This is a genomic window from Ruminococcus sp. (assembly GCF_016283395.1).
In genome coordinates this window covers 1-57,671 of the sequence record NZ_JAEEMU010000048.1, presented here as the reverse complement: position 1 = coordinate 57,671, position 57,671 = coordinate 1, and the positions used below count along the sequence as shown (strand labels likewise).

Annotated in this window: 35 protein-coding genes, 1 tRNA gene and 1 other RNA gene (1 of these 37 running past the window's edge); 12 read left to right on the top strand and 25 right to left on the bottom strand. The window is 43.0% G+C overall.

From position 1 onward, the window contains the following. From QZZ41_RS12265 to QZZ41_RS12250, 4 genes are all read right to left on the bottom strand, one after another. Positions 1-2,377: the 5' portion of a cellulose 1,4-beta-cellobiosidase gene (locus QZZ41_RS12265; RefSeq protein ID WP_295072546.1), read on the bottom strand. 332 nt of this gene lie to the left of the window's left edge; 2,377 of the gene's 2,709 nt are visible here — the first part of the coding sequence; its start codon is at positions 2,375-2,377; its stop codon lies beyond the left edge, outside the window. 408 nt (positions 2,378-2,785) lie between these two features. After that, positions 2,786-3,892, bottom strand: a complete 1,107-nt coding sequence (locus tag QZZ41_RS12260) for an SLC13 family permease (RefSeq protein WP_295072543.1) — start codon at positions 3,890-3,892, stop codon at positions 2,786-2,788. Beyond that, positions 3,889-4,344: a GNAT family N-acetyltransferase gene (locus tag QZZ41_RS12255; RefSeq protein WP_295072540.1), complete on the bottom strand. Its 456-nt coding sequence runs from the start codon at positions 4,342-4,344 to the stop codon at positions 3,889-3,891. The genes QZZ41_RS12260 and QZZ41_RS12255 overlap by 4 nt, the downstream gene beginning before the upstream one ends. Positions 4,345-4,787: 443 nt before the next feature. Next, positions 4,788-7,634 (bottom strand): carbohydrate-binding protein, encoded by a 2,847-nt coding sequence (locus QZZ41_RS12250; RefSeq protein ID WP_295072537.1) that lies wholly within the window; start codon positions 7,632-7,634, stop codon positions 4,788-4,790. 223 nt (positions 7,635-7,857) lie between these two features. On the opposite strand from QZZ41_RS12250, the gene QZZ41_RS12245 reads away from it, so the two are divergent. Next, on the top strand, positions 7,858-9,255 hold the full coding sequence (locus QZZ41_RS12245; protein WP_295072534.1) for an MATE family efflux transporter: 1,398 nt from the start codon (positions 7,858-7,860) through the stop codon (positions 9,253-9,255). A 172-nt stretch (positions 9,256-9,427) separates the two neighbouring features. Here the strand turns inward: QZZ41_RS12245 and QZZ41_RS12240 are convergent, their stop codons facing one another. Together QZZ41_RS12240 and QZZ41_RS12235 are read right to left on the bottom strand one after the other, a co-directional pair. Further along, a complete protein-coding gene (locus QZZ41_RS12240; RefSeq protein WP_295072531.1) occupies positions 9,428-12,865 on the bottom strand; it encodes a family 43 glycosylhydrolase in 3,438 nt (1,145 codons plus the stop codon). A 315-nt stretch (positions 12,866-13,180) separates the two neighbouring features. Continuing rightward, positions 13,181-13,534 carry a hypothetical protein gene (locus QZZ41_RS12235; protein ID WP_295072528.1) on the bottom strand — a complete coding sequence of 118 codons (354 nt, stop codon included), beginning with the start codon at positions 13,532-13,534 and terminating at the stop codon, positions 13,181-13,183. A gap of 171 nt (positions 13,535-13,705) precedes the next feature. Here QZZ41_RS12235 and smpB point away from each other — a divergent pair, with 171 nt between their 5' ends. The 5 genes from smpB to QZZ41_RS12210 all read left to right on the top strand — a co-directional run bounded on the left by smpB (position 13,706) and on the right by QZZ41_RS12210 (position 17,206). Then, positions 13,706-14,170 carry an SsrA-binding protein SmpB gene (smpB, locus tag QZZ41_RS12230; protein ID WP_295072526.1) on the top strand — a complete coding sequence of 155 codons (465 nt, stop codon included), beginning with the start codon at positions 13,706-13,708 and terminating at the stop codon, positions 14,168-14,170. A 10-nt stretch (positions 14,171-14,180) separates the two neighbouring features. After that, the gene (locus QZZ41_RS12225) at positions 14,181-14,627 is read left to right on the top strand and encodes a GNAT family N-acetyltransferase (RefSeq protein ID WP_295072523.1); all 447 of its coding nucleotides are present in this window, start codon (positions 14,181-14,183) and stop codon (positions 14,625-14,627) included. Between the two features lie 51 nt (positions 14,628-14,678). After that, a complete protein-coding gene (locus QZZ41_RS12220) occupies positions 14,679-15,800 on the top strand; it encodes a S66 peptidase family protein (RefSeq protein WP_295072520.1) in 1,122 nt (373 codons plus the stop codon). Positions 15,801-15,897: 97 nt separating this feature from the next. After that, positions 15,898-16,267: a transfer-messenger RNA gene (gene ssrA / locus QZZ41_RS12215) on the top strand. A gap of 261 nt (positions 16,268-16,528) precedes the next feature. Further along, positions 16,529-17,206, top strand: a complete 678-nt coding sequence (locus QZZ41_RS12210) for a hypothetical protein (protein WP_295072517.1) — start codon at positions 16,529-16,531, stop codon at positions 17,204-17,206. A 43-nt stretch (positions 17,207-17,249) separates the two neighbouring features. Here QZZ41_RS12210 and QZZ41_RS12205 read toward each other — a convergent pair whose 3' ends face one another. The 14 genes from QZZ41_RS12205 to QZZ41_RS12140 form a co-directional block, all read right to left on the bottom strand. After that, positions 17,250-17,477, bottom strand: coding sequence for a hypothetical protein (locus tag QZZ41_RS12205; protein WP_028518188.1), 228 nt, complete (start codon positions 17,475-17,477; stop codon positions 17,250-17,252). A gap of 18 nt (positions 17,478-17,495) precedes the next feature. Further along, a complete protein-coding gene (locus tag QZZ41_RS12200) occupies positions 17,496-17,918 on the bottom strand; it encodes a hypothetical protein (RefSeq protein ID WP_295072512.1) in 423 nt (140 codons plus the stop codon). Next, the gene (locus tag QZZ41_RS12195) at positions 17,911-20,868 is read right to left on the bottom strand and encodes a signal peptidase I (protein ID WP_295072509.1); all 2,958 of its coding nucleotides are present in this window, start codon (positions 20,866-20,868) and stop codon (positions 17,911-17,913) included. Before QZZ41_RS12195 ends, QZZ41_RS12200 begins: the two co-directional genes overlap by 8 nt. A gap of 23 nt (positions 20,869-20,891) precedes the next feature. After that, positions 20,892-22,457: a hypothetical protein gene (locus QZZ41_RS12190; RefSeq protein ID WP_295072506.1), complete on the bottom strand. Its 1,566-nt coding sequence runs from the start codon at positions 22,455-22,457 to the stop codon at positions 20,892-20,894. Positions 22,458-22,500: 43 nt separating this feature from the next. Further along, the gene (locus QZZ41_RS12185; RefSeq protein WP_295072503.1) at positions 22,501-23,352 is read right to left on the bottom strand and encodes a signal peptidase I; all 852 of its coding nucleotides are present in this window, start codon (positions 23,350-23,352) and stop codon (positions 22,501-22,503) included. A gap of 25 nt (positions 23,353-23,377) precedes the next feature. After that, entirely contained in the window at positions 23,378-24,091 is a 714-nt protein-coding gene (locus QZZ41_RS12180; RefSeq protein ID WP_295072500.1) for a hypothetical protein, read from the bottom strand. A 67-nt stretch (positions 24,092-24,158) separates the two neighbouring features. Then, positions 24,159-24,917, bottom strand: a complete 759-nt coding sequence (locus tag QZZ41_RS12175; protein WP_295072497.1) for an EAL domain-containing protein — start codon at positions 24,915-24,917, stop codon at positions 24,159-24,161. A gap of 251 nt (positions 24,918-25,168) precedes the next feature. Continuing rightward, on the bottom strand, positions 25,169-27,982 hold the full coding sequence (locus QZZ41_RS12170; protein WP_295072494.1) for a hypothetical protein: 2,814 nt from the start codon (positions 27,980-27,982) through the stop codon (positions 25,169-25,171). A 725-nt stretch (positions 27,983-28,707) separates the two neighbouring features. Next, positions 28,708-39,108, bottom strand: coding sequence for a hypothetical protein (locus tag QZZ41_RS12165; protein WP_295072491.1), 10,401 nt, complete (start codon positions 39,106-39,108; stop codon positions 28,708-28,710). Between the two features lie 63 nt (positions 39,109-39,171). Beyond that, a complete protein-coding gene (locus QZZ41_RS12160) occupies positions 39,172-40,278 on the bottom strand; it encodes a hypothetical protein (RefSeq protein ID WP_295072488.1) in 1,107 nt (368 codons plus the stop codon). Between the two features lie 19 nt (positions 40,279-40,297). Continuing rightward, entirely contained in the window at positions 40,298-41,107 is an 810-nt protein-coding gene (locus QZZ41_RS12155; protein WP_295072485.1) for a hypothetical protein, read from the bottom strand. Positions 41,108-41,112: 5 nt separating this feature from the next. Next, complete coding sequence (locus tag QZZ41_RS12150) at positions 41,113-42,165, bottom strand: hypothetical protein (RefSeq protein WP_295072482.1); 1,053 nt, start codon at positions 42,163-42,165, stop codon at positions 41,113-41,115. Between the two features lie 34 nt (positions 42,166-42,199). Further along, entirely contained in the window at positions 42,200-42,364 is a 165-nt protein-coding gene (locus tag QZZ41_RS12145; protein ID WP_295072479.1) for a hypothetical protein, read from the bottom strand. A 464-nt stretch (positions 42,365-42,828) separates the two neighbouring features. Beyond that, positions 42,829-44,037 (bottom strand): hypothetical protein, encoded by a 1,209-nt coding sequence (locus QZZ41_RS12140; protein WP_295072476.1) that lies wholly within the window; start codon positions 44,035-44,037, stop codon positions 42,829-42,831. 501 nt (positions 44,038-44,538) lie between these two features. Here QZZ41_RS12140 and QZZ41_RS12135 point away from each other — a divergent pair. The 4 genes from QZZ41_RS12135 to QZZ41_RS12120 all read left to right on the top strand — a co-directional run bounded on the left by QZZ41_RS12135 (position 44,539) and on the right by QZZ41_RS12120 (position 51,577). Further along, entirely contained in the window at positions 44,539-46,146 is a 1,608-nt protein-coding gene (locus tag QZZ41_RS12135) for an EAL domain-containing protein (RefSeq protein WP_295072652.1), read from the top strand. A gap of 131 nt (positions 46,147-46,277) precedes the next feature. Continuing rightward, the gene (locus tag QZZ41_RS12130; protein ID WP_295072473.1) at positions 46,278-47,705 is read left to right on the top strand and encodes a lipopolysaccharide biosynthesis protein; all 1,428 of its coding nucleotides are present in this window, start codon (positions 46,278-46,280) and stop codon (positions 47,703-47,705) included. A 566-nt stretch (positions 47,706-48,271) separates the two neighbouring features. After that, positions 48,272-51,340: a carbohydrate-binding domain-containing protein gene (locus QZZ41_RS12125; protein WP_295072470.1), complete on the top strand. Its 3,069-nt coding sequence runs from the start codon at positions 48,272-48,274 to the stop codon at positions 51,338-51,340. A gap of 161 nt (positions 51,341-51,501) precedes the next feature. After that, positions 51,502-51,577 (top strand) — tRNA-Trp (locus tag QZZ41_RS12120). A gap of 233 nt (positions 51,578-51,810) precedes the next feature. Here the strand turns inward: QZZ41_RS12120 and QZZ41_RS12115 are convergent. From QZZ41_RS12115 to QZZ41_RS12095, 5 genes are read right to left on the bottom strand one after another with little or no spacing between them, the layout of a single operon-like run. Further along, positions 51,811-52,290, bottom strand: a complete 480-nt coding sequence (locus QZZ41_RS12115; RefSeq protein WP_295072467.1) for a hypothetical protein — start codon at positions 52,288-52,290, stop codon at positions 51,811-51,813. Beyond that, complete coding sequence (locus QZZ41_RS12110) at positions 52,287-52,418, bottom strand: hypothetical protein (RefSeq protein ID WP_295072464.1); 132 nt, start codon at positions 52,416-52,418, stop codon at positions 52,287-52,289. Before QZZ41_RS12110 ends, QZZ41_RS12115 begins: the two co-directional genes overlap by 4 nt. A gap of 19 nt (positions 52,419-52,437) precedes the next feature. After that, a complete protein-coding gene (locus tag QZZ41_RS12105) occupies positions 52,438-53,655 on the bottom strand; it encodes a sugar MFS transporter (protein WP_295072461.1) in 1,218 nt (405 codons plus the stop codon). A gap of 1 nt (position 53,656) precedes the next feature. Continuing rightward, positions 53,657-54,781, bottom strand: a complete 1,125-nt coding sequence (locus QZZ41_RS12100) for a pectin acetylesterase-family hydrolase (protein WP_295072458.1) — start codon at positions 54,779-54,781, stop codon at positions 53,657-53,659. Positions 54,782-54,795: 14 nt separating this feature from the next. Continuing rightward, positions 54,796-55,830 (bottom strand): alpha/beta hydrolase, encoded by a 1,035-nt coding sequence (locus tag QZZ41_RS12095; protein ID WP_295072455.1) that lies wholly within the window; start codon positions 55,828-55,830, stop codon positions 54,796-54,798. Between the two features lie 145 nt (positions 55,831-55,975). On the opposite strand from QZZ41_RS12095, the gene QZZ41_RS12090 reads away from it, so the two are divergent. Then, positions 55,976-56,518 (top strand): TetR/AcrR family transcriptional regulator, encoded by a 543-nt coding sequence (locus QZZ41_RS12090; RefSeq protein WP_051411589.1) that lies wholly within the window; start codon positions 55,976-55,978, stop codon positions 56,516-56,518. A 481-nt stretch (positions 56,519-56,999) separates the two neighbouring features. Next, positions 57,000-57,671 (top strand): alpha/beta hydrolase (locus QZZ41_RS12085; RefSeq protein WP_295072450.1); only part of this gene is annotated, 672 nt, incomplete at its 3' end.

Genomic DNA, 57,671 nt, shown 5'->3' with positions numbered 1-57,671 from the left:
TTGTTGTAGTTGTAGTAGTGGTAGTTGTTGTCGTAGTAGTTGTTGTGGTAACTACCTCAGGCTCCTTTACGAAAACAGTGTAGTTTATAACATTTCCTGTCATTCCGTTAGTACCGAGAACTACCTTCTGACCTGCTTCAAACTCCTTTTTGTAAGCCACGAAATCAACTCCGTTGCTTGAAGCTGCTGTAAGATCAGTTCTTGTGTAGCCGCTGAGCCATGAGGGAACAAGATTTGCTTCTTCCTCACGGGTATCAACGAGAACATATACCTCGCACTTGTCAGCTGTTGTGAACTCAGCGAGATCGGCGTCTGTATTCTTTGAATTGCAGGCTGTCATAATATACTCGCAGTTCTGAAGCTCAGATGCAAGTGAGGTATAAGTAAAGTCTCTGTCTCCGTAGATAAGACCGCCTGTACTGTTTGACTCCATAAGTTTCCAGTCTCTTGAGTTTGTATAATCCTTTACAAGAAGATTATTTACAAGTCTGCCGTTTACAGGCTCAGGAGGAGTATTGTTCAGCTTTACGTTAGGTCTTGCAGGGAGCTGAGCCTCTGTGCCGAGATAAAAGCTTGTGTGCGGAGGCTGATTGTATGATGACTGCTGACAGCCGCACTGCATACGGTACTGCATATCGTGCATGAGAGTTGTTATGCGGTACTTTGACTCTGTATTTGTACACCATACGCGAAGCTTTGAGTTATCCTCAGTTCTGAGGACCAGTTCCTCGCGCCAGTCTCCGAAGAGGTCTGCTGTAAGGCAAGGAACTGCCTTAGTACCGTTATTTGAAGCACAGCCTGTGGCTGTAAATATTGCAGGATAGTTGTTTATTGCCGCACCATCTGTAATGGTGATATCGTCAAGGAGCTCACGCTCTAAGTCGCCGTCCCAGTAGATAAGGAAGTTTGTAGACGGCCATTTGTTGCCTATCTGCTTACCGGAAACATCATATACTGCATTAGCAGGTCTTGAGCCCCAGAACTCTGCACCGCTGTTTCCTGCAACGATATTATCTGCACAGCAGCGTCCTGTATCCTTATCGCCGTCGTAATGCCAGATTATCTGGCCGTTCTTTCCGTCAACGAGAGAAATACCATAACCGCCGCCTTCGTGGCAGAGGAACACTTCTATTCCCTCGCGGTTAGGAACAAGGTCGCCTACGTGCATAGCGTCACCGTGCCCCTTCTTGGTTGTCCAGAGAAGCTTTCCGTTGTCATCAATAACACAAGCTCCCATGCAGACTTCCTGTCTGCCGTCGTTGTCGAAATCTGCCACCATTACATTGTGGTTGCCGTCTCCGTAACCCGGAGTGCTCGAATTGAATCCTGTATCGAATACCCATTTCTTTGAAAGTTTGCCGTTTACAACATCAACAGCCGACATAGTAAGTCTTGTATAGTATCCTCTGCCGTAAACAACAGACGGATGAACACCGTCAAGATAAGCGATAGCGCAGTTGTAACGCTCGCAGCGGTTTCCATAGTTGTCTCCCCATGTGCTCTTGGCTGAATTGCTTGTTGCGTCACCTCTCGGCACAGGGAAGTCGATAGTATCGAGAGCCGCACCTGTCGCGCCCTCAAAGAGTGTCATATATTCAGGACCTGTAAGAACAGTACCTGCACTGTCAACGTAGTTTGCATTGCCGTTTCCGATGACCTTGCCTGTGCCGTCGATAGTTCCGTCGCAGGTCTTTGTAACAAGCTCTGCCTTTCCGTCACAGTCAAAGTCCGCAACAGCCATTTGAGTATAGTGCTGACCTGCACGGATATTTCTGCCAAGGTCGATACGCCAGAGCTGCTGACCTGTGAGGGTATAACAGTCGATATATACCTTGCTGGTGTTACCTGTCTTGGAGTTGTCCTGCGAGTCATTTGGATCCCATTTTACGAATATCTCATACTGTCCGTCGCCGTCAACATCTCCCGCACAGCAGTCATTGGGCGAGTAGATACTTCCGGGACTTTTCAGCGGTATATCAAAGTAGTTAGTACCCGATGTGAAGCGGCAGTTCTCAGAGCTTACCACATTGCCGTTAACGAGGGTGTCAACGCGGTACTTTGAGCTTGAATTGCCCTGTGAGTCCCAGTAGTTTGTAGCTTCGCCTGCCTTGCTTGTGTAGATGAGAGTGTCGTCGCGGAAGAGCTGGAACTCCGCATTGTCATTGTCGTTAGCGTTGAAACGCCAGCTTATGAACATACCGTTGCCCGACTTGATAGCGTAGATACCGCGGTCAAGGTACTCCATGATAGCCGAACCGTTGCCGCCGTTACCGTAGGCTGCATCAGCTTTGAGAGGTGTGCTGATGCTGAGGTTCGAGCTTACAGCCACTGCCAGAGAGGCAGCAGCGGCTGCAATTTTCTTTAATTTAAAATTCATTGTTTATTCCCCCAATGATTTGTATTTTTTGGACATATTGTCCTGTATCAATTATATTATACTATTTTATTCACGATTTGGCAATGATTTATTGTCTCTTTTTTCTGCGATTTTACCCCACAAATGTGCTTATATGCAAAATAATGACATATAAAAATAGCATGATATCATTATATTATATAAAAAGACAAACGCTCTCTGTTTCTTATTTTTTAAACTCTCAGCATCCGTTAGAATTTCCGTACAAATTCTGCCGACTATTTTTGTGCATATAGCAGAATCACAAAAATTTTTTTCTGATAATCAACGGTTTCCCATTGATTTTTACTCTTTTTCAGCCCTATTATAAAAAGGCACTTACACAGACACAAGCATATAAAAAAGGACGGATAATATCCGCCCTATATCTTAGCTTATTAAATACTGAACTCCTAAAAGAAGTGCCAGCAGCGCAAAGTTTATAACTGAGAATACCGCAAAATACCTTCCTGTCTGAGCCTTTTCGTCCTTGCGGTAGAGCTGGAACGAGATAAGGCTTGCCAGTGATGCGATAAGCGTTCCGAAGCCGCCTATATCAACTCCAAGAAGAAGCTGTGTACCGTTATCTGTGAACTCCGCAAGCATTACCGCCGCAGGTACATTGCTTATGACCTGTGAAAGAAGCGCACCAGATATAAGCTCCCTACCTGAAAGTATACGCGAGAAGAAATCGCTTACAGCTTCTATTCTTGCGATATTTCCCACAAACACAAAGAAGCCCACAAATGTTGCAAGCAGTGCGTAGTCCACCTTGCCCAGCAGCCTGATATCGCATACCAATGCCGCAGCAAGTGCAGCTATAAGGCACACCCAGTCAGGGATAAGTCTGAACACCGCTGCTATGCACACAAGGAAAAGTCCCGTATATACCGCCGCTTTGAACATTGGTATATCAGTATCTTTGCTTTCGGGAGCTTTGCATTTATCCTTCGGCAGAAGCAGCGTAAGTCCCATTACAGCTGCAAGTCCGACAGCTCCGACAGGCAGCATAGTTTTCAGAAAGGTCATTGCTGTAAGTCCGTACTTATCATACAGAAACAGGTTCTGTGGATTTCCTACGGGAGTCATCATACTTCCTAAGTTCGCCGCCGCTGTTTCAAGAACTACCGTAAGTATGAGGCTTTTGCTGTCGTTGATACTGCTGTAGATAAGCAGCGTCAGCGGTACAAAGGTTATGAGTGCAACATCATTTGTAACAAGCATTGCACTGAAAAAACAAATCAGCGTAAGAACTGCCCCAAGTCTGCGGACTGTTCCCGTTTTGCTGAGTATGACACGGGTCAGCTTATCGAATATACCTATGCTGCGAAGTCCTGCTACAGCCGCCATAAGTGCGAAAAGCTCGATGAGTACTGTCCTGTTGCAGTAGCCGATGTACTCCTTGTCGGGCGGGATAATGAACATAGTTGCTATAGCGAGAAGAAGTGATATAACAAGTACAGGCTGTGCCTTTATAAATTTATTTGCTCTTGTCATACCGTCTCCTTGGTCATAAGACCGTAGTGCGAGAGCCTGTAGCCCCTGCTGAAATAGCATGAAAAAGCCGCTTCGTTTTCCTCTTCTATCTCAAGCTTGAAGCGTACAGCCTGTGGGAATTCTTTTTCAATAAACTTCAAAAGCGCGCTGCCTATACCAAATCTGCGGTACTCGGGCTTTATGTACAGATCCTCGAGCCATACGCAGATGCCGCCGTACTCAGTGGTGTAGCCCAATGCCGTCATGGCATAGCCTGCTGCCTCACCGTTAAATTCGAGCATAAATCCGCGCAGGAAAGGCATATCGCTGATACAGTCGTCAAAGTCCTTTTCGAGTATGCTGTCCGATGACTTGTGTATGACCGCAGGAGAGTCGTAAAACTCCCTCATCATTGCCATAACTTCGGCTTTATCGTCAGCCGTAAGCTCACGAATACTTATATCCTTTTTCATATTATCTTCCTTTCGCATTAACTGCAAAAAAGATTATACCACTTTTTGAAGCATACGTCAAATATAAAAAAGCAGGGATGAATAACTGCAGTGCTCGTATAGAAGCTTTTATGCTGATTATTGAGAGAACCCCTTTTGAAAAAGGGAGCCCTCTGACGGAGGCGCGCCCCTTTGTCACTCCGTGACATCTCCCCGCACTGCGGGGAGTCACTCTCAAACTCTCTCCCGAAAACTTCTGTTTTTATTTTTTTCCGGATAGGGCGCGAACAAACAAAAAAGACCTGCAAGAATACAGGTCGCGCTCTATCCGGAAAAAAATCAGATAAAAGTCTTTGGAAAGGGGTTCGGGGGAAAACCTTTCCTCAGAAAGGGTTCCCCCGATAAATTAATATAAACTTTTATATAAGTACCGCGGTTATTAGCCCCCGCTTTTAATACCATTATCAGACAAACGCCTTTATTTCGCCTGATAAGAACTTTTTCAGCAGAACAAGGTCGTTTTCGTCAATTGCACCATCGCCGTTGATATCTGCTGCTTCAAATCTTTCTGCATCGCCGTCCACAGCTGCATTACGCATACTGCAAAGATCGAATACATCTACCATACCGTCACCATTGAGATCACCGAGTATATATTCCTCAGCAGGAGTATTTGGCTTCCACCAGTTGATATTGAAAAGGTAGCTCTCTCCGCCTGTGAATACCAGATATACGTCATGCTTGCCGCTTGTGGCTTCGATGTTACAGGTCTTTGTCACCCATTCCTGCCAGCCGCCTGTATTCGTGATCTCGGTACTGCCTATGAGCTTTCCGTCGGGAGAGTCCAGACGTACTTCCAGAACAGCGTCAGAGCCGTTTGAAGCTACACGGAAGTCGATTTTATCCGCACCTGTAAGGTCTATATCCTTGAAACCTATGTAGTCGCCATTCTCGATATAGCCTACGTCACTTCCGCCCTCTGAGCAGTTCTCGATATCTATGCCTGACTTGTAATTATAATTCTCAGCTTCGATAACATTGCTGTCATTACCGCCCATTCCCTTTATACGGAGAATATGGCTTGATTTGCTTAGAATCTTTCCTTCTCTGTCAAGTACATAAATACGGTACTCGCCTTCATCGGAAGGAGTTCTTATGCTGCCTGTGCTGCCGCCTGCCCTCGTCATGTCAGCTCCTGCCTTGAAGCTTGTCGTGCCGTCGGGAGCTATCCATATATTGCCGTCAACCTTTCTTACAGGGAGCTTGCTGCCGCCTGTAGTTTCACAGCTTGCAGGGAACGCATAATCAGCAGCGGATTTCAGCCATGTTGGCATAAGACTGCGGTATTCATCGGATATACCAGAATTTACACACACCTTATACTGAGCAAAAGGCCATACATTATCGGATACTACGATAGGAGTATCAATGTCACTGTATGGAGGATTCTTACCCATTTTGTTCACTGTTGCATAAGTACGCTTTATTTTCAGGTCGTGCTTCTGACCGTAATCCTCACAGTTTATAGTATAAGTTACGTTAGGACTTATTTCAAGAACATTATCGTTCTCCTCAATGTATGCAGTACCCTCATCATTGTGCAGTCCGTAGGTAGGAGCTCCGGGACCGCCTGCGGGTATGCCCTGTATGTAGTTCTCGTTGATAACAGTACCGGGCATCTGACCGATAGTATAGATACCGCCGCTGTCATGGAGTCGGTTCAGCGAATTTATAACTCTGTTATAGCATATCTTATTATCGTGGCAGGTAGTGCTGTCCTTGAAGTTGCACCAGCCCCAGCCAAGATGTATGCCGTTATATGCAGTTTTCTCGATAGTATTGCTGAGTATATTTACAGACTCAACGAAGTAAGCTGTAATAGCTGCACAGCCGCCGAAGCCGTGTACTACGCTTATATCATAGAGTAAATTCTGAGTTATAAGGTCGTTCTTGCATATTCCCTCGACTTCCTTCGGGAACTTCTCGTGATTGTTCCATGCAGCATCACCTATGTAGATATGCTGCGGGTGACCTACTGTTATACCGCTGGAAGTGATATCGGTAATGAAATTTCCGCTTACCTCGGAATTGATAACATCATTGGTCATTGAGATACCGTCCGCACCTGTATGCTTTACAACATTGCCTGTGAGCTTTATGTTGTCGCTGTTGGTAATATGTATAGCAGCAGGGAGAGTATCTACCATTTCGTACTTCTTGGAATGCCAGTTGGAGTCTGCAAAAGCGGTATAGCTCTGAGCTGCCTGACAGGTGGTCTTACCGTGAGAGCCTGCAACCTCAGTGAGCTGATAGTCCGTATTTGCAAAGGTTATGCCGCTGAAGCTTATATTCTGTACACGGTCGCTTGTGGACTTTCCTGCTATCTTGATAAGTCCGTCAGCAACAGGAGCTTCAACGTCCGCACTTGTCATATTCTCACCGCTGCGAGGATAATAGTACAGCACTTTTTGAGTCTTGTCAAAGAAGAACTCGCCCTCGCTGTCAACGAACGAAAAGGCATTGTATATGGTATGAGTTCCGCCTGTGGAGAAGCCTGCTCCCCAACCCGGAGTCTGAGCTATAGCACCGTAAGGCTGCTGCATGAGAAGTCTCATGCTTCCGCCGTCGTACTTGATATCACGTGAGCAGACGATATTCTCGTTCCATGTAGTGCCGTTCACTACCTCAAGGTCATCAAAGTTTGAGGTGATGCGCGGCATAGAGCCTGCATCGTAAACAATACCGTCACTCTTCTTGCCGGAGTCCCACGCCCAGTCGCCCTGACCTGCGGTAACGTAGTAGTCTCCGTAGCCGCCCTTTGCCTGCACCTGTACGCTACCCATATTTGCACGTTTGTCGTTGACATAGAGGTTTCTCAGCTTAATATCTCTGTCGAGAGGGGCAGACCAGAGCTTGTCGTTGTACTTAGTCCAGCCTGTTACCTGCTGAGCACCGTTGATGACAGGGACTTCCTTGTCGTACGCCTCATATCTTACGGTAAATCCGCCTGTACCCGAGTCACGGGTATCAAATTCAACGGGCTGTGTAAGGCGGTAATCACCGCCGCGGAGATACACAACGATATCTCCCGTCATATCACCATTGATCTTGCGTACCTCGTCCCTTGCCTTTTCAAGTGTGGCAAAAGGTGCTTCGATAGTTCCGTTACCGCTGTCACTTCCGTCAGGTGCAACGAAAAATACTGCCTGTGTACCTGCGGCTGTTGAAGTAACCGATAAACTGCCCACATTAACAGCTGACATGACTGCTGCCAGACTGACAGCGATTGCTGACATTCGTTTCAGGATCATAGTATTCCTCCTTATTTAATTTTAATATCCCATTCTATACTATCATTCCATCTCTTGCTTTTGTGCATGATAGCTATATTTTTATCCAACATCTTAATTATAATACAATAAGCTGCATGATAATACAACTTTTATTTCTTTTTTGGTAATAAAGCTATATCGCCCCCCTTGACTTTTTTATCCTCCCTATGTTATAATATTTGCTATTCAACAGGAGGTATTTATGTTTTCGCAATTCAGAAAGAAATTCATTGGCGACAGAGCGTTCTACAGGATAGTTCTAAGCATGGTTATTCCCATGATACTGCAAAATCTCGTCACTAATTTCGTAAGTCTCATAGATAATATCATGGTAGGCAGTATGGGTACTGAGCCTATGAGCGGCGTATCCATAGTCAACCAGTTCATATTCGTTTTCAACGTTACCGTATTCGGTGCAGTTGCAGGTCCGAGCATATTCGGAGCGCAGTTCTTCGGCAAAGGCGACCATGAAGGTCAAAAGTACACCTTCCGTTTCAGACTTCTCATATGCACGGCTATAATCATTGCCGCAGCAGCTGTATTCGAGATTTTCGGCTCGCCCCTGATAAAGCTGTTCATCAGCAAGGAAAGCGATCCTCAGCAGGCTCGTGAGATACTGAGCTACGGTATGGATTATCTGAGGATAATGGTATTCAGCCTTATCCCCTTTGCCATTGGTCAGGCTTATTCAAGTATAGTCCGCGAATGCGGAGAAACACGTATCCCTATGGCAGGAGCTATGTCCGCTGTGGGTGTAAACGTGCTGCTGGACTACGGTCTTATCTTCGGCAAACTGGGTATGCCTGCACTTGGCGTAAAGGGTGCAGCTATCGCCACTGTCATCGCAAAGACTGTGGAAGCCCTTGTAGTGGTAGTCTGGGCGCACACTCACCCTCAGCGCAACAAATACATCGTGGGAGCTTTTCACGGCTTCCGCATACCGCGCAGACTTACCGCAGATATAATCAGACGAGGTACTCCCCTGTTCATAAACGAGTTTCTCTGGTCACTGGGAATGTCTGTAGTTGCACAGTGCTATTCCGTCCGCAGCACCGAGGTCGTAGCCGCAAGGAACATATCAAGCACCATGACTAATCTTTTCAGCTCTGTATATCTGCAAATGGGAGCTTGTATAGCTATACTCGTGGGAGCAAAGCTTGGTGCAAACAAGCTGAAAGAAGCCCGTGACCTTGACAACAAGCTGCTTTTCTTTGCAGTTGCCGCAGCCGCTGTTGTAGCCGTATGTATGATGCCCCTTGCAGGGCTTTTCCCGAAGCTGTACAACACAGAAGCTTCCGTGCGTTCGCTTGCAGCATACATGATTATAATACAGGCACTTACAATGCCAATGTGGGGCTACACCAACGCCTGCTACTTCACTCTGAGAAGCGGCGGAAAAACAGGCATCACCTTCCTTTTCGACTTCGGCTTCACATGGCTGCTTATGATACCGCTTGCCGCAGTTCTTTCTTATTTCACATCACTTGACATACGCATCGTATTTGCTGTAGTTACCTTTTCCGAGATAGTCAAGGTTTTCATTGGCTATTTCATGGTGCGCAGCAATGTGTGGATAAACAACATAGTCGATGATATTTGAATATATAGCGAAACGCCGCCGCTTCGAGGGTTGAAGCCGCGGTGTTTCTCATTTGAGGAAATTGTTGTATCAAATGGTCAGGATCAGACTGTAAATATTGCACGAACGAAGCTTTAAAGATGTGCATAGATAGAGTTATCATCCTGATAACCACCGTTTACATTGTGATATATTACTGTCCCTCGTGGAAGAAGTAAGGAAGTGCATCGTAGATGTACCATCTTACATAGCCCCACCAGTGAGTCTTTTCGATACCGTCATTGCTGTTTGCAACGAGGAAGTAGAAATTACCCTTTGAGAAGTCAGATGTGTAAGTGAAACGCTTTGTGTCCTGTTTGAGAGGATTTATAAGTCCAAGCATATTGTTATATGCAAGGTCCTTGTCGCCTGTAGCAGCGAGCACAAAGTACTCTCTCTGACTGAATCCTGACTTGTCGATAGCGTTCTGAACGCCCTGTACACCGCCCCAGCAGTGACCTGACAGAGGCATATAGTATGCACAGATATCCAGATTGTTTATGAGCATATTCCATGTGGAACCGCCGCCCATTGAAAATCCGCCGTATGCACGGTGATATCTTGTAGCCTTGAGGTTGTCAAGTGAAGTATCCTTCTCAGCGTATGTTGAATACTTACCTTCAATGTATGGGATTATGCTCTGGCGCATCTCGTTCCATACTGTGCCTGCACCCATATTGCCGTCATTTGAAGGACAGCCGTTAAATGTTGGAGTTACAACGATCATAGGCTCAAGCTCGCCGTTCATTATCATATTGTCGAGGATATTCTGCATCTTGACATCGTTGCTGAATATGGTATTCTCGTTCTCTCCGCCGCCGTGCATGAGATAGAACACGTTGTACTTCTTGCTTGCGTCATATCCGTATGGGAGATAAACATTCATTGACTTGTTTCCGTTGATACCTGTATAGTTTTCCTTGACTATCTTTCCTGCCTGTGAGCACTGGTTCAGATATTTGTCATTAGCGCGGTACTGGAGATTAGCATTATAGTTGAATGTAGACTTTGGTGCAGTTGTAGTAGTAGTTGTTGTCGTAGTAGTGGTGGTAGTTGTTGTGGTAGTAGTTGCAGGTGCGGAAACTGTCTTGATATTTTCAGCGTAGCCCTCGGGGAGCTTGCTGATAGAACCTAAGAGGTACTTCTGTATAGAAAGGGCATCGTTTGCGGTAATACCGCCGCCTGCTTCACTTACGTCTGCATTGTATATGCCCGGCTCTGTAAGAGCGTACTTGTTAGGATTTGCAAGTGTCTGCATGATAAGTACAACATCGCCCATATCCACATCGCCGTCACCGTTTGCGTCGCCCCACTTTGATACCTTTGCATTAAGTATATCCTTGAGGTCCTGTACAGGTACGGGAGCTGTTGTAGTTGTAACAACAGGAGGTGCTGTGGTAGTTGTAACTACAGCTGCCTTAGGACCGTCTATTACAGTACCTGCAACTGCACCGATAGCCTCATCGACATAGAAGCTGTACTCGTCTGCGTCTGTCTCAACATACATCTGAAGGTCTGAAGCTCCCTCAGGTATCTTGTAATTTGTATTTGAAAGCTGTACCCACTCGCCCTTTGGTACGGCATCAACTATAGCTATCTTGTCATACTGTACCTCAGTACCGTCATTGTACTGGAGAGTTAGGTAGAATTTCTGTGAAGCAGGTCCTTCCGTATACTTAACGATAGTACTGAAGCTGTACTCCTGACCTGCCTTGAATACAGATGAGGAAAGTGTACGTACAGCACCGTTCCAGCTTGCTTCTCTGCCTGTGCAGGCAATAGAGCCTGAGCCTGCATAATACTCTGTTGTGTCAGCTGCCACCTTTGCAGAGCCTCTGCCTGTCCATGAATCAGCACCTGCATCGAATGTATTGTGGAAGTAATAACCGTTCTCATCAGGCTCGATAACAACAGGTGAGCCGCTGAGCACCTTGCTGCCGTTGCAGCCGTTCCATGTCTGACGGTCATACTCGAAGAAGTCGATATCCGCATAGCCGCCTGTTGACTTTGTAGGATAGCTGTAGATACCGCTGCGGTAACCTGTGAAGAGCTTGAGGTCGTAGCTCATAGACAGTTCCTGACCGAGCTTAGTCCAGTTCTGACCGTCGTATGAATAGTAGAAATTAGCCTTGTCTATATTGTTGGACGAACTTCCGTCCGAATTCACGTTTGCAAACTTGAAATCAACCTTGAGGTATACTTCGTCTCCGCTCATATTCTGCTCGGCAACTATCTTATTGGAGCTGTTTCCAACTTCATTGCCGCTGTTTACAGACATATACACCTTCTTCTGACCGCTGTCTGTTACATAGACACCGATACAGCCGTATTTGAGCTGGAATGCTGAAAGACCTGCGTAGTCGCCTGCCTTCATATTTGATGCGTCAAGCTTTATGTAGCTGCTGCAGGCAGGACCCTCTGTACGCATAGTAAGGGTATTTCTTGCATTGAGCAGATGTGAAGCAAGTGTCTTGTTTTTAAGACGGAGCCAGCCCTCACGCTCTGTAACTGACCATGCACTGTTATCAGGATTGTGGTTCCACTGCCATTCGAGAGCGAGATCGTTTGAGGAGTAGTCGAAGCTGTCATCGCCTGCAAGGTCTGTTCCCTTGCCTGCACCGAGGTCAAGTGTCAGAGGAGCTTTTCCGTTTACGCCCATCATTGGCCAGTCGTTCTGCCATGTTACGGGAACAAGTACAGGTATACGTCCTACTGAACCATGATCCTGGAAAAGAAGTCCGTACCACTTTCCGTCGGGAGTATCAACGATACCGCCCTGTGCTACGCCTGCGCCGTATGAGCCGAGTGACGAATCGAGAAGAGTCTTGCTCTCCCAGTTGCCTGTGAGGCTCTTTGAACGGTAGCAGAATTCAAGTCTGCCGTGACCTGACGGCCAAGCGATACCGAGTATATAATAGTAGCCGTTTATCTTATGGATATGCCAGCCCTCACCTGCAAGGTTATTAAAGTTGGTCTTGAAGAGCTGCTTTTCCAGTCCGCCCGACTTCCAGCCTGTCATATCGGAGTTGAACTCCTTGATATTACAGGTTCCGCCTGCGCCGTATACGAGATAGTTTCTTCCGTCCTCATCAAAAAGGATAGAAGCATCGTGGTACATACCGTTAAGCTCTACTCTTGACCACTCACCGTGCTCGATATCATCGGTAGAGCATATGTAGGACTTGTTAGAACCATAGCTTCCGAAGAAAGCGTAATACTTGCCGCTTTTTTCATTGTAGCGAAGGCTTGTAGCCCACTGTCCGTGAGAGTAGTCGTTCTTGCCGTTTGTAAGGTTCTGAACATCACCGTTGGCGTAGGTTGTACATACATAATTACATATCTCCCAGTTAACGAGGTCAGTGGACTTCATTATAGGAGCGACAGGGCTGAAGAACATGGTGGTACTTACCATGTAATATGTATCGCCAACTCTGATGATATCATCATCGGGAACATCCGACCAGATGATAGGATTGGATACTGTAGAAGCCGCAGTAGACACCATACTTAAAGATGATGTAACTGAGGGCACAGCAATAGAAGCCGCAAGCAAAACAGACAATGCAGCCTTTTTAGGATTAATACTTCTCATGTGTTATTCCTCCTTATTTAATTCCCCTGTAAAACGTTTCAATGTACGATTCCAATACTAATCATTCTGTTATATTGCCTATATATAACATTTGACTATTTTCGTACCTTTTATCCACCATAATTTTATCACTTTGTCATAATATAAGCAACCTAAATAATAAAGATTTGGTGGACAAAATGCGTCTTTTATATTAATATATCACGATTTATGTTTGAATTTTATCAAAATCCTCATAATTTTAACATATTTGTATGCACACAATGTTCTGAGATATAAAAAAAGAGCAGACAAATCGTCTGCTCGTATGTATTATCAGTATTGTCCGCCGCCGAAGCCGCCGTTATTGTTGCCGCCGCTGCCGTTATTATTTGTACCGCTGCCTGCGAAAAGATCGTCCATAGCAGCACTCCTGTCGCTGAAATTGTACTTCTCTCGCTGCTGTCTTTCGGTGCTTTCACGCATTTCCTTTTCACGTTCCATGTCCGCACGAAGCAGCTCTGCGAAATCAAGCCCCCTGCTGCCGCTTATATCACCGACATATTCGGTATTACGCTGTGCTTCGCCGCGGGCTTCACGCCTTTCGTCAGCGATGTATCTTCCTGCTGCATTGATGCCGTCAAACAGAAGGTCGAACAATCCGTAGCCTCTTCCATAACCTCTTCTCATAGTACTACCCCTTTCGTTTACTATATCATTCAGACCGCCCCTTGGTCTGTACAGATATTATACCATGTTTTTCACGGAAATGCAATATATTTCTTTATTTTGTGCCGCGGCAGACTGTTGACAATTCCGGCGGCATAGTGTATAATTTTAACATGAACAGGAGATGATAAAATGCGCTCAAAAGGCACTAAAACCATTGCTGAAAACCGCAAAGCCCGTCACGATTATTTCGTCCTCGAATCCTATGAAGCAGGCATTGAGCTTGTGGGTACTGAGGTAAAGTCTATCCGTCAGGGCGGCGTTAATCTTAAAGACTCGTGGTGCTCTATCGACAAGGGCGAGCTTTTCGTCCGCGGTATGCACATATCTCCATATGAGAAAGGCAACATCTTTAACCGCGATCCCATGAGAGTGAGAAAGCTCCTCATGCACAAGCGCGAGATAAATAAACTCTACGGTACTCTCAAACAGGAAGGTCTGTCACTTATCCCTCTGAGCCTTTATTTCAAGGACTCAAGAGTGAAAATGCAGGTGGGACTCTGCAAGGGTAAAAAGCTCTACGACAAACGCGCCGACATCGCTAAACGCGATGCAAACCGTGAGATTGACCGCAATATGAAGATGAAAAATCATTAAGAGAACCGCTATGATAAGAGAAATAAACAGTGACGACCTCAGTGGTCTGCTCAAACTGTATAAGCATCTGCACGACAATCCCTTTCCCGAGCTTGACAGCCGTGTGCTGGGAGTATGGGAAACAATTCTAAGCGACAAAAACCACCACATAATAGTCGCAGATGAGGACAGCATGATAGTCTCGACCTGCGTGTGCGTGATAATACCTAACCTTACACGCGGTCAGCGTCCTTATGCTTTGGTGGAGAATGTTGTCACACACCCTGACTTTCGCGGCAAAGGACTTGCTACAGCCTGTCTTGACTTTGCTAAGGATATCGCTTTACGTGAGAACTGTACAAGATTGATGCTGATGACAGGCTCAAAAGAAAAGTCGACACTTGACTTCTATGAGAAAGCAGGCTATGATCCCAATAACAAAAAGGCTTTTGTTCAGTGGCTTATCGACATTGACTGACCCCTGCAACAAAGCACAGCCACACAGATATACAACGGAAAGGACTTCGCCATGATATATCCTGCTCCACTGAAAAAAGGCGATAAAGTCGCTGTTATAAGTCTTTCGAGCGGTATACTCGGTGAGCCGTACTGCGCTCACGAAAAGGAACTGGGTATAAAAATGCTCCGCGAATTCGGTCTCGAACCTGTTTTCACGCAGCACGCTCTTATGGGTACGGACTTCATTATGTCTCACCCCGAAGCCCGTGCCGCAGACCTTAAAGCAGCATTCCTCGATGACTCGGTAAAGGGTATCATATGCGCTATCGGCGGTATCGAGACTTTCCGTACTTTCCCTTATCTCATGGAAGATGAGGAGTTCATAAACGCTGTTCGGCAGCACCCTAAGTTCTTTCTGGGATTTTCAGATACTACCAATAACCACCTGATGTTACACAGACTGGGCTTGCAGACCTTCTACGGACAGGCTTTCATGTGCGACTTAGCAGAGCTTTCGGGAGATATGCTCCCATACTCAAAGGCTCAGTTTGAGAGCTACTTTACATCATATCACGGCCGGAAGATAACTCCCTCGGATATGTGGTATGAGGAGAGGACTGACTTCTCATCTGCTGCCGTTGGTACTGCTCCCGTATCTCACAAGGAAGAGCACGGCTATGAGCTTTTACAGGGCAGTCCCGTATTCGAGGGCGAGCTTCTCGGTGGCTGCATCGACAGTATGGGCGAGATGCTCATGACAGGTAATGAAGTACGATACGGCGATATGCTCTCAGATGAATTCAAGAAATGTCCGCAGTTCAGAGAAGATTTCATAAACCAGAGCATGATAACAAGAAAATACAATATCTTCCCAACTGCCGAGGAATGGCGCGGAAAGATACTCTTTGCCGAAACAAGCGAAGTAATGCCTGCTCCCGAAATGCTGAGAGAATACCTCACTGCTCTGAAAAACGAGGGTGTTTTCGGTAATATAAACGGCATCATCATCGGCAAGCCAATGAACGAAAAGTATTATGAGGAGTATAAGTCTGTATGGCGCGAAGCCGTGGATAATTCAGATCTCCCCATACTTTATAATGTTAACTTCGGTCACTCGGCTCCGAGAGTTGTACTGCCATACGGTGCTGTAGCTCATGTTGATGCAGACAAACAGGAAATAACCCTGCTGTAACAAATAACGACACTGTTTGCTGTTGACAAAACGCTGAAAACAGTGTATAATATTATTAGGAGCACTAAAGCTCCCCAACCTGTACCCTCATTCATATGGGGGCGTAAAGGTTTCGACGGGGGTCTTGAAGTGTGATAAGCGAGCGGAGAATGGCGTGATCTCCATAACCTGCGCCACGTTTAAATATAAACGCAAGAAATAACATTACAGTTTCTAGAAATAGCGAACTGGTAGCTGCTTAAGTCAGCTTCTGTCCACCGAGGGAGTACCGCGGCTCTCGCTTGGGCATCGATGAGCGGTGAACGACTGTCGGAAGTGTCCGTGTCCGTCAGTTGTATACGGACTACCTGTGACTACAGCCCGTTTATCGGCGGCAGACTCAGGGAATCATAATAGGTAAAATACGCTCGTAGAAAGTTGCATGAATGGGCTTTCGGACAGGGGTTCAATTCCCCTCGCCTCCACCACAAGCTGAGCCAGCTTGACCGCTGCCACGTTGTCGGCAGCGTGACGCTGCACCCTAACCACGTTGTCGCTCGCAAGCTCGCTCACTTTTATCAAACTTCTTAATTGTACATCGCTTACGGAGCAGTTATAGAAATGAATTATAACATAAAACAAGCTTTAGCAATTAATAGTGAATAATGAATAATACAAGCTTTTCCCTGCATTATTCTTTATTCACTATTTTTTTAACGGAAAGACTTGTCACTGAAAAGGAGGATAACATGAGAGAATTTCTTACCGATCACTGTCCTGTTATTATAGCTGTAATAACTGTTCTTGAAGCCATTGTTACCGCACTTTTGTTTGTCAGATATATCAAAAAGCGTCAGACCATTGCGCTGTTAATGGCTGTGGTGGGAGTCGGACTGCTATTCGATGCACTTGTAATGGCTCTCGGTTCGTTCATGCCTAATGATCTGCTGCGTATACTGAGCCGCATACGTTTCGTAAGTCATGGTCTGCTCGTACCATTGAATATTGCAATATGCGGCTATGCAATGAAATGGGTAGACATAAAAATGACGATAGTATGGATAATTACCGCTGCTGTATGTATACTCGGCTGTGCTTCAGGTTTTGCCCGTGTACTTGAACTGCGTGATTTTGCAGGCATAGTCAGATATGTGGCAGGAGATTCAACTCCTGTATGGGCTGACAAGATAAACCGTCTGCTCTCATTCGGAACTGTTCTTCCCGTTATCGCAGCAGGTATCTATGTATGGATAAAAGAAAAAACTCCCACATTTTTCCTTGCAGGTGCGCTGATGTTCGTTTTTGCCGCACTTGGTCCTGCTACAGGAAATTCGGACCTTATCTTCCTCATAAGTATGTTCGGTGAACTGCTGATGATCTTTTTCTTCCTGCTCTATTCCAAAAAGGAAAACGAATATGGTTACTGACACAAAAACGCCTCCGAAAAAATCGGAGGCGTTTCATTTTTTATCAGCCAAGTGACTTCAGCTTCTTCTGAAGCTCTATCATATGATTACGGCAGGCTGTTATCTCTCCCGTATACTTATTGAACCACTCTACATCTGTTTCGTCAGGCTGCTCCTGAAGCAGGATCGCCTGTACAAGTGCCGACTGAGAACGCGAACGCTTTCTTTCGATCTCCTTGATCGTACTCATGCAGAGCTTTATCTCCTTTTTAAGCTTTCTCTTTTCGCCCATGCTGAAACCTCCCCTGCATCAATAGCCTTTTTTATCTACCGAGCTTACTACCGCCGCTGCTTCCTCATATCCCTTATCCACATCGTCAAGGATATCGCTGAGAGCCTGCCTCATATCGTCAAGCTTCTCTTTCATCTGCACGGGATACTTCATGGTACAGGTCGTAAGCTCATTGATTATTATCTGCTTGTCATTGAATTTATCTATGAGAAATGCAAAGGAATTTGCACCGCTCATATCACTGACGATACGCATATACCTCAGGTCGTGATCGCCCTCGCCATTTTTATACGAGTCGATATCCTCGATGACTTTTGTCAGATTTACCTTGTACTGCTTGCGGTAAGTCTCCTGAACACGCTTTGTCTCGTCAATATACAAAGCTATAAAGACGAGGAGAGCTATAAAGGTGATTATGAAAAGTATGATCGCTCTAATCATTCTCCTCTTCATCAATTTCTCTTGATTCACTCAGCTTCACCTCGTTTTCGGGATCATACCCTATCTCTTCAAGACGGCGTTTTTCTCTTTCGATAGCCTCTCTTACAGCAGCTTCGCGCTTATTCTCAGCTTCCTTTTTGTCGCTTTCGGCAGCTTCCATACCCATTTTCATAAGTGTACGCACTTCATAAAGTGCTATCCATGTCATAGGTATCACGACAAGAATAAGCAAAAGCTTCTTCAGATCAACAAAAGAATTCACCCATATGAAAAATCTTGACTTACGGGTATACTTACCTATTATACGTTCCTGTCTTGCAGGTACGCTGTCCTCTATAGGATTTGCATCACCCTTTGTGATATATGTACCGTCATCGTTTTTGCCGATTATCCTGTGAGTTACAAGCTTATCCTTTATGTCGCTCTGATCGGAATAGAAAGTGATTATATCGCCCTCGGAAAGTGCATCAGTATCCGTCTTTTCAACTATTATATAGTCACCCACATGGATTGAAGGCTCCATACTTCCCGTAACGACTTTCAGTATACTTTTACCGAATACGTTCACGGCTTTTCCGTTAGCCGAGCATACCATTACGTATATAACGAAGGCAAGTGCTATTGCGGTAATTACCGTAACTATGATATTTGCTGCCTTTGAGGAATTATCCTCTGTTTCAGGCTCAGCTTCCTTGACCTCGGAAGCTTCAATGCTTGCTTCACTCTCGCGGATAGCCGCTTCAAGCTCTGCTTTTTCTTTTCTGCGTGCTGCGGCAGCTCTGTGCAGCTTCTCGATAACGCCTACACGGTACTCCTTGTAGAGTCGCTTCATTTCCATATCTATGGCTTTCTGCTCCTCGGGAGTCCTTACAGGCGGAGTATATGCAGGACGGGGCTTGTTCTTCATTTCGCGGGCTTTTTTCCGCTTGAACTTCATATCAGCGATAAAGCGTCTGAAACGATACTTGAAATCCTGACCGTACTTTTTGTAGTACACTTCCATTTGCTCGCGTTCCTGCTTTTCCTGCTCCTTCTGCTCTTTCTTCTGTTTCTTCTCAGCAAGGAGCTGCTTATAGCGCGGATTATCGGTATCATCGGGTATGATACCGAATACCACAGCCAGTATATGTCTTATCAAACGTATAAGCGCATATATTGGGTTCCACGAATATTCGCGGTATATCTCCCTGAAAGGTTTACTCTCAAAGTGCTGTCTTTCAGCCTTGAGACGCTGGGCACGTTCTGCCTCTGCGCGTTCCTTTTCCAGTTTCTGCTGTTCCAGTTTTTTACGGGCTGCAACAGCTCTCGGATCTTCAAATCCTTCCTGATCCTCAGAATTGTCGAGTTCTGCAATTACCTCCTCGACCTCATCATCGGTGACTTCGCTGTACGCCTGTTTTTCAAGCTCTGCCTCATCGGGAGCATTATTGAGAGCCTCTTCATCAAGTCCCTCGGCTTCACCAAGCTCGGCACGAGCCATTTCCTTATTCTGCCTTATGCGCTCACGCTCGGCAGCGATACGTTCTTCTTCCTCCCGTTTGAGACGAGCTTCCTCTTCACGTTTGCGCTGCTCTTCAAGACGGGCAAGTCTTTCTTCTTCAAGCCGCTGACGCTCCCGCTCCTCGGCTTCCTGCTCGGCACGTTTCTTTGCCAGCATTTCCTGAAGCTTTCGTTCTTCCTCTTCCTTTTCGAGACGGATACGCTCCAGCTCCGCGCGTCTTGCTTCCTCGATGCGCTGCTGTTCTCTGAGACGTTCCTCTTCCTCCTGACGGCGTTTTTCCTCTTCCTGTCTGAGCTTTTCCTGCTCTTCCATATACGCAGTCTCGATGTTGATACATTCCGTTATCTGCTCAAACATGAGATTAAGGTCGGGAGGCAGCCGCTTTTCAACACGGAAATCCGAATCTGCGGCGATATATCCTGCAACAGACTCAGACGAAACACTGTAATCCGCCGCAAGCTCCTTGTCGAACTTTTTCAGGAATTTAGGAGCTATAGGCTTTGATGTCTGTGTTCTCAGCTCCTTCAGCTTATCCTCGTTGTCGTTGTTCATGTACGAACGGAACAGCAGCAGGTTAAGCACTACGAGCTTGTAGAAGTCAATAACGTATTCCCTCTGAGGTGCTACGGCTTTATTCTGTATGTTTATCTCATAGCCGACCTTGTCATAGCTCTCTATGTACTGCCAGAGTGTCAGGCAGGCTTTAAGGTCGACATTTTTCATAATGGCGTTTGTACGCATTACAGGCGGTCTTATAAAGCTGTTTCCGAGAGTCCTGCAAAGCTCCGAGCCCTTGTATCCTTCGATAGCTGTTTTGAGCTTTTCGACTCTCTGCCACACGGTATAACCGTTTGCATCGTAAGAATCAAGACTGTCAATTGTCTCTATTTTTACGTCTATCTTCATTTTACTGCCTTTGGCATCATCAATCACGGTATCATATCCGAGAGTGAATACCTCTTCATCCTTTGATACCTCGGCAAGCTTCTCATATCTTCTTGATATGAAGATGTAAAGCCTGTCCACAAGGGTATTGATGAACCTGTTCTCATACGTCATAAGGCTTTCTTCCTTATGGACATTGAGTATCTTTGAAGGCGTTATCTTTCCTGTTTTTCTGTCAACGCTCTGTATCAGGTCTGTATGCTGTGCAAGATGCTTGACAGATTCTATTGTGGTTTTACGCGAAAGTGCTATGGGTACTATCTCTTCAACGTCCTCTATTGTACGTCTCGGGTTTCTGAGAAAATTGTCCAGATGTACAAGACCGTTTTCAATAGCCTCTACCCACGAAACATCTATCGCCTTTTCCATTATCTTCTTGTTGAAGGCAAAGTTGTTATGGCTCGATTCGAGGAGAGGAACAAGTGTACCATATAACTCATCGCTGCTCATTGTTTCCATGATCTCTTCAAACTCATGGTACCAGTTGCTGTATAAGCCGTTCACTTGCTCTCACCTGCTCTTCCGTATCAGAACAGCTTCTGTAGTCTTTCGAGATAAGCTATAGATTCGTTCATTTTATTTTTACCGAAAGTTTTTGTCATATATACGCATAATTCGCGCAGCTCCTCTCTCAGCATCGCAAGGTTGAGAGACTCAAACTTTCTGAATATCTTTGTAGCGAGAATGTAGTCTATTCCGTCCAGCTCATCGCCGCCGCAGGCTACATACACAGGAACGAAAAGGTTCATCTGCTTGAGGATACGGTTACCGAAAGCAACTCTCAGCTTTTCGATTACCCAGAGGTCAAGCTGCTGTATCTTCTTTAAGTTTTCCTGTGATATCGGATATTTGTCGAATGCCTCCCTGAACAGCTTGTCAAGATGATCGAAGCCCAGGTTCATAGGAGGAGTATCGGGCGCTTCAAATGCAACGCCCTTAGAGTCAAGGTTGATAGGCTGAGCACGGTCGTATACCTTATCCGAGATAGCGAATGTAGAGTCATCGTTATTCGCTGTACCTATGTACCAGATATTCTGAGGTATGCGTATCTTGCCCTTGTCAAGATTTACAGGATCGGTACTCCATACATTCGGTACGATGTCCAGCTCCCACTCGTCAGCGTTAGGCATTTCGAGAATGGAAAGCATCTCGGCGAAGTAATACTCAACACGGGCGATGTTCATCTCATCGAGAAGGATAAGGTTTACATCGTTGTTATAGCCTGATGAATATATTCTCTTGAGTACTTCCGTTTCGTTGAAGTTCTTGGTGAATTCGTTGAAGTAACCGAAAAGCTCCGTTCTGTCACGCCACGAAGGCTGTACGGAAGCGATAGTTGTATCCACCTGCAAGAACTTACCGAATGAGTAAGGAAGTGATGTTTTACCTGTACCTGATATACCCTGTAGGATAATGAGCTTCGTTGAAGCCATACCTGCAAGGAAAAGCCATATTATCTTTGGCTCATAGTAAAGATGCATTCGTGAGCAGGCGAAATTGCGGAAACTGTCGCATATGCCTGCAAGATCTATATCGTTGTTATACTCAGGCGGAGTATATTCCTTGTAAAAAGCGTCAACTTCGATAAGCTTTGAAAATCTCTGCTCTGTGGTCTGTACCACACCGCTCTCAACTACAGCAGGTACAGCCTCGCCCTCACCGTTGGCAGCCATACTTCCGTCAGCAAGTGAAAGTGCTCCAGAACCTGTGGGAAGTCCCATCTGCGACACCTTCATAGCCATTATCTCGTCTTTTTCCTTTGTCATTTTCAGGACTTTTCGCTGGAGATCCGATATCTCTTCCAGCAGATCCTCATTGCTGACAATGGAATGACGAAATCTGATATACTTTCTGATGCCGAGGATTATCATCATCAGAAGCAGTACATATACAGCCACGACTATGATTATAGCAAGTATCGACAGCACCCAGCTCAGTGCGCCGTAATTCTCGGAATGCTGCTTGAATATGTTGATATAGTTCTTTATATTGAATATCTGTTTTATTCCGTTACCGATGCCGCGGACTATTTCCGAGTAACCTTTCAGCATCTCCGAAATAAATTCAAAAAACCATTTTAGAAATTCATTCATAATAAACTCCTGAAGATCTATGCTTCCGCATATATCGTGTCAATTATTCGGTGGAGCCCCCTTCAGCTTCTTCTGCTGCCTTTTCTACAGCTTCTTCGGCTGTTTCCTCAGCCTTTTCTGCTGTATCTTCTACGGCTTCGACAGCTTTTTCAGCTTTTTCCTCTGCCTTTTCAGCTGTTTCTTTTACAGTCTCGGCAGCTTTTTCAGCATTTTCCTCAACCTTTTCAGCTGTATCTTTTACGACTTCGGCAGCCTTTTCAGCAGTGTCCTTGACTGCTTCGCCCTTGCTTGCAAGGTACTCCTCAATTGCGCGTCTCTTTATCTCCTCTTCGTCTATATCAGGAGTCTCTGGACGCTTTGCTTCGATAAGTGCAACAATAAACTTATAAAGCTCGATCAGGAAGAAGATCGCCATAGGTATAAGGATACATATGAAAAATCCCTTTTTGGTACGAAGGAAGTTCATTGCCTTACCTACCTTTGCGAGCTTTGCATTTGTCCATTTGCCTATGATATCACTTGCGTATGCCGGAAGTGTATCCTCTATATCATTGTTATCGCCTCGTGTAACGAAGCTTCTTGCACCGTCTGTATCATTGATACCTACGATCCTATGGGTATTCTTTACTCTCTTTCCGTCGATTATCGTCCAGAAGGTTATTACGTCGCCCTCTTTAAGTGCGTTAATATCATCAATATCTTTACAGATGATGAGATCACCCTGCTTGAATGTCGGTACCATTGAGTCAGATTCAACAGTCATGGGTATATATCCGAATAAATTGGCTACACCGTTATTTTTGTCGGAGGAGAATACTATTACAGTAACAAGAAGTGCTATTATAAGTACTATCCATGCAAAAACATTTACTGTTATTTTCAGTGCCTTTTTCATATTTTAAAAACTCCTTTTGGATATATTATGTAGACTCAGTTATCTTGAAATTCATACTAAGCTTTAATGTTCCACCTATTATATCATCAAGACAGTCGGGATCATTTCCCTCGAGCCATATGACCACAGTATATTTGTCCTTATTATTTGACTCAAAGCCTTCGGTAGAGGTACGCATGACCAATGACGATGAAAGGAACTCACTGTCACAGTCGCTTTCTTTTCCGCCGCCGCTGGATTTCGTTTTACCGTATACGGTCTTTACACCATTTTTATAAACGGCAACACGAATAGCTTCATCAACATTTTTCGTCACATTCTCGATCAACATTTCTCCTGTATATGTGAGCGTATCGTCTCCCGAATTTATAAGATAAAACGTATAAGCTATATAATTGGGACCATTATGGCTGCCGTTTATCTTGTCGATATTGTCGGGAAGATCATTGCCGCTTATGTTAGTCATATCGTATACGATATTGGCATTGAGCACAGCGGTCGCCTTGTCATAATCAGGTGTCTCTGAAAGAGTAAGTCCCTGATGTACCATGTCATACTTGCTTACTTTTACTGTAAAACTGCCGAATTTGTCATAAAAATATGATATTGCATACGCAATGGCGATTATCAGTACAAGAATTATAACAAGCAGGGCAAGTATCCTCATCAGGATAACATGACGTTTTACCTCTTTGGCGGTTCTTCTGAGTTCAAGGACATCAATTACCTTTTTATCCACAGCGAACTCTCCATTTCCTGAGATTTAAGATCATTTCCATAAAATGATCGTAAGATATACTCATCTTTCAAGTATCTGCTCTCCTTCTGACATACCTTTCCGCAACATATTTTCCCGAAAGGCTGCCCGCACAGTAAGAACATTCAAATGAGTACAGTGTTTCAGCCTGTCTGCTGTTAAATACTCCGTCAGCAACAGGTTCGGAACCTATGTCGTTAACGAAAGAAATTATTGACTTTACAGCATTGTCCGATCTTTCATCTCTGCCTATGAAGTTTGCTACTTCAGGGCTCAGCATAACGTAATCTACTGAAAATTTCGATAGTCGCATCATAGGACAGTAGCTTCCGCCAAAACCCGTAAGCATAAAATGAAAGCCGAAATTGCGCATAGTCTGGATCGAATCAGCTGCCTTTCCGTCGTCCTCGGCAAGAAGCTTTTCAGAAAGCTCAAAACAGATGCGGTTAGTCGGTATCTCTCTCTTGCGGCATATCTCAACAACAGCCTTGGCAGCATTTTCGTTTTTAAGGTAACGAACAGGCATATATACCGATATCCAGCTGAAATTCAGTTCCCGTTCGGTAAAGCTGCTGCAAGCCTCCAACGCCTGAAGCATTTCCAGCTGAAAGAGCTTTTCTGCCTGACTCGTCATCTCACATACATCACGATATTTATCGGGTGAAAGAACTCCCAGCTTAGGAGAATTAAGGCGCGTCTGGGACTGATAAAAGGCTGTACTTCCGCTTGCGATCTCTCTGACAGAACGAAAATACAACTCTACAGCTCTCAGACCGCCAACGGTGGTCTGTATTTCTTTTTCCGCCATTTCTCCACCCTCTTTCCGATGACATATAATTTTTATATTTGTCTTATTATACCATATTTACTGCGCAATGTCAATGAAATAACTATTAATTGCGCCAAAAAAACGTTAAAAAATTACAAATTATCCTACAAGTAATATTACTTAAAGATAATACACTTTATTTTTTTATATACCTTTTATTTTGGATATACAATACCAGAAATAAAATAGAAAGCTGCGGAGAAAAACTCTCCGCAGCTTTCCGGTGTGTGTTATTCGATAACTGATGTCAATACTCTTGCGTTTGTGTAGATAATGTGATCATCATCATTCGATACGTTCAAACTGCCTGTGCCGTCAACTGCCGAACACATTACCGCCGATACAGTTACCTTGTAATTGGAATATTGGAGTCCTCCGTCAGCTTCGTTCTTAAACAAGCTATTGCCTGTTTTCACATTGAACTTTATCGGGATAACATAACGTCCGTCAGAATTGGTTTGCAGCAGGTTTTTATTGACCGTAACAGAATAAGTATAACTGTCATTCGATGTACTCAGATCAGCGGCTGGTATTACAGATGTATCCGGTCGCGGGAAAATGACATCGTCATCTGTGCCCTCATCAGCTCCGTCTTTACCGTAGATCGTGACTCCTGTCAAATATTCGGCTATCTGTAATTTGGTATTATAATTGCTGCGTTTTGACAAACTGAACGTGAGCGTGATATAGTCTCCTACAGTTTTCAGCTTGCTGACATCATAAACTGCTACCGTATCTACAGATGATTCAGCAGGATCAGAGTCGATTTCAGCAGCATTGATACCAAGACTGCTGAACGGTCCGACAGGATCATTCTCAGGTGATTCAACAACATTATACGTCAGTTTTGCTGTGGTGTCATCTGCGGTGTAATAGCGTTTATTGTCATCTGCTTTCTTTGATGTTGCACTGTAAGCAGCACCTTCCTTTGTTGACGCGATTTTTGAATATCCTATAACCAGTGAACCTATATCCGATTCGTCATTGCCTTTTTTAGGGAACTGGTATCCAAGTTCACTTTCAGAATATGCCATTTCAAAATACGTCTGTATTGTAACAGCATTGCCATTTGAATTGTCAGCCAGCAGCCCTATAAGATTTTGATTATTGCGAAGCTCGACATACTGATCGGTTATTTTCTTCTCAGTGCCCGTAATTGCGGTTGCTCCGCTGTCAACAGAAAGATCAACGTTTCCAAGTTGTCCGCTTGCCACAGTTCCGCCCTTGTAATATGACCAGCGTTCTACCAAAGGATTGCCTGCTTCACGATCAATTCCCAGCACTGACGAACCGCCTGCTGTTTCCTTCTTATCATACATCATAAGGAACGTCTGATATATGCCTGAATATCTCGTGAATGAGCTCATATTTCCGTTTATGTTATTGGTCGGGTCTTTGGCTGTGTCTGTTAACCGAACATTAGCCGTCATCCTTATCTTGAGGTAGTAGTTGTCCTTTGACATTTTCTGATCGCCCGATTTTAGCGACTCAACATTGAGATCAAGATCATTTTCATAAAGCTTTCCTGTATAGAGATGCAGGATAGTATTATAATTATCATTGATCTTGTTTGCTCGCCAACCGGTCATACCATGTGAATCATCAAAGCTTTCAGGAGAATACATCTCATAATGATAAACATTATTCCCGTCATTTGCCTTAGTGAATATACTGAGATAATAACGTTCGGGCCCGATGTCAACAGAATCGACTTTATATCTTTTACTTGTATCAAATGCCGGATTTGATGCTTCAAGCTCTGACGCAGTCAACGGACGATAATAGGTCGAACCTATCTTCAAAGTAGCATTTCCTGCGTTTGCTCCCTCCGAAGTAAGAGTACCCATATCATCTTGTCTAACAGTAACAGTCATCAGATCGTTCAGATCAACAGGCTTGAAATGTTTTCCGCTGCTGTCAGTAAAATCATAAAAACTGAATGTTGTTGCTGTACCTGTTACTGTTGGCAATGTGTCAAGATAATACATCTTATCATTGTTGTTTGCGTCTACCAATACTATTGTGGTATCAGTCGGCCACTCACTGCCGATATGGCTTTTCAGCATGAGACTCTTATAATAATTCGTGAGTAAGCTGTCACCTCCGTTTATTGCATCTATCCATTCTGTTTTGCTTCTGGTATATTCCCATTCAAGTGCAGCAGTTACAGGGTTTCCGAGATTTTCAAAAAGTCCCTGAGTTCTGCGCTCACCGACCTGATCATAAGCTGACCAGTAATAGTCCGTACCTGATTTGATATGGGCATTGAAGTTATAACGCAAAACCTTCTTGACATAAACAGGTACATACAGGTGATACGCTACTTTAGCAGGATCGCTCGGATCTTTGAACTGTACGTCCATAAGTGTGAACTGCGGAATATCCTTCGTATCAACATCACTTGCGTCCATATAGAAATAATAATTTGTTCCCTGAGTTGTATTTACCGAAGTTTTCTTCAAACACGCTGTCTCATTTATTAATCCGAATTCGTGAGTTGACTCACTATACTGATATTTATACAATCCAACCGTAAATACATTTGAGTTTGATGTATCGGCAAAATCAATGTTGGTATTCGTAAGAGTGTCGAGGTAGTGATTTATGAGCTTTGTCAGATTGTCCCTATCCGTATCCTCAGCGACAAGCAGTGGAAAGTTCTTGATATGCTCCGATGTGTGTGCGGAGAGATAGCTTCTGAACTCAGCATTTGAAGTAGATATCTCTGACCTCAGTTTTTTAAGTTTGTCATCATTTGCATCAAGTCCGAGCTGTACAGGGCAAGACGTATAGGCTTTCAGCGAACCGCTTTTCTGATCGTCAATGATGTGTCTGAACGCCGACAGCAGATAGGTCGGATTGCTTACGCCGTCACCTGTAAGGAATTGAGAATCTGTGATGTCAAGCTTGGGGTTGGTGGTGACGTAAGGTTTGCTGTTTTCGGCATAATCAATGATGTTTTCTACAATAGTTTTGGTTACAACAAAAGCTTCATATGAAGTATCTGTACTGTCATATTCTCTTCCTGATAGAATTGTTGCCAATTGTTCAACCGTTCCAGTTCCACCGCTAGTTAAAGTTCCTGATAAAGCTTGCCCTACGACAGGGGCAAATGATGATGCTGAATAACTCTTTGCGATGAAACCCTCAGAAGGTGCTAGCGGATCTTGCCAAATAGTGAGAGCTTTTTCACTAGTTTGAGCAAAACAAAATCTACCACTCGAGTTGGTTCTAAAATGTTTTCTAGTAGTACCGGTACCACTATTCGATGTTAAAACAAACTCAAACTGATTTGCTGCTTTGAAATTCTCGGTAATTGTAAAATAGTGATCCCATGTTCTACCTGGTTTACTTGCAATTAACCGTGATCGATGCCTACGATCAGGAAGTCGTTATAATGTTTCAAAACAGATACCTCCGTTATACTTTTATTCAACCTTGCGTATAGCTGTGCGCTGTCCTTTGGCTGTAATTTCAGTATAGCACAGATGGGCTTACAACGGGTTGACAAAAACCTGACAAGAACCTGACAAAACAGATTTGTCAATTCTGTCAATTTTGTCAGTTCATGTTCTGAGAGACAGCGGAGAGGGCAGAATGTGAGCCGCAAATGAACAAGCCCTCGGAGCTTTATACTCTGAGGGCTATTAAAAGTGTTGTGGCAGGACAACTTTGATCCTGCCAGAATCAAAGTTTACAAAAAACACGGCTCTCCATATTTGGAGAACCGTGTCTTTAGTTCAGCGTGCTTTATGAATACAGTTAATTGTCAGCCTGCATTAGAAATTAGTGTTGGGAAAACCTTAGCATTGGTATAAACTACGTAGTCGCTGATGCCGCTGTTTTCCACTGCCTTTACATTCGATTGATCATCAGTATAGATAAGCTCTGTTCTAAGTGTTACCATATAGTTGGAGTATTCATAGAACCCTGTACCCGTTTTAGCACTGAAATCAACGCCAATGGTATAGATGTTATCCTCTCCAAAGCATTGATCAAATGGAATATCCACAACAAGTGAAGATGAATTAGTGCTGATAGTATGTGTCACACCTGTGCCGCCAGTTCCATATCTTGAACCTGATGTAATGAGAATATCCTTATCAAGATATTTTAGCAAATCAGATACCTGCGAATATTCTACACTTGTTACAACGCCATTTTCAAGATTATCGGTCTTTTTGCTCAGCGAAATTGTCAATCTCAACGTTTCAGCCTTGCTCAAATCAGTTTCGGAGATTGCCGATACATTATACTTGGCTTCTGTGTTGATCGGCATATACTGCTGTTGGTAGCAGTCTGTCTTATAGCCGTTCACACCTATCCTTGACTGATTCTGACTCATCTTACCGATTTTATCATATTCGTCGAGTTCAGTTACAGCGGTATAATCGAGCTTTGCAGAGTTTACTGCTTCTCTGTAATAATAGTGACCATCTGTCGCAAAGGGAGCAGACATACTTGTATATGCGAGCCTACTTTCATCATACGCAAGATTTGATGTTACTGAAACATTAACACCTATTGTTCCCTCGGAACTTTTCTGTGGGAATTCAGCTTCAAGCTTGTTTTCATCAAAATTCATAGCAATGTATGAATAAACTACCAAAGGCTGTCCATTGGTCGAAGCTGTAATAAGGTCGCTCATTATCTCAGCAGTTTCAATATTCAGATAGTTAGCTTGAAGGTCTTTATTACGCACAGAGCTGCTACTTGCATCTGCCTTAGAACCAATACTGTATGTGGCTGTAATTTTGCTGGTATCATTACTGTCTCCAAGATCAATAATATCGTTCAATACGGCGGTTTCCGTGTGCCTGTTTAATGTAAGGTCGAATGAATGATAAAGATCAACTCCATTAAGATATGTTCTTGCATAGGTATTATTGATTGTAATTGAAGTTGATGCGTTAACATAGATTGTTTTATTTGATGCGTTAATCTGCTGATCTTCAGGAGAAACGCTCAATCGACTTGTAGTATCCTGTGTATACAGATCTGCTGCAATAACGGTATAAACATTCTTCTCATTGACCTTAGCTGTTTTTGTTCCCGTCAATTCAGATGGTGCTTTGATTTCGTAGAAATAGAGAGCAGAAGACTTTGGCACATACATACTAATGTAATAATCTTCATTGAGAACATAATCATCTGCTACGGAGAGATGATACTTTCCTGTAGTTCCATTAGCGTATTTATAATACTTAACTTGATCCCCCTGAATACGATACACATCATAATCAGATGCTGAACCATCGGTATACAGCAGATCACCTGTTGTGCTTTCTACAATGTTTCTTGCAATCAAAGCATTAAATTTGCTAACTGTAAACGTGTTGTTATTACTATCTTTAAATTTTCTTAGGTCAATCACCCATCCTTCCTTGTTATCGTGATTAGTATCATAATAGGTTTCAAAATCATTCAGATTCTTAGCGTAGTATTCTCGGTCTACATTTCCATTGGGGTCAACAAGAACCATGTATGTATTCTGAGGAAGCCTATTAAATGTTGTACTTAATTCAAATGTTCTGAAAATGACCTTTTTATCATTATTCCATTTTACATTATTGCTATTCAGGAGCATATTTATATCTTCCGACTTATATGAATAACGAATATACTGTGTGATCCATGTTTCAAGGCTGTCAACGTGCTTTCCGTTGGCTGTCATAAGACTTGAATAGTCATTAGTTACTGAATTGTCCTTAACAGAATAAGTACCTGTTCTTACTGCTGATTGGAAATCAACCTCGATCTGCTTTACTGTGTAAACAGGAACATAGAGGTGATACGCAATCTTAGAAGTATTAAACGGGTCTTTAAACTGAACATCAACAAGAGTAAATGTATCAGCAGTATTGTTAGAATCCGCATAACTGCCGTTCAAATCAAATTTGCCGCCTGAAAACGTTAAGCCATGATTTGTAGCAGATTGGTCTATTACAAAATCAGTTCCGTTAAACTTACAGGTTTGTATGTTTATAGAATAGTAGTCGCTTGATGCTGTGTAATCGGTTGCTGTATTTGTAACAAGCCGAATATAGTTGTTTATGAGATTGGTTGTCTCGTCAGTTGTTTGGTTAGCAATTACAACCACCGCAAAATCCTCGACTCCTGTCGGAAGTCCACCCTTTTCCAAACTATAAGTTGAGATTTTATCACCATCAGTACCGGTTGCAACCTTAAGGTAGTCTTCAATTGTTTTACTGTCATAGATCACGGCTGTTTTATCGAAAGTTGTATAGCGCCTTGTATTGGTAGTGTCACTGAGATCAGCATATATCTTAGCTGCCATAGTTTTGTCAGCCGTCTTTCCGCTGAAACCAGTAACACTACTGCCATACAACGCCGCTCCATCACCGGAGATGATCTCATTAGCACCTATGTCAGATTGAGGATTGATGTTCACATAAGGATACTTAGGCATTTCAACGTGTGTTGAAACATTATAGTTGAAGCCCGAAATGTCTGTTGGATAATCAATCGAGGTTTCATTTGTATCGGGGTCAGTCGTTTGTGTGCCTTTACACTTGCCGGTATAGTCAGCGAAGACAAAGGAAGCATTTTTATTTGCTTGGTTATCAGCCACATTCCAGTTTCCGATATTTTTATCAAATCCTGAACCGTAAATTGCCATACCTGAAAATTGAATAGATGTTGTCTTATCAGCTTTATCAACATGACCTATCCATGCACCCATATTAGAACAGTTGCTTGTAACATTTTCAAGTTTAATGTTGTAGCCAAGAATCTTGTTTGTACTACTGTTGCTTTTTCTTGCAATCTGTCCTATTGCACCACCAGCATAATTGGTTCCTGTTCCTATGATACAATTTTCTACGGAGCTGTCATGTATATAACAGGTTATTGAACTATTGGCTTTATATGAACCTGCATACCCTATAAATCCTCCACAGTATTGTCCCGTAATAGTATAATTTGATACTGTACTATCTTTAATGCGAATATTAGGTGAACCATTCTCAAGTACAAGACCACGTCCAACAAAACCACCTGCATATTCACCCTCACTGCCATAAGGTTTGACTGTTTCGATTGTGTTATTTGTAACTGTATTACCTTTAACTTTACAATTATCAATATCTATTGAATATGTTGTCCAGCCAGTTTCGCCCCATTTTCCTCCGTAAAAACCGCCTACGAATTGTCCTTTGAGATTGATATTTTCAACTGTACAATTTTTGAATATTGCATAGCAAGTTGGTGTATATGGCTGATTAGCGGGAGCAGTTCCGTCTTTAGCTGACTGCATTAATCCGCAGATGCCACCTACAAAACGAATCTTATTAGCACCAATTTTAATAGGTGTACTGCTGTTACTTGATACAATCTTCATATCATAGGCTTGACAGCCATCACCCGCAAAACCAACAAGTCCTCCAGCAGCGGTCATATAATCGCCATCTTCATTTCCAAAACTGAAACTATCAAATTCAACAGTAGAGACATTCTTAGGATTATTATTTTCTGAACCCAAGGAAGTACCGTAAAATTTGACCTTTCCTTCAAAGCACTTTCCGACCAAACCACCAATAGCATTTCTCGATTTATAAGTTGACTCGCTTTTAGAACTTGAAGTCATTTTAACGGAAAGCTTATTAGCACCACATTGAGTTATATGGACTTCTGCACTGCTGTTTTGGTTAATGCCCGAAAAGCCCAACAATCCTCCGACTATTGAAGAACCACTTGCCGAAAATGTATCCAATGTGACCTGTTCAAAATTGACATTATAAGGATGTAATACTGTACCACATACTCCACCAACACTAAGAAACCTTGCATTATCGTTGGCAGGAAGATTTTGTTTCTGTGCAGAAGTATTATATCCGTCTTTATATATTTCTGTATTGACTGAACCGCTTTGCGTTATATTTTTAATTACGCTTGAACTCTTGGTTAGGAAACTATCAAATAGACCTATACCGTGATTAAGTGTTCCGTTGTTTACATTATAATCTACAACATTATCAGAAGTACTCTGAGATGTTCCGTTGTGTAATTTATTGAAATAATTATCAGTTGCAAACTTGTTAAGGTAAATGTCAACATCAATGGTGCAATTGTTACCATTGACTTGATCTACTTTTGTTGTAAAATTGTCATTATAGTTTCCAACACATCCTATCCCTCTGAAACTATCAGGAAGCTGATAGGTATAGGAATCTACAGAATAGGTTGTCTTTCCGGTGAGATTAATGTCATAATATCCTAAAGTGCTTGTAACACAGCGTGAATTATGATTTGTGCAGTAGCGGTCAATAATATACGGCGTAGCAGAGTTTAACGTTGTATCATTACCTGCAAGCACAAAATCAGAATCCGTACTATCAGTAGCAGAGCCAACATTAGTATAGTCTGCATTACGGCTCATACCATAAACGCTTGTGTTTGTACCATAAGATAGCGAATTAACATAATCTCCGTTCGCTCCCTGAGCTGTTCCGGCACAGGACTGCGTGATAAGCGACAGGATAAAGAACGCCTGAGAATTTGGAATATTGATCGTTCCGTCGGAAGATGTACTTGATGGTACTGCACTGACATCGAGTTTATTGGTTTCGCTCAGATTAATGTCCGCTATCGAATAATGCTTTGTGCCGTTTTTGAGCGTGTGAATTACAGTGCCTGATCTTGTTGTTCCTGCATTATAACCTGTATCATCATGGTATTTTCCATTCTCAGACGTAGAGAATCTTCCTCTTGCAAGATACTCTCCCTCATGGTCAGGATCAGGAATATCTTTAGTTTCATTAACGGCATATCCATTGATAACTCTGCCCACAATTGGATTAACATAAATAGCAGCCCAATCAGCTTGCTTGTTATTATCGGCAAGGTTTTCAGTTTTTCCTGTGTATATTACGTTTATTCCTGAATTATTGACCTTTAATTCTGTAGATGTTGCACTTGTTGTAGCTGTCATATTTTTGAAAATAACGCCGCCAAATACAACAACGCCGACATATCCGCCAACAGGTACAATGGTTGCTTTATCGCCAGTAAGTGTGATTTTTGAATTGTTGTATGTTACATAGCTGTTATCTATTATGTTATCTCCGCCCATTACTTCACCGAAGATACCGCCATAATACTTACAAAGGTGATAATAACCGAAGAACGCATTGTCATATGTAGCATTTGCTTGACTAAGTGTTATATTACTTGATACAATGAGATTTATGTCTTTAACAACACTGCCGTTGGAAACATTTATGAATGGATTTGCACTTCCATTTGTTATCCTTGCCTTATGCGTAGGTGCATTTTCTGCATCGCTGTCCGGCACGTCAGCACCAATGATAACACCACGGAAAGCATAGTCGCCTGTTGCGGGGTTAGTCGCATTCGCACTTTCAGATGCATAACCAAGTCCTAAATAGTTACTGCTTAATTCAAAATCATCTGTAATCATGTAATATGCACTTGCAAGATATTTTCGAGCATTAGAACCAGTCCATGTATAGGAACCAGAAACATAATTATCTCCGCTTGCCTTAAAACTTGCGTGATAGTCAGTGCCATCATGCCAACGATTTCCTGAAATAATATCATCACTGTCCGGTGATTTTGGCAGAACAACTTCTTTCAAGTCAGCAGTATCGCCAGATGAAATAAACTTTGCTATTGCTTCAAAGACTTTCGGGTCACTAATTAAATAGGGATCATTATATGTTCCGCAACCGCTGCTAAGAGCTACAGACTGAACATTGACTTTCAGCTCACGCTTAAAGCAGCCATTTGCATCTGTAGTATCATTGTAAGACACTTTGACATAAGGCAGAAAACCAGTCGCAAAATTGTACACCTCTGATCTGGTTGAACTATTAACAGGATTAACAAAATCGGCGTTTAAACCATTTGAATCAGGAGAATATCGCTGTTCTTCATCGACATATTCTAAAGAGTTCTTGATTTCTGCACCGTATGTAACTTCTCTTAGGCTTCCTGTACCCCAGTCATGTGCTTTAGTAAAATTGTATTCGAGTTTTGCACTCTGATCCGTATGAATTGAAGCAAGAAGAGTTGACTGAGAAAATATAGAATTATATGTTTTGTAAGCATTATAAAGCTCTTCTGCGTTCAAATTAGTATCTGACTTAGTTTTATCTCGTCCATCAAGTTTGATTTTTGAGAAAATGATAGTAAGTCCCTTACCGGAAGCGGTTCCGATCAAACTCTTAGCAACATTATCTGTTGTTCCGGAAGCAGAATAGGTTGAACCTGTAGTAGAGGAATACTTATCTGTATTGCTTAAATTCTTTATTGTAACAGAAGGCGGAGTAGCTAAATCGTCGGTTCTACTTATATTATTTATCAGCAGATAACCGCTTGTGTAAGCAGAAGAACCACTCATAGGCTTAATACCATCAAGTATGATTGACCCAGTATCACAAAGGAAAGTGCCTTCCATTGTGCCACTTATGAGAACGCCCTGATGATTGCTATCCTCCATGAACGTACCGCCAAGAGACAGTGTCCCTGTTACAGTCAAGGACTTTCCGCTCGGCTGATCTATAAACAAACCTGAGTGCATGAGATAGTGTTGGTTTGCCGCAGCAGGATCACGAATATAGCTGTCACCGTTGCTTACAGTTTCAGCAGTAGAGTATATTCCACTATAATCAAATGTAAGTGTTAAATTACCTATTGAATAGTTTTCATTGGCACTTGCAAGCGGATAGAACGACAGTCCTGTCATATCAGCTGTTCCGCTGAGTGTCGTATTAAATGTTGTGCCAAATTCGCTCTTAATTCCCGAATAGGCATACTTACTCAAGCTCCACAGCAACAGGTTTTGTCCGGCATCTGAGGAACTCATGTTATCAACATTATAATAGTATCTCGAATTTGGATTTGCACAGTTACTGCCTGTCTTCAGTCGGTTCTGATAAGTGCCTGTAACCGTAACTTTTGTTTCAGTGTAGGTATCAGCAGGATTAGCATCGGGATCATGTCTGCCACCATTCATATTGATTGAGATAACACCAGCACCGCCTTTGACAACTTCACTTGAGTTCATAGCAGAATATGCCGCTATCTCGTCAAAGACACCAGTAGCAGAGGAAGGAGCTGTACAGGTCAGCGAATAACCACTATTCAGAACATCCAAGTACAAACCTCCGCTGTAAGTTGTTTTGCCGTCTTTAGTTTCACCAACAAAAGCCCTATTCACGATCATGCCAAGAGAAGAACCACCACCGCTGGACATAGTAAGCCCATTGATGGCAAGTGAATTGACAATCATTTTTCCGGTTGAGCTGTAAAGCATTACACCAACATTTGAAGCACTCGAATTATTGATAGTACCGCTTGCAGTAACGCCATTGATGTTAGTAGTGGTATTTAACCATGAATATCCAAGAAAGCCACCACCATTTGTACTTGCGGCATTTCCTATTGTACAACCACTAAATACAAGATTGTTAATATTCACTTGACGTGAAGCGTAACTTCCTGCATTTGTAATATGACCGATAAGACCGCCGCCGTCGCCGTTTGAACCGGTTGCAGTTATGCCTGTTATATCAGTTGTCAGGCTGTCTGTCAGCTTGTTGTTCGCATCGTCCTTTGCTCCGACAGTGACAGTGAACGTTCCGGCTGTGATCTTTCCGATGGCTCCGCCGTAGACATTCCACATTTCATGTGATCCTTTGAGATTGAATGTCGCTCCGATAGAGCTTACACCGTTTATTATAATATTGCCATTTGTTCCTACATAGCCGATATAGCCGCCGATATTTTTACCTTCGCCCGACACATCGACCTTTGAGCTTTCGTTGTAGTTGACTGTTTCATTGGCAGCAACCTTTGTTAGTGTGATATTGCCACTGTTGCGTGAAGCTATTCCGCCGATATTCATTCCGTCAACACAATTGCTAACATTGATCGTGCCGTCAACAGTAAGATTCTGTACTGTTCCTGCAAGAACAGAAAACAGACCATTATGCTGATGGCGATAGATTTGACCTATACCTTCGGTCGTTGAAGAAGATGTAACACCGTTACCGTATTTTTCGCCAATCGCCAAAGTGATTGTGTGATTATTTCCTTCAAATGTGCTTGTAAAAGAACCTATATCTGCGACAGCACCGCCGTCACGCATCAATCCTGTTATACCTGTTCCAGAAAGAGAAATATTAGCAGAGATTGAAAGAGGAGTGCTTAATAAAACCGAACGCTTATTTGTTTTGTCAGCAAATAACAGGCAATCATAATCATTGCCCTGATTGAGCTGAATATTTAGCGCTGTTCTAATAAAGACATCAGTACTGCCCATAGAAGTCTGGGCAGCCGCAACAGTCGCTGTGTGGTTTGTGCTGTTGAAATATATAGAATTTGATGCGCTGCTGTCATCTATGCCACGCACTACCTCGCCCCAAGTGCCGAAATCATCGGTCTTAGCACCGCTTGAACGGCTGAATGACCAACTACCGCCAGAAGGAGCATATATGAGGACATTATCATTATTACCCACAAGCTGACCGCAGTTAGCGGCGCTGGCAGGCTTCGCATTCGTCATGGTTGTTGTTCCGCTAAGACGCAGTACGCCTTTGTTAAATAGACCGACAATACCGCCGCCTTTGAATTGCTCACTGCTTGTATTCAAGGTGAAACTGCCGAGATCAACAAATACACCGTTATTTGCCGATGTTGCACCAACAAGACCTCCGAAATATGTTGATGATGTTGTGCCTGATGCAGTAACACTCACCGTATTGGTAGTCTGTACATAAGACGCAGAATCAGCAATTCCTATTGCTCCGCCAAATGCACTGTAAGCTGCATTTGCGTTTGCTGTAAGCGTCAAGTCATCAAGTATCAGACTATTAGCAAGGGCGTTTGTGGTATACTTACCAGCAATACCGCCATAATAACCGCTTGCATTGCCTGTTGTTCCCGAATTTGCCGTCAATGTTCCTGCATTGCTTGTATTTTGTATCGTAAGAGATAATGACGTTGCCGAATCATCTTTGTTGTTTTCAAGCACACCGAAAACACCACCGCAATACGTTCCGTCTACGGTAGCAGTATTATTATAGCTTGCCAAGTCAAAAGAAGTTGCATAGTTAGTATAATGTCCGAACAGACCGCCTGCACCGCTAACACCTTTAATGATTTCGTTAACAGGAATGCGTGAATCCGTCTGATTGTTTATCTGATTGTCTATTGTTGCCTGTGAGGTCAGCTCTCCGACAAGTCCGCCTGCGTAAGCAGATGTTGATTCTACATTCAGCGATACGGACGGCATTGCCTTGATAGTCAGGGTTGATGAACCGTTCATCGTGCCGACAAGACCGCCAGCGTTTCCGCTTGAAGTTGTAATACTATGACCGTTTGTTGCAGAATATGTCAATTCTATTGATGATCCGCTTTGCATTGTTCCGCAAACCTCGCCTACATCTGAAGCGGATACAATTTCAGCAGACGAACTGTTTGTATAGTTTAGTTTAACAGTAGCGTTACTTTCGGTTTCACCAATAACACCTGAATAGGTCTTGTCATTTGAGGAGTTTAATTCGATTTGCCACTCCGCTGATGTCTTTCCTGCCCTTGTATCATGTCTTACATGATCTGCCAAAAGGGGACGGCTCTCACTTGCATCGACATCGGACAGTCTTTTGATAACAAGATTCTCTGTAGCTCCCGTAGCATCAACCAATAAACCTACCGAATCGTAAACGTAATTAAATAAAGCCCTGTGAGCATTTAATTGGTAGTTTTCGCCACCGAATCTCAGCGTTCCGCCAAAAGGGTAATTGTATGAGCCCAGTCCGGTAAAATTCGTTGAGATCTCACCACCACCTGTAAAACCAATTGTCAAAATATCATTCTGATGATATTCGGCAAATCCAACAGAGCTTACAGTTTCGTCAGGATTGGTTATAGAAATCGTAGTATTGTTATAGTAATGCCAGCAATAGTCTACAAAGTCTACTGTGTTGGAAAATGAAATACTGTTTCCGCTGAAAACGCTTGAATCAGCACTTTGTGGGGTATAGTCCTCCGCACTTGCACTTATTGAAAACAAAGGAGATATAACATTAGAAAGTTCTCCCATAGGGAAAATGTTCATTATCATAGCAAAAGCTGTGGTAAAGCTCACTACTCTCTGCTTTGTTTTTTTATTGAAAGATATTTTCATAGTATCACCACTCTTGTATTCTCGGAAAGGTCTTTATGAAATACCAACCTATAATCATTGATGTCATTTGCTAAAAAAGCAGGCAATATAATTTGTCGCTGCATTTTCGCCTGTATAAGAAACTCCTGTCAGGGAATCTGTTGCTGTCTTATATAGCTGTAACTCATACCTGTTTTTTTGGCTATTTGCCCCAGTGCCAACACTGAGGGTTATTTTACTCCAGCCAACATATTTTCCATCATATTTTCTGCTTCCATACTTTGCATCGCTGTCAAGTATTTCTGAGGGAGTATTATTGTCATTATAGAATGAATTGCCGGAAAGTGCTGTGTTAAAGAAGAAATCGTTTATGCTGAATTTATTTGAATCCCATATAATATCTACTGTTCCAGCACCGCTGCCTGTGATAACATAGTTATAGAAGTCGTAATCAACAATAGCACAGTCTGTCTCTATAAATGTACCTGTCCATGTGGCTGTATCTGTTGTAGTTGAAGCACCATATAATCTTGTTTCGATAGTTCTCAGCGTGGTAGGGGGAGTAGGCACTGCCCAAACATGTACAAAAATGTCCGGGTTGGGATCGGTGGTAGATGCACTGTCTATTTCAACCTTATACTTATCAACAGAAGAATGTTGAGCTGCAAGAGTATCTGATGTTAGAGTTACCGTAAAGCCATTGCCAAGAGTAAAATTGCTCTCTGATTTTGCAACCTCTCCGGTTGTATCGTCCTCTGTTTTGTATATAGAATATAGAGCTGCTTTTGCTAAGTAATTATCGTATTTGGATTTCTGCTCAGTATTTGATTGATCAAGAGTACCAAGATATGTAGCCATATTGATATAATTATCTCCCTGCTTTACTTGAAGCTCGGCGTGTAGTGTGTAGCTGATAGTTGCAGGGTTATATATAGTCGGCTTATCCTGATCAAAGTTACACACGGTAATGCTGTATTCAACAGAAGAAAGCCGTCTGCTTGAAATATCGGGGCGCATACAGTTCGATGAGAACATCTCAACAGGTGAAGCCTGCGTTGAAACAACACGTTTTACAGAGGAAACCTCTGTATATATAGCATAGGTCACATAAACACCGCCGGACAGCAGTAGAATGGCTATCAGCCAGACTCTCGTCCAGTGCTTTCTCAATGTTTTCAGTATTTTATTCATGACCTTCACCTCGTTTTCATCAGCCTGTGCTTCGGCTTGCTGTGATATAGATAATATCTGTTTCTTTGTTATTTTCTGCCTTATTCCACTTGGTAAAATTCGTCGCTGCGGATTCCTGATTCCATTCTATTTTTAGAACGAAGTAATCATGAGCATCTTCGCCTTTATCCGTCGGAGTTATCGTTTCGGATTGCAGATACACGGGAACAGCATATATTTCAGGTGCATCGCTTGAATTATCATAGGTTTTATCGTAGTAAGTATTGCCTTTTTGCTTTATACCGATTTCTCTGCCATAATACGCTTCATTTGTTACATCTCCGTTGAGAGCTGTAAGAGAAACCTCATCACCAATTTTATAATAATATGTTTTTCCGTCTGTAGTAGGATCATCGGGGTCTTTATATATAGGTTTGTATGCAACAGTATTTGCACCTTCCGAATTGACCTCTGTGGCTTTATATATTGAATACTTGAACGGAATATTCGTTGTATACGCAAGCTGTAGCTTATATGGTATCTTATAATCGCCTGCACTTACACTAAACACTCGGTATTCAGGTATTGACACATTATTTGTTGTATCATACATATCCTCGATACTTATATCACTAAGCTCGAAATTTATGATAGAATGATAGTGTCCGGCTCTTATATCGAGGTTTTCAGGTTCTTTTATCTTTGTCATCGTCTCCATGTTGTTCACGCTGGAAAACCAAGCCCAAACAGGCATACCCACTAACAAAGCAATAGTACATAGTGATGCAAGTATGAATTCTACTTTCTGAACAGTTTTCATTTTATTGAATTTTTCAAGAATATTTTTCACTTGTATCACTCCCCGGAGGAAGACACTTGCGAAATAGATAATTTTAATAGAATAAAGTTTACACCCATTCCAATATCATTATCTGCTTGATCGTAGTAATCTCCGTATTTATCATAATCTGTAACTATCGTTGGTTCAGAAAGCATATCCCCCGCATTAGCAGGACGGCTCACGCCCTTGCAGTAATAGTCTGGATATGCTCTGATATTGTCAACAACTTCGCTATAAGCGCTTGTGCTTGCTGATTCGCTGTATGCAGTCTTACTTGTGAAAGGTTCTTCGGTAACGGATATTTTAGCACAGCCTCTTGCATCAATGACCTTGCTGAGAGTTGTGGGCCAGACCCAGTATATATCAACTTGTGTCGGAGAATTATCAGCCTTTTTCGTGTATGTATTTCGGCTTATAACTCTCTGCATATCTTCATTTGAGAGGATAGGCTTACTGTAAACGAAATTATCTTCCGTAGTACCTGTTCTTTTCTCAAAAAGAAGAATATGCCCATTAAGGAATAAAGCAGGCGATTCATCAGAATCGAGCAGCTTCATTTTATCCGTCGAATTCACGGCATCTTCATCATACTCATATCCTAATATTTCAAAGTTAAAACTCAAATCAACAGTGTCTACCAAAGGTTTTACATAAAATGAGACCATTCCATACGAGCCAGGTTTAATACCTGGGTTCTGTGAGGTATCATTATAATTTCCCATATTATTGGCATCTACCATTTGCCAGACTACGGCAGAGGAATCCTTCACCAAACTATGATAATCTGCATAGTATTGTCCGTTTGAGCCATTTTCTAATACCAAAATCTCATAATTTGGACCTCCTGCAGCTATCTGCATTCCGCCAGATTCCACCTGAGTGTTCATAGTGAACCATGAGATCGTGAAAAAAATTAACAAAATCATTGATAAAATGCCCATCGTTCCCATCTTAATAAGAGCATTCTTCTGAATTCGTTTTTTCTCAGCAAGCTCGTCGTCTATTCTGCTGCTTGGCGAAGCAGATGCTAACTCGCCAATGTTGTACCTAAGATCATTCTCTTTCATCTGCTCCACCTCACTTTCTGTGGAATTTATGGAATTAAACGGTCATCTGAATGGTTGTAGCTTGCATCGAGCCCCATATGATAACAACTCCCAGAAATATGCCGATAATAAGCATTTTTATCAAGGCAGCCCTTTTCATTTTCCTGCGCTCTTCTTCCGTAAGGGCAGCTGTATTTATATTCTTATTTTTCAATTTCATACGCCGCACCTCCGAACGCATTATATAGTCAAAAAGGCATAGCTATGGCATAAAGGCATTACTACCCTACTTTATTATATCATTTTTATATATTCTATTTCAATGTGCATAATGGCTAATAATAGTGTTTACACTTTGTAATAAATGTGCATATAAAAATGTATAACGCGGGTAAATATTTACTATTCGTATACTCACTAACCAATAACGAACCCCTCCGTGCTCAGAGGGGTTCGTTACGTTATAGAGGTATTTATGAGCCTATGATGAAGTATTCTTAATTATCGCCCACCAGACTATTGCCTGACGGGGAGAAGTATTCAAGTAGGCTGTAAAAAACCTTTTATATGGAGGAATGATCATGAAAGCTTTTTTATGTAGAGCTTAGGGATGAGCTCTATTCAATTAGTTGTTAGGGGTTAGTTTTTATATGTGTGCCTGTAGAATTAATTTATAACTTAAGGTCAAGGAGTTGCTACTGTTGCAACTTCAATAGGTGATGTTACAGCTTCCTGAGTAACTGATGTTACGGGCATATGAGCCGCATCAGTGGATGTACCGATCTGCTTAACAGCCTTAGAAACGTCAGTATCAAGTTCAAACTTGCAGTTAACAGACCAATTATTAGTTAACTTTGCATAAGTCTCAGAGTTACAAGTATTATCTTCGCCTTCGAGCCATACACGAACGAGAACCTTGTAATATGCAGTCGTGCCGCTATTTGCAATAGTATCAAGAACAACACCAGTTGCTGCATATCCTTCTTGACCCGATGTTGCATTTCCGTTCATAAAGTTTACAACGTTCTGCACATCATTCGCAGTAGTGGAATTCTGTGCCTTTCCTGCCGTGAAGTATGTTGAATTTGCAAGACCGAGAATACCTTTTTGCTTGTCAGCAGCACTTGCAGGGTCTTTCTGAGCGATACTTGCATAAGTTCCGGTATTTCCTTTACCGCCTTCTGTAGAAGCATTTAATTGTTCTGCAAAAACACCTATACGCCATGCACGATCAATATCTACACCTGCCGTATTTGTTGCACTTGTTATAGCTGCATTATTATAAAGCATATTACATTCAGTCAGCATCAATTTCTGATTGGCTGTATCAGAAGTTGCCTTGATATAGAAAACATAGTCGATATAGCCATAAGCTGCGCCATCTCGACCTGTAGCAGCAGGTGAAGCAGTTGAATCTGCCTTAACCATTGTGATATCTGATGTCTCGAAGGTTTCAGATGTTGATTTTATACCATAAGCACCATTAAAAGCTTTATCATAAGCATTTTTTCCGGCAACGGCATTTGCCACAGATTGATTTTCACTATAGCCGATAACAGTTGCTCCGGCATCCTTAGTTCCACGAGCAGTTGCGTTTGTTGTGTAGAAGAACGAGCCGGTAGCACCGTTGATAGAAGAAACAGGCTCAAGTAGTCCCATTCTGCCTTCGTGGAGAGTTGCTGCTGAATAGTTTGCTTCGATATTATCAGAGCAAATCAACAGGTTTGAACCAACCTTAGTTCTCATCTCCATTCCATATACTTCAACGGTCTTATTCATTGTGAACCACGCGTAGGTTGATGTTGCAAGCATTGAAGCTGATACAGCTAACATTCCGGCAGCCGGTAAAAGCTTTCTCGCTGTGCTTTTCTTTTTCATATTCTTTTTCATCATAGGTCATTTTCCTTTCATAATATATTTACCGAATTAACGGCTCGGCTGCCTCATACCCCATATGGTCACACATTTTGTATTGTGTGGTTTATACTTTTTGTTTACAATCATATTATACACCACGCAAGTTGTTTTGTCAATATCTTTCCTAAATTTTTATTATTCTCAGATTATTTTTGTTATATTGCACAACGAGAAGTTTTCCTGTCCGCTTTTAAAGCCGCTTTTTCAATACTCGCGGTATATTATTTTTTTGAGTTAAACTGTTGTAAACAGCATTTTTGTGATATTTTGCAAAATTGACTTTTATTCGGCAGTAAAATCATTTATTTTTAAAATTTCCATAAATTTTGCTTTTTCCATTGATTTGTATCGTACTTTATGATATAATGTCTATAATATAATAGAAATATAGGTCAATATGACATTATTATAACTAACGGAATGCTTCTATGTTATCTTAATATAAAGGAGAGTTGTTATGCAGCATATTGATGAACAATATATAATCAGCCCGTTATCAGAACTCTTACAGGACAGATATGCAGCGTTGAGGCTCTTGCTCGCTGGCAGGATCCCGAAATGGGACTCCTCTCGCCTTACCTCTTTATAACCGTTCTCGAGAAAAATCGTCTTATCCATAAGCTCGATCTTATGATTCTCGAAAACATCTGCTATACTTATAATGAGATGCGCGAGAAAGGTCTGCCGCTCCACCCGTTCTCCATAAACCTCTCCCGTCTCGACTTCAACGAAATGGATATGCTGAAAGCTATTTCCGATATCTTAGAGAAATACAACGTCCCGTCAACTGCCATACACATTGAGATAACCGAGAGCGTAATGCTGGACAATACAGCTTATTTCCGCAGGATATTCGACAGTTTCCACGAGGCAGGCTTCGCTATCTTCATGGACGACTTCGGAAGCGGCTATTCTTCGCTGAATGTCTTAAAGGATTACAGCTTTGATGTTTTAAAAATCGATATGCGCTTTCTCAGCGATATCGGTATGCGCTCCAAGAAGATACTCTCGTCCGTAGTTAATATGGCGAAAGCTATCGGCATACACACTCTTGCCGAGGGTGTTGAGACAAGAGAGCAGATACTCTTCCTGCGCACTATCGGCTGCGAGATGCTGCAAGGCTACTATTATTCCAAGCCTATGAGCAGCGAGATGTACATAGATTACCTTACAAATTCAAGTATAACAGTCGAAAAACGCAGCGAGAGCGATTACTGGGACACTATCGGAAAGGTGAATTTTCTCAGTCCTGATCCGTTCAACGAGATATCCTCCGATGACTTTCCTATCGACGATACATCGATACTGCGCGAAAGTCCCACGGCACTTGCCCTTGTGGAGATAGACGGCAAAAAGGTGAAGTTCCAGTACGCAAACAGGGCGTATCTTGACGAGATCAAGAAATTAGGCTATAACAGTACAAGAGAAATGGAAGAAGCTATAGAAAGTATGCCTGTGGTCTACTTCCAGAACATCAACGAGCAGATAGAGATGTCACTGAAAACAGGCAAGCTCATAAAGAAGGACCATTTTGCCAACGCCGTGTATTTCACCTACTCGACCAAATGCATAGCCAAGACCGATAACAAATATATGCTTGCCGCAAGCATAAAGACTTTCGATCCCGCACGTACTGCCAACCGTGAGCAGATGTTTGAAAAATACAGCCGTATCCTCATCGACACATACGATCATATAACTATAATCGACCACGAAAACAACCGTATCATCACAAGACTCTACTCAAAGATCGGCTTCAACAACGAATACCTTACAATGCCTCTCGATAAAGCAAGGATACTTTTTGCACAGAATGAAGTAATCGAAAGTGAACGCGAAAGATTTATCAAGTTCACCGATATAGACTTCGTAAAAAAGCATATTGAGAAAGCCGAAAATCCTATCATCCAGCAGCCGTTCCACATCAAAAATCAGGACGGCAAATTTATATTAAGAGATTTAAGGATAATAAGGACCACTGTTGAGGACGGCGAAAGATTTCTTTTCGTTATCCAGTCAATGTCTCCGGCTGCGCAGAAAAAGGCTCTGGAGGCACTTGAAGAGACTTCTGATATGTTCAATTGAACACAGCCATAGTATAATGACTTTCATTCAGTATACTATGGCTTTTTTATATCCTTTTTTCTTATAAAAAGCATTGATTTATTGCTTGATAAGTGGTAGAATAGTAATATTGAATTCTCGGAGGGATGCAAATGAACAAATATAAAAAGCTCGCCATGAATACCGTAATATTCGCTGTGGGCAGCTTTGGTGCAAAAATATTCTCGCTTTTGCTCAATAACCTTTATACAAAGCATATCAGTCCATCCGACCTGTATACGAAATCACTTCTTGAGATACTTGTAGTTTTCCTGCTTCCCGTTTTCACATTTTCCCTTAGTGAAGCTATAGTGCGATACGGTCTCGACAAGCAGTACAATAAAAAACAGGTCTTTACAACAGCAGGACTTATTATGCTGTGCGGACTCGCCGTAATGATACCTATCGTGCCGCTTCTGCACTTCATACCTATCTTGCGGCCCATAACAGGATATTCAATCCTGCTTTATCTGTTGGTATTCGCTTCAGCTCTCAGAGGACTGTGCTCACAGTTCGTAAGAGCAAGAGGAATGGTCACGCTTTTTTCAGCCGACGGCATATTTGTGACCATACTCCTTTTCATATTCAACGTATTATTCATCTCAAAGCTCGGAATGGGAGTCAAAGGATTTGTAATATCAATAATCCTCTCGGATATATGCTCAACTGTATTTCTTTTTATAGCCGCAGGTCTGCATAAATATGCTGATATCAGCTGTTTCAGCAGGGAGCTGGGAAAAAGTATGCTTCGCTTCACTCTGCCTCTTATACCTACAACAGTAATGTGGACATTCACAGGCTTTTCGGATCAGATATTCATCGGAAATATGCACAGCGATACAGTATTTCTCGGCAAGGACGCAGCAGGCATATACGCCGCAGCTACCAAGATACCCAACATCGTCACCATGCTTTCGACTATTTTCTTTCAGGCGTGGAATATGTCGGCTATCACCGAAAACGACTCCGCTGACCGCAACAACTTCTATTCAAAAGTTTATTCGGCTTACGAATCATTGCTTTTCATAGGTTCGGCTGCATTGATACTCTTTATAAAGCCAGTATCCGCACTTCTCATAAACTACACTACCTTTCCCGAATACAAAAAGGCTTTTCTTTTCACTCCCCTGCTTATCGCAGCTGCCGCTTTTACCTGCCTCAATCTTTTCCTTGCAGGTATCTACACAGCTACAAAGCATACCAAAAACGCATTCTATTCCATAATAGCTGTTGTTATCGTGAATATTATCCTTAACCTCGGACTTATCCCATGCTGGGGTATCCAGGGTGCGGCATTCGCAACATTCCTCAGCTATCTGCTGTGCTACTGTATAAGAATGATAGACGCAAGATACTATGTACCGTTTAACTTTTCAGTAATCAGGACGATACTCAATACGGTCATTCTTCTGCTTATGTGTATGCCTGTGATATTCAGCTTCAAGGGCTGCATATTCTGGGAGCTTCTCCTCACCGCTTGTATGACCGCTCTCAATTATCGCCCGATGCTTACAACAGTAAATAAGCTTATGAAAAAATAATAAGTAAAAGCTCCGTTTAGCAGTGGTACTTATATAGAAGTTTATAGTTAATTATCGGGGGAACCATTTCTGAGGAAAGGTTTTCCCCCGAACCCCTTTCCAAAGACTTTTATCTGATTTTTTTCGGATAGGGCGCGTATGATAATAAAAAAGACCTGTAAGTCTACAGGTCGCGCACTATCCGAAAAAAAAATTAAAACGAAAGTTTTCGGGAGAGAGTTTGAGAGAAGCCCCTTTTTCAAAAGGGGTTCTCTCAATAATAAGCATAAAAGTTGCTATATAAATACCACGGTTATTACGGAGCTTTATTTTTGACTTTATAACGACATTAGAGGAGTAAAGTAATATTATTTAAGCACAAAGCAACGTCAGCCTTCTTTTATCCAAAAAAATATTTTATTAATTGATATAAACAAATTAAGTCAAAAAATAATTATTTTTCATCTTTTACGGCAAAAGTGCTGTTTTTTAAGGTTGATTTAAGATTATTTTAAGATATATTCATTATTATGTAATTGTCTATTAATAATATCTCTCGAAAAAGGATATTTAGGAGGATGATACTAATGAAAAAGAAAACCATGCTTGCAGGCTTAGTGTCTGCTTGTATACTTAGCTCAGCGGCTGTGGCAGTTACCACAGCATCAGCAGCAGATATCGTTTACGGTGACGCAAACGGCGACGGAACCGTAGATATGTCAGATGCAGTACTTATCATGCAGTCTCTTGCAAATCCAAGTAAATACGGAGTAACAGGAACAGCAGAAGGTCACATCACTCAGGAAGGTGCAGACAGAGCCGATGTATTTGAAAGAGGTTCAGGTCTTACTTCAAGCGATGCTCTTTCCATACAGCGTTACCTGCTCAATGCTATTACTTCACTTCCCGAGTCATACAAGGACAACGGCGGTCAGACAAGCACTACTACTGCTGTTGTTACAACAACTACTGCAACGACCACTACAGAAACAGTAGTTACAGTTCCTAAGGAAGATGTAAACACAAAGATCCACCTCAACGGCAATTCAATAACTGTTGACGGTAAATATGCTACTGCAAGCGGATCAAAGGTTACTATCTCACATTCAGGTACTTACACTATCGATGGTACTCTCAGTGACGGTCAGATCTACGTTGAAGTTCCTGATGAAAAGGCTGATCCAGATACTGTAAAGCTTGTACTCAACGGTGTTAAGATCACAGGCAAGAGCGCTCCTGCTATTCTTATAAAGAATGCAGACAAGACTTCTATCACTATCGCAGACGGAACAGAGAATACTATTTCTGATACCGAGGCTGCTTACACAGGTGACTTCCTTGAAAGTGCTATTATCGAAGCTAAGGACGATCTCACTATCAAGGGCGGCGATTCAGGTACAGGCGTTCTCACTATAACTGCTAACGTTCAGCCTGCTATCGTATGTAACAACGATATCAAGCTCACCGGCGGTATTATCAATGTCGAGACGCTCAACAAGACTGACGGAAACGACGCTATAAAGGGTAAGAAGTCAGTTGTTGTAAAGGACGGTACTATTAACATCAATGCTGAAGGCGACGGTATCAAGTCCTCAAAGGGCAACGTTGATATCGAAGGCGGTAAGATCGGCATTAAGAGTGGCAAGGACGCTATCCAGGCTGAAACAGATATCAATATCTCAGGCGGTGATATCAGTGCCAACGGTGATAAGAGCCTTACAAGCGTAGGCAACATCAATCTTACAGGTGGTACTATCGTTGCAACTTCTACAGACTATCAGATAGAGAACCTTACTTCTACAGCTCAGTCAGCTATGCTCTTTGACTTTGCTAAGGAATGGTCAAAGAACAATCCTATAGCTATTACTGATTCTTCAAACAAGATCATTCTTGAAGTAAATACTCTCAAGAAGTATAAGTTTGCTCTTGTTTCTTCACCTGACCTTGCAGACGGCACAAGCTACAAGTTATTTGCAGGCGGTATCAAGCAGAAGCACAGCTCAGGCAATACTTTCAAGGCCGGCAAGCCTGCTTCATACAAGGACGTAAACAATGACATGGATGACGAAGAGCAGCTCTACGGTGAGCTTTTCGATCAGTCATCAGTTCATAAGGTTGAAGTTAAGATGTCAGAAAATGACTGGAACAACTTTATGAGAGTAGCTCAGAACGAAGAGTGGGCACCTTGTGACGTAGTTATCGACGGCGAGGAGATCAAGAATGTTGGTATCAGAACCAAGGGCAACAGCTCAAGAATGATGGTACAGAACGGAAAGTACAGCTTCCGCTTCAAGCTCGACAAGTATGAAAAGCTCAACAACTACCACGGACTCACAGAGTTCTGTGTAAACAACTTCTATTCAGATCCTTCATGCATGAGAGATATCATCTGCTACGATGCTATGTATGAGATAGACGGTGTTGCTCCTAAGGCTGGATACTCCGATATGTACCTCAACGGTAAGCTCTACAGCTTCTACATGATCGCTGAGCAGCCGGGCACAACTCTCGCAGAGCGTTATGCTATAGATGACGATTCCAACCTCTACAAGGCTACCGAAAGAAGCAACCAGGCAGGCGGCGGCGGTATGTTCGGCGGCTTCGGCGGCGGAGACAGCTACAGCACATTCACACAGAATATGCCTGTAAGTAACCTTGACCTTAAGTTCGGTAACGATGAGCAGCTCACACATCTTGAAGAACTCAAGACAGCTATCAACAAGATGACTTCTTCAAACTATAAGTTCATCGAGGATATCATGGACGTTCCAAGCTTCCTCAAGGGCTTTGCAGTTAATGCTGTAATGTGTAACTACGACAGCTATAACGGTTCACTGGCACATAACTACTACCTTATCTACACAGGCGGCAAGCACTACTTCGTAGGCTGGGACTACAACCTCTGCTTAGGTAACTTTATGGGCGGTACTGATGCTGTAAACTCTGATATCACTACAAGCCTCTATCAGGCTACTCTCGAGTACAGACCTTTCGCAAGACTTCTCCAGATACCTGAATACTACGATATGTATGTCGGCTATGTAAAGGATATCCTTAACTACTACAGCGACCCTGAGTCATTTGTTACTAAGATCGCTGACATGATCCGTCCTCACATTCAGGCAGATCCGCTTTCAGCATTCACAGTTGATCAGTTCAACGCAAATACAACTAAGAGTGCTAACGGTCTCCAGACAAGCGGCGGCCAGCAGGGCAATAACCAGCAGTGGGGCCAGCAAGGTCAGCAGGGCAACAATCAGCAGTGGGGTCAGCAGGGCAACAATCAGCAGTGGGGCCAGCAGGGCAACAACCAGCAGTGGGGCCAGCAAGGCAACAACCAGCAGTGGGGCCAGCAAGGCAACAACCAGCAGTGGGGCCAGCAAGGTCAGCAGGGCAACAATCAGCAGTGGGGTCAGCAGGGCAACTGGGGCTTCCAGTTCAACTCTGATGAACCCGAAGATACTATAATCACAGAAGAAAGCTGGGCATTTGAAGGCGGCTTCGGCGGCTTTGGCGGCGGCGGCTTCGGTGGAGGCGGCTTCGGCGGCTTTGGCGGCTTCGGTGGAGGCGGCGGCGGAATGTTCAATAACAACACTTCTGTTATTGACTTCCTCATTGCTCGTTTCCAGATCATCCGTTCAGCATTAAGATTCTAATGATACAGCAGTTCACCCCCTCACTTCGAGGGGGTGAACTATCATTTATTTGAAATCTTATCAGTATAAAGTTAAAAAATAAATTTTTTATAAAACTGTTGACATTTTATTCATTTTCTGATATAATTATCATGTTGCAGTTGATGAGCAGCAAAAAACATAGGGGTATAGCTCAGTTGGTAGAGCAGCGGTCTCCAAAACCGCGTGCCGAGGGTTCAAGTCCTTCTGCCCCTGCCAGAACGATAAAGCCTGCATTTCGAGAAAAACTCCGAAATACAGGCTTTTCTGTTACATACAGAAAGCAGTTTTAAATGAAAATTTGCAGTCCCGTGTGCACAAAAAACAGGTGTAATGCACATGAAATGCACACGGAATGCACACGACTGAAAGGCAGTATAACGATAAGAAAAGAAGCCAGCTCCCTTTACGGGAGCTGATTCTATTTAAAAATATTCATTAACAAAAAGCTTTCAATGAATGTTACCGTTGCTATACTCCTCCAAGAATTCAGCTGCACTGCCTGTGAATATCGTCTTATACAGCTTTCCATTATCAAAATTCGTAACTGCACACATCGCTCCGGCACCGCCTTGCGAATATCCGATGATACCGATATTGTTTTTGTCGATCTTGCCGTACAATTCGCTGTCAGCACCGATATTCAGGATAAGATCAAGTGTCTGCGATACAGTTTCCCCCGTGCCGGACTGCGGATCATCGTTGCCGACCACAATAAATTCCCATGAAGCGATCCTGTCAAGCACAGCCATATAATTTCTTGCCCGTGTACCGCTTGCATTGACCGAAACGATCATCGGATAGGATCTGTTGCTGTCTGCAAGCTCCGCAGGATAAAACACCCTGATTGTGTTGATCCTGCTGTTATCGCTCTTGAATTCAGTGCAGGCAGTCTCAAAGCTGCCTCTGCCGGAATATTTCTTTTCAATCACAGCATCTGTCTTGAGATCATCGAAATAGTCATCATCGTACCACAGACGGCGTTCGTGTATCTTACCCTTGATGAAGATATCAGTCCAACAGAGAAAAGTATCAGCAGTATGATACCGATGATCTTCAATGTCTTATGACCTCTTTTCTTATTTGCCTCTATTTCTGACCTTTCCTTTCTGATATTCCTTATCCATCAGAAGAACACAGCAGAGCATGATACACGGAAACACAATACCGCATAAGATACCCCTGTGCAGATCGCTCCCAAACAAGGCAGATGCCTTTCCTGCAATCGTAGGACCTGCACCGCACCCCAGATCACCTGCAAGCGCCAGTAATGCAAACATCAGCGTTCCGCCGTTTCTGAGCCTTGCGGCTGAGAGACTGAAAGTTCCCGGCCAGAATATCCCAACGGATAATCCGCACAGCATACAGCCGATCAGTCCGGCTGCCGGAGCTTTTGTCAGACCGATCAGCAGATAGCTCCCAACGCATAAAACGGACGATGCGAGCATTACCTTTTGCAGCGGTATCTTCTCCCCAAATTTGCCAAACATCGCTCTTGCACTGCCCATACACAGCGCAAATCCCATAGTCCCGATCAGGTCTCCTGCGGATTTTGAGATGTGCAGTCCTGATTCGGCGAAGGCAGATGCCCACTGGCTTACCGTCAGCTCACAAGCACCTGCACAAAGCATCATCAGGCAGAAAAATAGGAATTGAGGTGTTTTTATCAGTTCAGCAAATCCCGATTCCTGCCCTCTTGTTTCGGATAGCGTGGCAATGGGTACTTTCAGGAAAAGAATAAAATTCAACATCGGTACGATTGCCCATAAAGCACCAAGTATACGCCAATGCTCTATTCCTGCAAGGGCAAAAAACACAGTTGATAACAGCACGGTAGCCGCTTGTCCCCAACAGTAGAAGGAGTGGAGCAAGGACATTGTCGTCTCCTTGTTGTCTGTCGGACAAGCCTCAACGATGGGGCTTACAAGCACTTCAAGCAGTCCTCCGCCTACTGCATACAGTGTTACGCAGATCACAAGTCCTGCGAAGGGTGACGGGAGCCTGTCGGGTAAAACTGTCATCAGCAGAAATCCCGATGCTGACAGGATATGCGAAAGCTGCATAGATGCCCGATAGCCGATCTTATCCACAAAGGCAGGAGCAACTGCGTCCACTGTAAGCTGTACAATAAAGTTGATCGTTATGAGCCATGTGATCTGTGCCAAAGCGATACCAAATTCAGCCTGAAACCGCAGAAACAGCAGAGGCACAAAGTTGTTGACTATCGCCTGTATCACATATCCGATAAAGCAGGCTATCAGTGTTGTTTTATAGGATATATTCTTAATGATCCTCATCTCAGAATGTTTTATCGAGCAGTTCCAGCCCGTAGGTTTTTACATCGCCGTTCACTGCATCATATATCCACTCACCGACACTTCGATCGTTTCCGAGCTTGTCAAATACATTCGCAGAGATGATCGTATGCTGGGTATTATGGGTATTTGCATCTTCTCCGCAGCTCCAGACATAGATACCCACATCGGGGATATTCGTCTGCAAGCCGTTTACCATTTCTTTCAGATCATGCTGAAAGTTGTCGCCAAGTTCTTTTGTCTTATCCATTTTTCCGCTGTCGATATAGGACTGATATTGCATCAGCGTATCATCACGATAAGAGCAGTCAAATAGTATTTTCACGCTGTTACCACGCTTTTCATGGAGTGCGGTCAGACTGTCAAGGACAAGGTTGTTTGTGGTCAGTCTTTCTGATATTTCAGTCGGAGCTTTCCACAAATTTACAGCCGTTTCGTGCCAGCCTTCATAAAGCAGGAGCGAGCTGTCAACACAGACCGTCACATTTTCAGCACTTGGAAAACGGTCGATCACATCGTCAGCCAGCAAGGAAGTCGCAAAGCCACCTGCCGAAAAGCCTGTTACAAGCAGCGTGTCTGGCTCTCCGATATACTGCTTGACCTGTTCCACATAAGCGGAGTAATTGCTGTATCCTGTGTGATACACAGTCTTTTTGCCCTCGTAAATTCCCGTGCCTGCGTGAAAATCGCCGGTCGCATAGGGGATCACGATAAAGCTCCAGTCCTTGAACGGATTCTCCTCCGCCGTGCTGCCGATACCGCCCTGTGCGACAAAATCCTGAGCTGTCATATTGGTCGCATAGAATTCCTTGCCGCCCTCAGAAGTCTCAGGGGTGATGCTTACACCGCCGCCGAAGAAATACACGACCACCTTGTTTTCCGTACCCTTGCGGAATATGCCGTGCCATTCACTGCCGTCCGAGGACTTTGCGCCGTCAACATCAATTTCATACCACTTGCCGATCTCAGGTTCACCCTTGAGCTTCGGGAACGTTTTGAAAAATGTCAGCTTCAGAAGAATAAAAATGCCTATTGCGATCACTAAAATGATGATGCCGATGATGATAAGCACCTTTTTCAGTTTGCTTTTCGGTTTTGTGTTCTCCATAATAACGCCTCCTCTTATGTATTCGCTTCAAGAAACGCAAGCATTTTGTCGAATGCGTCCTTTGCCGTTTCATCGGTTCTTTCATTTGCTACAAAGCAATGTGGCTTTTCCTCGCCCTTTTCAGCATAAGGATCTACAAGCTCATTCCGAACACCAAGCGCATCGAGCTTTTCGTGCATTTCGTTCATATCGTAACGGTATTCACTGCCGAGCATGATCGAGGGCGGATAATCGCTTGTCATGTGGGGGATACAGTCATAACGGTTCAGTTCGTCTTTGTTCAGAAAAATCGAGCCTTTCACATAGTTGCCCACAAGAAATTTGCAGGCAAGCGTAAAGCTCTCATAATCAAGCGGAGCATCATCAGCCACGATCGCACATACCTGTTCGGGATTAAGCGCAGGAGATATACCGAGCAATTCTGCGTATTCGGGTGCTGTGATAACAGTTCCCATCTGGCATGATATGATCGCCCCTGCCGAAGAACCCATAAGAATGACCTGATCCATGTTCAGATGATATTCCTCGCTATGCTGCATAATATATGAAAACGCCTGATTTGCCTGTATCAGCGGAACGGGAAAATGCTCGTCGGGTACAAGAGCGTAGTCCACATTGACGATATTATATCCGGCTGCACAAAGGTCATCTATCAGAGCAGTCGCTTCATTTGCGGCAAGCGGATCGCCCATATTCTTGCTGCCTGCAAAGAAACCGCCGCCGTGGAAATAGAACAGAGTAGGTCTGTCGGCTTCTCTGTTTTCATCGGGATATATAATGTCAAGAAAGCTGTTCGGGTAGTCCTTGGCATATTCAATCTCGCTGATAAGATACTGTCCGTTTTCTTTCAAACCGTTCTGCGGTTCGTTCAAAGGTTCATAGGAGTTCATCGGTTTGCCGTTATCAGCTATTTTCTGAAGGAAACCCACAACGATCTGAGTGTGCGTAGCTGCGATGAAGAATCCGCCGATGCAAAGTACGACCATAACAGCCAGAACGATCAATATGACTTTGAGTGCTTTATGCTTCTTTACTGTACTTTTTACCATAGCGACCATCCTTTCTTGTCAAGTGCTTGACAAAACTGCTTTTCTATGATACTATAATATCATAAAACGGCTGCAAAGTCAATAAAATCGGGAAAATGATACTATTTTGCGAAATAGTATCATCGGCAAAAAGGAAGAGTGGAAAATGTCTGAATATGTGACCTCGGCATATGGCGAAGCGCTGTTCAAGCTGATGAAAAAGAAGAACATCGAAAAGATCACCGTGGACGAGCTGTGCGAGGAAGGCGGCATCGGCAGGGCGACCTATTTTCGCAACTTCAAATCAAAGGACGAGATCATCACCGCCTATATCATCATGAAGTGGCGTGAATATGAGCGTGAACACAGGCTCAAGGAACATCAGATCAATGACAGCTACCGTGTCAGGCGATATTTTGATTTCTGCTACTCGCTGCGGAAAAAGAATGATCTTATCATCGGACAGGGGCATCACGGAGCAATTTTATCGGCTTACGAGGTCATCATGACCGACAGCGACACCAATCAGACCTCGGATACCTATGAAAGCTTCTACCTTGCCTATGGGCTTTTCGGCATCTTCATGAAGTGGGCAAGGAACGGTTATGCCGAGTCGGTGCAGGAGATGACGCAGATCGTGGTGGAAAGGATATTTGCAGGAAATATCAATATTTCAATAATCGAAAAAGAACAGCTATACCAGAAATAGTTTTCATTCAGAATAATTCTATTCCACTCATTTATTCCACACGAAAAGTATAAAAGGCTATAAATAGGCGAAAATAGCCATTTAAAAATATTCGAATCCCTCTCTGTCCGCTTTTTTAAAGAAGCCTGAATTTAGTATTAAAATCCGAAATACAGGCTTTTCTTATGCCTGTAGAAAGCAGTTTTAAATGAAAATTTGCAGTCCCGTGTGCACAAAAAACAGGTGAAATGCACATGAAATGCACACGACGAAAGGCAGTATAACGATACAAAATAAGCCAGCTCCCTAGAGGTAGCTGTAAATACTTCAAAAAGTTGATTATACCAAATGTATTTTATTGGTAGGGCCATATTACCTGTTATCAAAACCTAAATAAATTGTAAATGTTTGGAATAGGCTATTGACTAGCAAAATAATTGGTGATATAATGACTTTAAGGAAAATACATTATGTATATAAAATATGTGGGAGGGGTATATAAATGTTGCATAATACATTTTATCCTGCCGAGGACGGCAACACGGAGACGATAGTTCTGCTGCATGGTTTCGGAGGCAATTCACGTATTTGGAAATATCAGCTGCCGCTGCTGTCAAAGCATTACAACGTTCTTACTGTTGATCTTCCAAGTCATAATGAAGGTAATTTACAGCTTTCACAGCTTGAGGTAACTTTGGATGCTATAAGCAGGGAAATACTTGCTGTATGCGATCAGTATTCTGTACGTCATGCTATATTCATGGGAGTATCCCTTGGTACCATATTTGTGAAGTATATCCAGGCGTTTTATCCTGAGTATGTTGACTTCGGTATCCTGGTCGGCGCAGTCGCAACAGTAAATGTTCTGCTTCACGGATGTGCCCGTCTTTTTTCAAAAATAGGAGACAAGCTTCCTTTTGCGGCAGTTTACCATGTTTTCAGCTGGATTATTATGCCCGGTAAGCGTAATGAGGAGAGCAGAAGCATTTTTCGTAAATGTGCTATCGCATTGAATAAAAAGGAATTCAGGTTATATATGCATATTTTCAATCAGGCTTTTCGTTTCAGCAAGATATTTGAAAAGGAGCATCATCCTGAAAACATATATATTTCAGGTAAGCTTGATTCATGTTTTCTGCGCCGAACAATACGTGAAGCTAAGAAAACCTGCGGA

Coding starts and splice junctions, on each gene's coding strand:
- QZZ41_RS12260 (WP_295072543.1), bottom strand. CDS start 3,892: ATGACAAGAGCAAATAAATTTATAAAGGCACAGCCTGTACTTGTTATA.
- QZZ41_RS12255 (WP_295072540.1), bottom strand. CDS start 4,344: ATGAAAAAGGATATAAGTATTCGTGAGCTTACGGCTGACGATAAAGCC.
- QZZ41_RS12165 (WP_295072491.1), bottom strand. CDS start 39,108: ATGAAAATATCTTTCAATAAAAAAACAAAGCAGAGAGTAGTGAGCTTT.
- smpB (WP_295072526.1), top strand. CDS start 13,706: ATGCGCTCAAAAGGCACTAAAACCATTGCTGAAAACCGCAAAGCCCGT.
- QZZ41_RS12200 (WP_295072512.1), bottom strand. CDS start 17,918: ATGATTAGAGCGATCATACTTTTCATAATCACCTTTATAGCTCTCCTC.
- QZZ41_RS12220 (WP_295072520.1), top strand. CDS start 14,679: ATGATATATCCTGCTCCACTGAAAAAAGGCGATAAAGTCGCTGTTATA.
- QZZ41_RS12175 (WP_295072497.1), bottom strand. CDS start 24,917: ATGGCGGAAAAAGAAATACAGACCACCGTTGGCGGTCTGAGAGCTGTA.
- QZZ41_RS12160 (WP_295072488.1), bottom strand. CDS start 40,278: ATGAATAAAATACTGAAAACATTGAGAAAGCACTGGACGAGAGTCTGG.
- QZZ41_RS12125 (WP_295072470.1), top strand. CDS start 48,272: ATGAAAAAGAAAACCATGCTTGCAGGCTTAGTGTCTGCTTGTATACTT.
- QZZ41_RS12130 (WP_295072473.1), top strand. CDS start 46,278: ATGAACAAATATAAAAAGCTCGCCATGAATACCGTAATATTCGCTGTG.
- QZZ41_RS12235 (WP_295072528.1), bottom strand. CDS start 13,534: ATGAGAAGAGGTTATGGAAGAGGCTACGGATTGTTCGACCTTCTGTTT.
- QZZ41_RS12090 (WP_051411589.1), top strand. CDS start 55,976: ATGTCTGAATATGTGACCTCGGCATATGGCGAAGCGCTGTTCAAGCTG.
- QZZ41_RS12095 (WP_295072455.1), bottom strand. CDS start 55,830: ATGGTAAAAAGTACAGTAAAGAAGCATAAAGCACTCAAAGTCATATTG.
- QZZ41_RS12225 (WP_295072523.1), top strand. CDS start 14,181: ATGATAAGAGAAATAAACAGTGACGACCTCAGTGGTCTGCTCAAACTG.
- QZZ41_RS12240 (WP_295072531.1), bottom strand. CDS start 12,865: ATGAGAAGTATTAATCCTAAAAAGGCTGCATTGTCTGTTTTGCTTGCG.
- QZZ41_RS12250 (WP_295072537.1), bottom strand. CDS start 7,634: ATGATCCTGAAACGAATGTCAGCAATCGCTGTCAGTCTGGCAGCAGTC.
- QZZ41_RS12190 (WP_295072506.1), bottom strand. CDS start 22,457: ATGAATGAATTTCTAAAATGGTTTTTTGAATTTATTTCGGAGATGCTG.
- QZZ41_RS12205 (WP_028518188.1), bottom strand. CDS start 17,477: ATGGGCGAAAAGAGAAAGCTTAAAAAGGAGATAAAGCTCTGCATGAGT.
- QZZ41_RS12210 (WP_295072517.1), top strand. CDS start 16,529: ATGAGAGAATTTCTTACCGATCACTGTCCTGTTATTATAGCTGTAATA.
- QZZ41_RS12245 (WP_295072534.1), top strand. CDS start 7,858: ATGTTTTCGCAATTCAGAAAGAAATTCATTGGCGACAGAGCGTTCTAC.
- QZZ41_RS12105 (WP_295072461.1), bottom strand. CDS start 53,655: ATGAGGATCATTAAGAATATATCCTATAAAACAACACTGATAGCCTGC.
- QZZ41_RS12185 (WP_295072503.1), bottom strand. CDS start 23,352: ATGAAAAAGGCACTGAAAATAACAGTAAATGTTTTTGCATGGATAGTA.
- QZZ41_RS12100 (WP_295072458.1), bottom strand. CDS start 54,781: ATGGAGAACACAAAACCGAAAAGCAAACTGAAAAAGGTGCTTATCATC.
- QZZ41_RS12145 (WP_295072479.1), bottom strand. CDS start 42,364: ATGAAATTGAAAAATAAGAATATAAATACAGCTGCCCTTACGGAAGAA.
- QZZ41_RS12150 (WP_295072482.1), bottom strand. CDS start 42,165: ATGAAAGAGAATGATCTTAGGTACAACATTGGCGAGTTAGCATCTGCT.
- QZZ41_RS12140 (WP_295072476.1), bottom strand. CDS start 44,037: ATGATGAAAAAGAATATGAAAAAGAAAAGCACAGCGAGAAAGCTTTTA.